The organism is Mucilaginibacter ginsenosidivorax (assembly GCF_007971525.1).
Lineage (GTDB): Bacteria > Bacteroidota > Bacteroidia > Sphingobacteriales > Sphingobacteriaceae > Mucilaginibacter > Mucilaginibacter ginsenosidivorax.
In genome coordinates this window covers 288,358-342,332 of record NZ_CP042437.1, presented here as the reverse complement: position 1 = coordinate 342,332, position 53,975 = coordinate 288,358, and the positions used below count along the sequence as shown (strand labels likewise).

The following is a 53,975-nucleotide window of genomic DNA, read 5'->3' as shown; positions in this document are numbered from 1 at the left end:
TTGCAGCCTCAACCACCTGGTCGTAGGTATGCTTATCAGGGTCAAGGTCGATTACGCAATAATCCGGGTTGTCAGGGGTCTGCGCACGGCTGAACCAGGGATTGATCTCGATACAGCCCAACGAATTCATCCAAAGTAAACTGGCCTCGTCCGTTCCAACGAGGTATTTGGTGACCTTCCCTTCATCTGTTACGTGATCAAACGTTTCGGCCCAATCGGGTGCTTTATCGGTCACATTCTTTTGGTAGAAACTCTGTCCGTGGATACCGCCCGGAAAACGGTTCAGCGACATCGGCCTGTCCTTCAGGTATGGCATCATGAGTTCGCCCACCTTGTAGTAATAATTGAGCATATCGCCTTTGGTCACCTTATCTTCGGGCCAGTATAATTTGGTTACGTGATTAAACTTCAGTTCGTGGCCGTATATCTTCTTGGTTTGCGTGTCCTCGGTCGGGTTAAGCAGCGTTTTTCGTTCCGTATTTTTTACGGGATCAAGCTTTAATTCCGGCTTTTTAGTTTTCGATGCGGACTTTTTGGTTTGCGCTTCATTTTCTTGATCCGTTTCCGCTACGGTTTCTTCCGTATGTGCAGGCTTTTCCAGTATGACATCTTTAGCATTCTTATCGATGCGCATGCCTTTGAATGAGGCTTGCCTAAAGACACCGTCGCTGGTCACTTCGGCGAATCCAACTTCGCAAACCAATTCCGGTTTCAGCCACGTTGGTTTAGCGCCCAAGCGTTTTGGCCGGAAGCGGGTAGGCTTATCGACGTCTACTTCAAAATCAAAGGGGCTTTTCTCCGTAATCAGCGGTATGAACTGGCCCATCATTTCTTTTTGAAGCTTGTCGGAAAAACCGGTCCCGACCTTGCCGACAAATTTCAACTCACTCTTTTTATCGTGTACACCCAATATTAACGCGCTGAATGATTTGCCGGTTCCTTCATTTTTGGTAAAGCCGGCAATCACCACCTCCTGGCGGCGCTGTACTTTTACTTTTAGCCATTCTTTACTGCGGAGATCAGAGGTGTAAACACTATCCGCCTTTTTCGCGATGATACCTTCCAGTCCCATGCGTTCTGCTGCGGCGAAGAAGTCGATTCCATTGGCATCAAATACTTTGCTTTGACGGATGTGGTCGTTTTCTGTCGGCAAAATGCTTTGGAGTATCGCTTGACGATCCTTTAAAGGTAAGCCCGTTAAATTCTTTCCCTCGTACCATAGAATGTCAAAGATGTAGTAAACCAGGTTGCCGTCCGCTTCACTGCGCCAGTTTTGCATGGCACCAAAATTTGAAATGCCTTTTTCATTCAATACCAATAACTCGCCGTCCAGCACGGCGTTCATATTCCACTTTTTTAACGCATCGTTGATTGGATAGTATTTTTCAAAGGGAAGATTGTTACGGGAGATCAGGCTTGCACCTTCTTTTTTATCCAGTACTGAGATCGCGCGGTAACCGTCCCATTTTACCTCGAACAGCCAGCCGGGTTGGTCGAAAGGCTCATCCAACAAGGTAGCTTTCATCGGTTTGATATTGGTGGGTACTTTTGATTTGGGCGCTGATTTTAAAATTTTGACGATGTCGGATTTTGTAGTTTCGGGTTCCGTTGTTTCGATCTTGTCCGCCAGTTCCTGTTCGGGCGCCACGCCTTCTTCATGCCCGTGCTGCCAAACCTTCTCACTGGTTTTGGCCATGGTTTCGATGGTTTTGCCGGATAGCACAGATTTATCCTGTTTGGTCACATCATCGCCGGTCGCGAATTCATCCTTGTGTTTGATCATCAGCCAGGCATTTTCCCCCATGCCGTGGGTTTTCACCAGCGCAAATTCACCGTTCAGCTTTTCGCCGTGCAGTTTGATTTTCAGTTGGCCGGAAGCAAGTTGTTTTAGCATTGCTTTTTCCTGCGCCTTTTTCCCCTTGATGGGTTCGATTGGCTCATAGGTGCCCTCGTCCCAAACGATCACCGTCCCGCCGCCGTATTCCCCTTCCGGAATAATGCCCTCGAAATTTAGATAATCAAAGGGATGATCCTCAACCATCATGGCCAGGTGTTTTACCTTTGGATCAAGCATCGGGCCTCTAGGTACCGCCCAGCTTTTCAATACGTGGTCCATTTCCAGCCGGAAATCATAATGCAACCGGGACGCGTCATGCTTTTGCACCACGAAGATCAGGTGATCGTTGTCCTTGCTGGCCCCGGCCTTTGGTTCGGAGGTTTTTTTAAAATCCCTTTTTTTGATGTATTCTTTCAGGCCCATAGGCTTATTTCTTTAATTCGCGTTTTACATCCCGTGCGTTTGTGCCTGCCGCAAATACAGCCGCCATTAATTTTTCTTTAGACACGCCAAATTCCTTGGCCCAAAAATCAAGGGTGTAAGCATCATCTATATCAACTGTTCGGGTATCTTCAGCTTTTGGTTTTAATTTTCGTTCCATTCTCTTTAACCAACAAGGCCCCTTGCGGGGCTGTGCTTTAATCACAATTATTACTACTTAATTTTCTTTTCTACCGCTGAGCGTTGATTACTGCCGGCTGATTTCTTTGCGGCTTCCACCTTTTTAGGCGTTGTGCCTGTCTTCTTTGCTTCGTATTTCAATTCATGTGGTTGTTCGGATACCGAATGCCTTTCCACTTTTGTTCCTCTAGTTGCCATAGTTTTAGTTTTTTATATGTAGGGATATAACAAATTCAATACCAACGGGTTTTAATTAGAACGATAAAGGTTATACCAATGGAACAATTCGAGTAAGTGTGGCAGGAATCGCAGAACCGTTTAGTTTTCAGGTCGTCAATAGCGGCGCGGATAAATGTGAATTGAATTTTTTGCCGGTATGGAGTAGGATGCTGTCTTTGAACCGTATGAAAAAGAACACATTCGCATCTGTTGCAACCCCGCCGTTGTAGATGAGGAAGTCATCGTGCAGATCGCCGGCCGCATCGAGGCACATTATTTGTAAATAGTTATAAAATCATCTATCCTATGAGCTCAGCATTTGTAAAAGAAGGGGAATATCAAAAATTAAGTGATGTCGGTCCATCGCTTAATGCACTGTTTTATTATTTACGCCAGGAAAACCGCGGACAGGTTATCCGCGAAATGAAAGGCTTTTACAGCGAGAAGTGCGGACGCCATGTCTATGAAATGAGTGACGGGCTAACTTATGCGCCCGACGACGAAAACAAATGGACGATCATTCTTGATGCCTGTTAATCAATGAGCTGGACCTGCCCGAAATGTGAGCGTGACCTGCCCTGGGCCGACTTCCGACATTATTGCAAGCGGGTTAGTCTCGATACACTCTTTGAAGGGCGGTCAGACGAATTGGTATTGGTTTTCGACAAGATTTTAGCGGAGGTTTCAGACTGGCCCAAAGTGCTCATTAGCACCACGCCTAACTGCATCGTTTTTTATCGTCGCACTGGTTTCCTGGTGATCCGTCCAATGAAAAAGTGGCTGGATATCAAATTCTACTCTTTAATAGCCCACAAAGAGAAACCAGTAATGAAAAGTGTACCCGCAGGTAAAAAGTTCGAGAACCACATCCGCCTTAGCTCGCTGGATCAGCTCAAACCCGGAATCTTTGTTTACCTGCGGGAATCTTATGATCTGATTTAACTCGTTTCTATAATATCAAAAAGCTGCAACACCTTGTCATCGTGTAGACTTAGGGCCTTTTGGTAGCACTGCCGGGTATCATGACTTTTAAAAGCCATCGCCCAGTCCGGAAAAAAACGTTTATCTATGAGCCCTTCACGTAATGTCGTTACACCATAGTGTCGCTTATCAGCCATAATATTCAGGTAAAGTTGCTCAATATTTGCTCTTGGGCCCTCAATCAGTTGGATAAAGCTTTCGGGCAGGCTGATCAGCAGGCCGGTGACGTCAAAGCGGCTATTGGCTTCTCTGGCGACCCTTAATAAATCTTGCAATTCTGGCTCATTCATCGGCCTTACTGGTACACTGGTGTAGATGAGGTAATAAAGATCCATGATTTAGTTGATTTCAATCGGTAAAGTAAAATAAAAAACCGAGCCTTCTCCGGGTTTACTTTCCGCCCAAATGCGGCCATGGTGACGCTCGATGATCTGCCGTGCAAGATATAGGCCGAGACCGAGCCCGGAAGTGTTTTTATTTTCGGCTATCCGGTAAAACCTGGAAAATATTTCTGTTAATTTATTTTCTGGAATGCCTATGCCGCGATCACGGACGCCGACTTTAACCAATCCACTTTCCTCCGAGAGGTATACATCGATATCTTTTGATGAAGGCGCATAACGGATAGCATTGGTCAATAAATTTAAGATTACCTGTTCAATTCGCTGACTGTCTCCAAGCACAAGTAGATCATTCAGATCAGTCTGAAAACGAACGGTGTGGGTAGGACTGGTGTAAGTGATCAGTTCTATAGCGTCGCGTACGACCGTGCAAATGTCAAAGGGCTCAGGATTGATTTGTAGTTTCCCTGCTTCTATCTTGGAAATATCCAGCAAATCTGAAACCAGTTGGTTCAGTTTTTTAACTTGCTGACCGGTCCGGCGTAGAAAATCCTTCCGACGTTCTTCGGGCATATCGTTATTTAATATCTGTAAATACGCTTGAATACTGGTTAACGGTGTTTTTAGTTCATGGCTGGCCATTCCGATAAACTCGTCTTTTTTATCATTGAGCGCTTTAATTTCATCGTAAAGCTGTGCCTTCTCTTCCTGGAGCCGCAAATGGTCACTGATATCACGCGCTATTTTTGAGGCACCGATGATTTTGCCGTTGTCATCCAGAATAGGTGATACAGAGAGAGAGATCTGCACCATACGTCCATCTTTCGCTTTGCGCACAGTCTGAAAATGGTCGACTTTGTTACCGCTGCTCACTTCGCTGATAATGTACGTTTCTTCTTCTATCCGTTCTGGCGGGATGATGAGGGAGATGTGTTGCCCTAAAGCCTCCTCCTCGCTGTAACCAAACATCTTTTCCGCTGCCTGATTCCAACTGGTGATGATACCCTCCAGGGTCTTACTGACTATGGTGTCGTCAGAGGTATTGGAGATCGCTGTCAGCAAACCTTTATTTTCCGCTGCATGCCTGGCAGATGAAATATCCCGCGCTACTTTGGATGCACCGATAATTTTTCCTTGTTCATCCACTACCGGCGACACTGTTACCGACAAATGTACATCTTGACCATTCTTTCCACGGCGAATTGTCTCGAAATGGTCGACCTTTCTACCGTTGGCAATTTGGCCGATGATAAAATCCTCCTCGCTCAGTCGGTCTGGCGGAATGATCAGTGAAATATGCTGACCAACGGCCTCCGCTTCGGTATAAGCAAAGATTTTTTCTGCTGCCTTATTCCAACTGGTAATTATACCTTGTAGTGTTTTACTAATGATGATATCGTCAGAAGAGGAAACTATCGCCGCAAGAATCGCCTGTTTTTCACGGGCGAGGTGGCGGTCGCTAATGTCCCGCGCGATTTTTGACGCACCGATAATAACTCCGTTTTTGTTCAAAATGGGCGATACCGTTACGGAAACGGGAATTTGACGGCCGTCTTTAGTGGTGCGTAGTGTTTCAAAATGTTCTATTTTTCTACCTTGCAGAATTTGCCCGATAATGTATACCTCTTCTGCCTGTCTATCTGGCGGGACAATCATCATAATTGAACGCCCAATTGCTTCCGCTTCTATATAGCCAAACATTCTTTCCGCCGCCGGATTCCAGGTGGTAATAATTCCCTTGGTGGTTTTACTGATAATGGCATCGTCAGAACTTGCTACAATAGCTGCGAGCATTGCCTGCTTTTCTTCGGAAAGCGAAATAGCGTCTGGGGGTAAAGCACCGGCGATCGTTTGATTCATCGTCTTATAACGGCTCAGCATGAGGAATGTTTGATATTAACAATTGGCTAAATATTACAAAAGTTTTTTCAATGTTTTGAAATTAGAAATCGGGCCGGGGTTCCGGCACCCTTGTTATACTTCAGTGAATATCAAGTTAGCCGCCTGATATCCAGCAGCTATGGTTCGTTAATTAGTTCAATTCGCGGTAAAGAAGATTTGAACGCCCTTTCGGTTAATACTATATCAACTATTTATGTCTGGTGAGAGAATCTAGCCCGTTGAGGTAATCAATCTTCCTTTAAGTTAATTGATGACTAGGCAAAATAAAGTCCCCTAAGCGCTCGCCGCCGGGGGGACTTAAACCTAAGTATTATGATTTGGAAAAACACCCGGGCTCATAAAAATCTAATTCATAGATAATTAACGGAGGATATTTATGAAACAAACAAGTAATTGAAGATGTCAACATTATCCCTCAATTGGATAGAGCCTGTGGTTTAGATATGCACAAAGACAAGATCGTCGGCTTTATTTCTGGTAAAGATCGTAGCAACCAAGAGTTTAGGGAATTTGGCACCTACACCTGCGAACTCAAACAGATTAGAGATTGGTTACATGAGAATGAATATTCAGCATTGCCTGATGGAAAGCACTGGCATTTATTGGATGAGTTTATACGCTATACTCACCGAAGCCGGTATTGAAGTCATTGTTGCAAATCCGGTTCATATCAAGCAAATGCCTAAGCGGAAAACTGATCGACGATGCTAAGTGGCTTTGTACATTATTACTACATGGATTAGTCCGGCCAAGTTTTATGCCTGACAACACGCAACGGATAATCAGAGATTATTGCCGAAATCGGTTATTCTATATCTGGCAGCTTAACAGGATAAGGAATCGTTTACTAAAGATATTGGAAAGTAATAACATCAAACTACGATCCGTCGTCAGTACGATTCATACATTAACCGCTATGGACATAATAAGATTGCTGGCTAAGGGGCTACCGATCAGGAACAGTTAGTCCATTGTGCCAGAGGTAAGGTAATAGCAAAAAAAAGAACAGTTGATCAAAGCATTGGATGGAACCCTGCAAGGTTATCATCATACTCAACTACAAATGCTACCGGAAGATTACGACCATGTGCAAAAGCAAGGCGACTTTTTAGATAAATCAATTACTGAATTATCAGTGAGCATTACGCCCAAGCTTTTGAATGTGTTGATAGCATCAGCGGCATAGGTGTCAAATCAGCGGAAATTATTATTAGCGAGGCTGGAAAAGATATGGGGCGTTTCACAACAGCAGATCATTTCACCGCGTGGTGCGGTATTGCACCGGGCAACAACGAAAGTGCAGGTAAGCGAAAAAACACAGCTATTAAAAAAGGCAACAGTTATCTAAGGGTTGCCATTGTTCGCGGCATGGGCTGCTGTTCGGATGAAAGATTCTTATTGGCATGCCTTATTTGATAAGTTACGTAAACGTATGAAAGCGCAAAAGGCTATCGTCGCTGTCGCAAGAAGATTGCTTAAAGTGGTTTTAAGACACTGGAAACATTAACAATTTATCAGGAAAAAGGCATTGCTCATTTTGTCGATTTGCAAGCTAAAGTGACTTTATACCATAAGGTACAGCTATCTTGGCCGCAAACGAATGATGTTTAAACGAACTAAAAGGATGGAAAAGGTAATAGAATAAAAAGTCTGAAACCTAAGCTGCCAAAACTGTAGATAGCACCCAGGTTTGTTCAATGAGAACGCAGAGGAAACTTATTTTTGAACTTCAGTGCTTGGCATTAATTATGGTTGTAATCATTCCAATTGTATTATACTTTTTCCAACTTTTCCAAAAAGAGCATAGGTTTTGTAATGATTAATTCATGTGCCATGAGGACCAGTTAATTCGCGAAAGAGTATTTGAACATTATTTTATTGCTTGAGTTGTTGCAGTATTTTCTTGCCGCTCTCACTTTTGGGATTAAGTTCAACAGATTTTTGATACATCTTCATGGCCTCTTGTTTTTCACCGTTTTTCAGCAATGCCTCGCCGTAGCTGTCAAAAGCATTCCAACTATCCGGGTTTAAAATCGTGTTTAATTTAAATACTTCTAACGCTTCTTTATTTTTTCCCTCTTTGATTAACGAATACCCCCACGAATTCAGGTCGTTTTCAGAATGTCGGCTTAGTGCTTCCGCCATCTTCGTTTCGTTAGCGGCGTCAATATTATAATTCAGTACTTTGACAGTTAAGGCACCTTTTGGTTTAGTGTCGAGTGTTGCAGCGTAGACTTGGGCGATACCGTTGATGACTAGTGCGGGGTTGTCAATAAAAATATAATGACCGCAGTTATAGGCAGTGATGCCTGTACGGTTGTTTGCTGCGGCCCTGACAAATTCCTCATGACAACGTTTCCAATCGGTCGCATCCACGGGATTATCAAACGGCGGGCGACCGGAAACAAAATCGATAGCCGTAATGTTGATCGGGAAAGGGCTTTCACGAACTAACTTAACATTTGTGCTGAGGTCGCCGTACTGATAGTAAAGTCCTGGCTTTGTTGTTTTCATTGACACCTTGTCTATATCATTTTGCCGCTGAAGAGCGCTGAGCCTGCTATCGAACCAGCAGCTGGTACTTCCGTCAATCAATACAGCTCCTTTTACTTTGTCGGGATGACGGTAAGCGTAGACCGTTGTGGAAAAGGCGCCCTGTGAATGGGCCACCAGAATAATGTCCTTATCATATCCCAGCCTGTGTAGTGCCGTTTCTAAGCCCAAAATGCCATTTAACAACCCATGTTTGTTTGTATCAAGTGTGCTTTTACCAAAGCCGGGCCGATCGTAGGTGATCAACGTAGTACCGGTTAGTTCGGATATCGGCTTGAGCAATCCGGTCCAAACCGATGCATTGTCGCCGCCGCCGGCTTCAAATAAAATTGGTGTACCATGTCCTTTAACTATGAAGAAATGAAGCTTGTAATTTCCAGCATCAACTAAGGTGTCGACCGTTTGATACCTGGCAATTGGCCCGGATTGTCCAAATGAGGTATAGCTGAATAATAAGAGGACAAATAATAATAGGTATCCCTTCATAATTGAAAGATATTTAAAAGCTTTTTAAGGTATCAAACAATTAAAATCATGCCAATTCGTAAATGGTTGATGAGCAATTGCTTACATGATATCGGCCAGAATGCTGTAACGGAAACGGACAATAGATGTTCGTTTTTAGTATGTCCGGAATTTTTGGAATAGGAAACGGATGATGCTTCAAGTCGACATTTAATCTATTTTTAGGGGAAACCTTATCACAATGCAGGCGAGTGCCTGCTTGAGCTCTAATAATATTAAATTATCGTGAATTATTGATGAATGATTTTATTTAGGCACTTAAAAGAGCCTAAAACGGTGAGTGCTAAAAGGCATAAAATATATTCATCCTATGACTGATAGACCCAAAGCGCATTTCGACCGTAATTTATTTTTAATAAAAAATGGTAAGCCTGGCGTGAACAGCATAAGAAAGTACAAAACCAGCTATGTTTTCAGTAGAATACTGGCATTTTGGTAAAAATAGCACGGTTAAAAATGATAAATCGCATGGAAGATTAGTAGCGGTAATCAAGAACGCAAAGCGGCGAAGATTATTAGCGTAGCAGAGTAATGCAATACCCTAAAAGAGCGAAACATTTGTTCTGCCCCTTTCAAAATCCTCATCCGTTTCCTTTTTTATTCTCCCGTAAACAGGTTCGGGCTCGCTAAAATAATGTGATCTCCTTTGTAAATCCATCAAATAGGTCTGCTTGTTAACAGTCGGTGTCCATGCGAAAGAAAATACGTTGATCTTTGCAGCTGGAAAAGTTTTTAGAATAGCGCTGATTATAGCGCAGGAAGTTACACCGGAAGTAACGACATCATCAAGGATGAGCACTTTACGACGGTTGAGATTAGTGACATTTTCTTTTACCTCATAAACATCGGCCAGCATCTTTTGGCGGTTAGTCAAGTTCAGTGATTTAATTGGCTTGGTAGCCTTTCTTTTATGCAGGATTTGCGGCAAATAATAACAACCAAAAGTTGCAGCGAGGCTGTTGCCCAAACGGTCCAGCGGCTTTTTAGCCGAATTATCAGCCGCCAATTCGTTACTGCCCAGCGCGCGGATAATTACTAAATCCCGGCTCATCTGGTGCGAAAGGAGATTATTGATGCTTTCTGAAATAAACGTCCGGATTGTGCGCTCCTTATTGTTTTTAAATTCCAAAACCCGTTTACGGTCATTGTCCCAAAACGATGGGAAAGAGAAATAATAACATAAGTGGTACAATTGAAAACTGAGTTTGTCCTGGTACCGTAATTTACGCTGCATCAGTTGCATAGCCAGCCTGTTTTATGCTCAAATGAAACAATAATCATAGAATGAATTATCGGGTTCATTTTTTTTCCTGAGTTAAATAATAGATTTCTGAACTTAATATTCGGCGTCATATTGAATAAGACTGACCCTTGTCTTCCGCGCTAACGGTACATATAAACCGTAAAATCTTCCTGGCTATAATCTGTTCTCAGTTGTACATTCGGACAAATTGTACCGCAGAAGTTTATGATCTGTTGGGGTTCATAGGATGCCAGGAGGCCGTTTGGAATAATTTGTCTGAGTAGGTTAAAACCGAGGCCACTTTTCGAGCTCCGGTACAATTTTTTGATCGCATGATAAATAAAACCCGGGTCGCTTTGGAAATAGTTTAACGATCCGCTGGCCAGCACAAAATCCGACAGCGGTAATTCATCTTGGATAAAGTCAGCCTGGATAAAATGAACATGGGGGAATTTACCATACCGGCATTGCGCCTCTTCCAGCAATTCCGGTATTTGTTCTACGCCGGTATAGGTAATCCCCTCGTAAAGTCGTAACAGGTAGGCAAGCAGGTCGCCATATCCGCAGCCAGCGTCTAAAATGGAGTATTTCCCGAAATCGGCCATTTCAGACAGTATTTTGAAACGCAATAACTGGCTGTCCAGGTCTGTCCAGCCCAGCGCCCCGTGACTTTTATTGCCGTGCCGGGCTATCATGCTACGGTGATAATTGAAGATGGCGGAATTATCATTATCGGACATAGATGCAAATTTATTTAAGCCAAATTGAGCAATAATTTTGATGATGCCGATGATAACTTCATGTTAAAAGTGCTCATCAACGGTAACGAAAATTCCGGTAGTAACCGGATTGTATTGAAAAACCTGCCAATTGTAAGTATAAAAAAAATAGAATTATTTGATTTGAATCAAATTATCAATGGAAAATTGCTTCGAAATTTGTGGTAAAGCCATTACCAATGAAAACAAAAATAACCATTCCCGTAATTTTTATCATGCTGGTTTCGGCATGTCAGAAAGACCGGCAGTTACCGGCCGTTAATTCCGGAAAAACAACGAGTACAGCTGCATTAACTTTAGAGGAGATCAAAACCTGGTATCATTCCGATACGACGAACACGTTGGAATGGAAAACGGCCAGGCAGGTAGTACGTAACAAAACGCTTTACTGGCTCGTTGACCTGGCCGGCCGTCCTGTTTACAACAAGTTAAAATTGGGATACAGGCGGGTAGCATTTTTCAGGGACACTACCGGGGCTATTAACCAGCATATCCTCGAAATAATCCCGGATGCTTTTTACCTGCAGCAAAAGCAAAACGTAACAGAGGCGGATTTTACCGGCAAAATTTTCACGTTTGATAGCAGTTATCGCTTACTTTCCGGACATATTTATTCGGGAGGAAACGCGATTGGTTTAATCAAGCCGCTACCTTCAAATAGTTCCGGTAATACTTTACATACCAATTACGTCCAGGTGATCACTACCTGCCAATGGGTAGATGATAACTATATCGACAGCGAGGGGAATGTCGTAGTCTATTCAGAAAAAATTTGTCAAAATGAAATTATCGATGACGGGTCATCCGGCATATTAACCGGTGGGGGGGGCGGTGGATCGGGCCCGGGAACAGCAGCAGCAGGTTCAGGAGGCGGCAGCTCTTCCGGTGCAGGCCCGGCACCCGCAGCGTCCAATCTGCCGGGTGAAAATAATCCCAAGGTAAATCCTAAAAACCTGATGATTTGTTTTGATAATATTCCGGATAACGACGCAAAATTGACCATAACTGTTTATGTACAGGAACCGTGGCCTGGTACAACCTTTAACATTGGACCTAATTCTGTCGGTCATACAGCTATCGGGCTTACAAAATCAAATGGAAACCAGTCAATCACGCAGGTTGTAGGATTTTATCCTGATGCAAGCGGAAAGGATAAATCTCACGCGCCATCAAAAATTGTCAATAACGGGGGCGATTTAAAATATAATGCAAGCATAAGTTATAGTGTATCTGCCGATCAGTTTAAAAAAATTACAGCCTATATTTCAAATCCACCGGCAACCTATGACATAATAGCTATGAATTGCACGACCTTTGTAAATAACGCAGTGCAACAGGGCGGGATTGTTTTGCCCAATGCATCTACGACAGCCGGATACGATTCGGATGGAAATGAATATAAGACCATGGCGCCCTCGACATTAGGTTATAACATAGAAAAATTAGATGGTAAACCGAATGTAAACGCGAAAGGAGGGACCACACCAAACAGTAAAGGCTCATGTGACCCGACAATTTAATTATTATGAAGAGAAAAGTTTTAATATTGATCCTAAGTATAGTCATTGTTAGTAACCTTCCTTTTTTTACTTTCTTTTTGCAGGAAGACTTTACGTATTCCAATGCCGACGGAACTTTTACTTATAGTGAGGAAGGTGGAAAAGGAAAGTCATTTGAAGGTTGCCAACGTCTTTATGGGTACTTTCTTTGCCAGCACCCGCTGAAAGACCAGGGTGACAATGAACTGTATCGGACTTTCACCATCAAGCCCTGGCGATTCTGGGAGTGGGGGGAGATGATCTTCCACAACGAAAGGTTTAAACTACCCTATAAAGATTCTGGAAAATAATGATTGATAGAATTTGCCACCGCTTTAAAAAATTAATCAAAAAAGGGGAACCAACCAGTTCCCCTTTTTGATTAGGCATAGTATTATCTGTTATGCCATATTCCTATAAAGAACGAGGGTTGTACAGATGAATAAAGGGCCGTTTGATTTGCTAAATTAGCACCTGATTTTTCCGGACTAACCTAACCTGCTTTATTTAGGTATGTGCTGGGTGGCAATAGTACGTCTATGGAGACATTGAGTGCTTTAGCAAGCTCAACCATGGTACTTAATCTCGGATCTCCTCTGCCTTTCTCAATTTCTCTAATTTGGGAAGTGGTAATCCCTGAAATAGCCCACAAATTCTCCTGTGATATTCCCTTGGATTTACGCTCGTCGCGTAACCTGATACCTATTATCTTATTTGCCTCAACATTTCGGTTGGCCATTTCAACCCCGAAAATGACATATTAAAGTTTGAATTATACGCCGATATATCGGCGATATTTAATATTTTAGCTTGAGAAAATAAAAAAATTACCCGCAAGGAACAATGGGACAGGATTTTATTTCGGGGCAAATGGATATTCCGATCCTTGAACTGGAATTGAGTGAAGAATTCAAATCGAAATGCATGGCCATGGGCTTCGTAACCTTAAAGGAGGTCACCAGTTTAAACCCGGAAGAGCTTCGTAACAGGAAGGGGTTTAATTACGCATGGTTGGGCGAACTTGCTGCTTTTCTCAGCGAAAGAAAACTGTTACACCTATTGCAGCCACTACCGGGAAATAATCCTGGTTGATCCTGGTGATCATTTTTTGAAGGATCGATTTCATTTCTGCTGCAGTAACCTGGTTTTTACTATAATACTCCTTGCTGAGCCCGTGTGCGGATATGAATTCCTGCCTTTTTGTGCTGAAGTTTTCCGCGAAAAAATCAAAAATTTCAGTCAGGGGAACCGCGTTAACTACGCGTTCTTTAAAGAACAGCCTGATCAGGCAGGCAAGATGGGAGACTGAAAACTCAAGTTTCAGGCGCTTTTTATTGGCTGCCTGGTGTGATTGCGATAGGTGGTTTGCAGGTTCTAAACTTTCTTTTACTTCCTGCAACCAGTCTGACAGGATGAGGGATAAAGGTGGCCACCGGTCATCATATCGTGAAATTTCCCCTTTTGATAGGTAGCTGAAAAGCTCGGTATGGTGTTTAAGAAGTGATAATTGATTTGGTTTGGGCTTGCCTGCAATTTCCCTGAGGATTTCTTCCTGTTGTGCAACGAGTACATCAAACTGGTTTAACTCCAGTGCTATTAGCTTTTGATAAACGAGTTGAGGGAAATTAGCGGAATTTGTATCAGGAATGATCATGCTTAGCTCCTCAATTACCTGCTTAAAATAAACCAATTGTGACAAACTACAGGAAATATTTTTATCATCCGTCATATCTTCAATATACCGTTTTAAAAATTCACTGATTTTGGGGTTAACAGGTGAATTATCCAGCGCTTTACAAATTTTTATACCGGTGTCTTTTAAGTTTTTGGTATAGTGTTGCCTGTAACTTATAGCAATGGGGATCGTTTTGTCGGGGTAATTACCATAATAGGTCAACAAATCGTCTGTCAAAAAACAAACTTTCCCAGTGATGTAGGAGTGACTTTCCCGGTTTTTAAACAGTCCTTCCCCGGGCGTCTTACAGCATTTTTCCAGCGCGCCCGAAATACGCAATAACTGGTGGGAAAAATATCGCTGTAAAGCGGGTTCCGTTAAAGCGGAAAAAGCAGTAAAAGCCCAGGAGGCCTGGACTTTTACAATGACTTCATCTAACTTTTTTAAAATGTCGTCCGTGTAATTGCCGGTCAATAAATTTTCCAGTTCACTTAATAAATGAAGGTGATGGAACGATTCTTTATCAGAAAAAACACTTTTTGCGCTCAGCATAATTGCTATTTAAGGTGTCTGGTTACACGTAATGCGTTGTGGTAAATAAAGTAGTACACGTGTTTGTAGGATCGGTTTTGGAGCTGGAAGTTTGAACTGTGTTGGTTTGCGAATGGTTAACAAAGTTAAAACGACGTGTTACGGTTTGTTTGGGTAATTTAATGTTGTTGGTTTTCATAATATTATTTTTTTTTACTATATTAATATTTTATAAGAAGAGGCATATTTTTATTACATCAATCCCCTGAAAAATTACACCAAAAATGAACTTCTTAATGAAAGTTGATTTTATTAAATTTTATAGGTACAGGGTGGTTTTCTACCACCTGATGTGGTGGATTTTTTACATTTTTTATGAACTATCTTCTGTTTATTTTGCCATTTCAGAGTTGTATCTGGAGAGGTATTTTTCCTATTTTTTGGTAAACGTATTACTTTTCTATACGCACATTATCATATTAAACCGGACAAAGCATTTGACCAGGGCTAGGTTTTTTAAGGTTTTGTTGCTTATTATCCTGGAAACGCTGGTATTCCTGGCGATTAAGTTGCTGCTGGATCATTTATATAGCAATGGACATGGGTTGATGTTTTCGGAAATCACGCAATTCATTGCGCTCGACTTCAACAGGAACCTGTTTTTTGCCGGCTTGGCCACGCTATTTTGGGCAGCTTCAAATATCTCCGTCTTCGAACGAAAGGCTAAGGATGCCGAAATCAAACAATTAATGGCCGCGCGCGATAACCTCACCCTCGAAGCCAGCCTGGCCCGTTCACAAAACGCCTTGTTGAAACAGCAAATCAATCCGCATCTGCTCTTCAACTCCCTGAATTTTATCCATAGCCTGGTTTACAATAATTCGCCGGAAGCTGCCCAAAATGTCATTCTGCTGGCTGATATTATGCGCTATGGGATAGAAGAAACCGATAAGGATGGCAAAATCTTATTGGCCGATGAAGTTGAACAGGTCCATAATTTAATCCGGATCAGCCAGGCCCGTTTTGAGCACAATAACAAGGTCGATTTTTCGGTTTCGGGGGAAGTAGCTAACCAGAGATTGATACCTATGGTATTGATTACGCTCGTTGAAAACGTTTTTAAACATGGGAATTTTCGGGATTATCCGGCAACGATTAAACTGATGTTAAATCAGCCCGGTAAACTGAAATTCTTGACCCGTAACAAATCAAAACCCAAAACCTCCTACGCAAGGTTACGAAGTACCGGGCTGGAAAACATCCGCATCCGCCTTGATTTTACATACGGACAGGATTATACGCTTTTAACCAGGGAGGTCAACGGGTTCTTCGAAGCTGACCTAAATATAACATTATGACGATCACCACTTTTATAATTGATGACGAGCCTCATGCGGTCAATATACTGAAACAATACGTACAAATGACCTCCGAATTGACGCTGGTCGGCGCGACGACCGATCCTGCAGGTGTTTTATCAAACCTGTCCGGCGGTAATGCCCCGATGCTGCTGCTGGTAGATGTAGATATGCCCGGCATTTCCGGGTTAGAACTTGCTGAGCTGGTTAACAGCGATACGAGTATCATATTCATCACGTCCTTCCGGGAATTTGGCGTCGAAGCATTTGAACTAAAGGCAATTGATTATTTATTAAAACCGGTATCATATGCCCGTTTTTACAAGGCTATCCAAAAAGTAATTACTGTACGGCAAGATAAACAAAATGCTGTCAAAGAACGGGCTTCCTTTTTTGTAAAAGGAGATGCCAAGGAAAAATACATCAAAGTCGTTACCGATGAAATTGTTTACATCGTGGCGGCACTCAACTATATCGAAATTCACCTGGTTGCCGGTAAGGTATTAACCTACCTTACACTGGCAGAGATCCTCTCAGAATTACCTCCGGTCGGTTTCTGCCAGGTCCACCGCTCGTACATCGTTAATTTAAAGCAGGTCAGCGCAATCGAAAAATCACAGGTCAGGCTGCATAATGACCGGACAATTCCAATAGGAAAAGCTTACGAGGCCGCGTTTATGAAACGCCTTGCACCTGAATTCCTCATTAGTAAGCGCCTTTCAGATAATTAACACCCCACACCCCTCAAAACCAGGGATGAGGAATATTTAGATAAGCAAAAACAGATCAGTAATTCATGCCTGCGTTGCTGACCAGGGTATAGCCTGTTTACCTGCATATGGATCAGGTCCGCCAATAAATTCAGCCTTTTCCCATCTGGCCATGCTGCTGAGCCTTTCGCGAGATTTTCGACCGATTCCAGGAAAACTGTTTCTGCTGCCATGTCCTTTGTTTTTTTGTCTGCCGCCAGGTGTTCAAGTGCTGCCTCCAGTTCCCTCGCAACCATCCTGTATTTTCGGTCCAGGTCCAGGCGGAAGTTCCTGGTGTCTCCGAATTCTGCAATAAAGCTTTCTGCCCTTTGCTTGAAAAATTCGGAAAGGGAAGCGCTTCCCTTGGTGAACCTGGCGGCCATTTGATAGACTAATCTGAAAACAGCCATGTCAAATCCATTGGGGGCTTCGGACTTTATCTTTTGGAATATCCAGTCCACGGCAAGTTCACTGCCGGTATGAAAACAGTGTTCAACATTTTCCATTAAAGATTCACTATACCTTTCGACTTCACGAACGTAGGTGTCCTGCTTCACATCCCGCACAAAACCTTTAATGGACTTATGGCCAATTATTCCCGAGATTATTTTGACCACTTCCCCATAATTTGAAATATCGGTGCGGATTCGCAGGCGGATGTGGCTTTCCGGATCATAATACCGGATAAAGAACCACAGCGCTATTTTAGCTTTCGCTGCCTGGTTGAGTTTGCCAATAAGTTTTAACAATATCGTATCAGCTGTTTCTTCGTTACAGTAGATTTTAAAGTATACCCACTGGCTTCCGGGAGGGAATGACCTGTCCAATGCATTCCCCTTTGGACTGTTCTCAATGGCAATTCCGTTATAAATGCGGTCAGCTCTGGTAAGCACTGCAACGAATTGTCCGGCCAGTCTGTTTTTTCCGGCAGTCACCGAACGGTCTGGCGCCAGGTATTCAGTGATTAAAATGTTTTGTTGTTCTTTAAGACAATCCATAAAAAACAAAGCTTCCGCATCACAGGATAGATCAAACACCAGTTTCTGGTCGCTCATCCCCATCGATACCAGGGCAGGTATTCCCCGTTGTTGGCGCATAATGTGCAGTTTACCGATGGATGGTGCGGTGATTAAGCCCGCAATATCTTGATTTTGAAGCCGCCATTTAGCCAGGCTGATGACCATACCCCGGTATTCTACCCTTGGGTAAAAATCAAGCCCGGGGAAAATTTGTTCCAGGTTAAATGTCAGGTTGGCCTGCAGTCCCTGGTATTGCAGGTCGCATAAAAAGCGGAAAATCGCCAGTTCATTGTGATTGAAATTATACGCGGTTGGTAACCGGGGTATCACTCTTTTTTGAAGGCTGACCGATTCGAGCAGGATGTCATCGCCCTGGATCGAAACCTGCAGGTCGTCAAGCCTGATCTGTTGCTGGCCGGTATTACCAGGAAAGGTATTGATGTGGATAATATGGTCGTAAACTGGTTTACGCCGGTTAATGTTATCTACATGGATGTCAGAAAGCTGGTGGATTTCCGCGAATAGGACGTCGGGGTTTGCCATCGCCTCGGCTTTCGCTATTTCCTGGCAAAGCTTATTTGCTTCTTCGCTGAATACGTTAAAGCGGGCGGTTAATGCCGTCGCTGTAGCCCCGCCGTTATTTTCAAGAACAAGCTTGTCAGCAGATTTTGTAAATAACATAGAGATCGACGGCGGTAATTTCGAATTTCCCGCAAGATCACCTAACCCGGAAACATCGTCGTCATGAATGGTCAGCGGAGCGAAAGGGGTAGAGGGCGGCCGCCGCTGCCAGGTTTTTAGAAATAATTGATGTACCGGCGTCCAGTCAATGCGCTTGGTCGGCTCACCTCGCCCGGGAAACGCTACCCCGGCTAAAAGCCCGCCGGCCTTGGTGCCCGCAGGAAGGTTGTCGTAGCCTATACCATAATCAGGGTCGAGCGCCTGGAGCAGGTTGACTTTCTGCCCCTCAAACCTGTTTTTAAAGGCTGCCGAAAAATTTTTCATCGCAGGGGTGGAAAAGGGTATGATGATTTTGCTCAATAACGCAATTGCGGCTGTTAATTCTGATTGTAAAGCGATATCTACGCCGCCGTCCTGCACCGCCCTTTCTAAGCCCGCATAAAATAACTGTCCCCGGAAATCACCCGTCCCTATAGCAGATTCCTGCAGCGCTGCACCGGTCTGCGCGATCGGTGGTGCCTCCGATAAACGTATGTTTTTCAGGGATGCCCATTGTTCGTCAGGCAATATGCCATGACCCCGCTGCGGCTCGATTAACTGTCCGTCAAGTGCGGTCAGGTAGAATTGCTCATTTTGCAAAAAGTTAAAATATTGCGTGGCTTCATCGGGGTTGCAGCTGGTAACCTGGCTGATCTGGTTAACGATATCGGACCGGTAAAGCGGCTTGCCGGCCGCAGGTTTTGCAAGGATCAGGTTGAGCCTTTCTGCTGCGATGCTGTTCAGCGTAAAACGATATTTGCCCTTTTCATCAGTTTTAGACTGAACAAAACTGAGTGATTCTCCGGTCCGTAAAAGTGTAGGGTTAAGGCTGACTTCGAAATCCCCCACATTTTTAAGTTCATTGGGTACATGCGCCAGTAATTCCCGGGAAGGGAGTAAGTGAAGTACCGACTTGCCCGCCTCCACCAGTCTCACCTGACGGCAATCAGCCCAGTTAGCGAGGGTAAACGCTGCGAAGGCCCCGAAAGGCGTGGCGCGAAAGCACATCCGGTTAAAATATTTGAACAGGGAAAAGCGCTCTTTTTTACTCAGCCGCTCCCAGTCAAATTCTTGTTTTTCAAGCGCCCTGTAAAATGCCGGGCTCGCCAGCCAGATCGCGTTCCTGAAATCCTGCCGGCTCAAAATAGCCGGCAGGTTATCCAATGAATATTGATCCGGGCTATAGAACGGTGTTCTTAAAAATACCTTCCCGGTAAACTTGTATTTGATTTTCTCGTCCATATGCGTTGTTGCCAGGGTATATACCCATATACCACTGTTTTACCATTTTCAGTCCCGCTTACTTTGTTTCAGCAAACTGATTCTTTATGAAGGCACTGATCAAATTCACCGTACCACTTTTACTGATCCTCTTATTCACCTATGCTGCCGCAAGTAAGCTGCTTGACATTGGTAGGTTTCGCCTGCAGCTTTACCTTCAGCCATTTCCACATTGGTTTGCGGATTTGCTGCTATACCTGTTGCCCGCCCTGGAGCTAGCACTGGCATTGCTGCTTTGTATTCCCCGCTGGCGTTTGATAGCCCTTATTTCATCTGCCTGCCTGCTTGCGGTGTTTACTGTATATATTTCTTTGGCCCTGTTGCATTTCTGGGACGAAGTCCCTTGTTCCTGCGGCGGCATACTCAATCGCATGTCCTGGAATGTTCACCTCGCATTTAACTGGGCTTTTATCCTTGCCGCTATTACCGCCATTGCCCTGCACCTTACCGACAACCAGGCTGCCAAACCACCGGCCTCACCTTGATAATGCCAAACGGGGGAACGCCGAAAACCCGCAGAACAGAGTAGGCACCATTACTCAATTAAAGTTTTTCGTCCGCTTTTTAGCAAAAACAGCGGTCAGTACCATGAAATCAATTAAAGGAAGCATGATCGCCCTTGCCTTCGTTTTAGGGATCGGCGGCGCATTCGCCACCAACGCACACCATGCTGCGCACAAACCGGCCAAAACCACCGATGTGTGGTGGCAGTTCAACGGCACCCAGGCCCAGATCAGCGATGGCACCAAGTACACCCAGGTGGCCGGCGAACCCGCAGGCTGCTCTGGTAGCAACAATCGTTGCGCTATCCTGGCACCGGCCAATCCCTTGCACACCAATCAGCCCGATTTATCGGCTATCGACCAGGAAGATTTAAAGAACTAATTTTAGATTATCTTCCTCTCGGCGGGAGGTCCATCGGGCCTCCCGTTTTTTAATTTTGTGGGATCCCGGTTTCCGCCACCACCGACGCAGGAATAGGCCAGGTATACCGGCTGTCACCCGGAGGCAGCTCATAGCGCGTCCCGTTAATGATTTTCACCAATGTCTTCTGGTATGCGGGTTCTTTGTTCAGTCGCCGCAGGTCCGACCAGCGCTGCCCCCTTAACACAAGCTCCTTTCTCCTTTCCTGTAAAACCCATCCTAAAACCTGCCGTGCATCGTTCGAAGTCAGCGGAACATAAGAGGATGCCGAATACCTGTTTTTTCGCAGTAAATTCAGGTCGGTCAGGGCTGCTGCCGGATTTCCGAGCCTTGCCGCCGTCTCCGCCCTGATCAGGTATATTTCGTCCGTTGCAGGCCCGTTGAATAAGGCGGTTGTCCCGTCATAGCTCCCGTTAAAATTGTAATACGGCCTGGTGGCTGCCTTTTTGAAAAATAACGGCTTCCTGAGGTCGCCGGTCTCGTAAGAACTATAAAGCGTCGTATCGATCAGGTATCTTGGCGAAAGCAAAACAGGGGCAGACGCCAGTACGGTATGAAAAATTACCTCGTCGTTAAATCGCTTAAATGAGGCGGAACTTCCCGCGGTCAGCAGGTTATAATTCATCAGCTTACCATTTAAACGTATGCTGGAATCTGCATAGGTGTTGGCCTTTTCATAATCACCGGTCACCAGGTAGGTCCTGGCCAGCATGGCATAAGCTGCCTGCTTCCCCGGCCGGGTTTTCGCCGCTACATCTATAGGCAGGTTTGCTGCCGCAAAGGTCAGGTCATGGAGTATCTGCTGGTAAGTCGCCGAAACGGTCGACCGTACTGATTTGATATTCAAATCGGCTGACGCCCGCAACACCAACCCCGCGTCAGTTGCTGCTGTCGCCGGGTCATAAGGCTTGCAAAATTCCTGGGCCAGCTGGTAATAGGAATAGCCCCGATAAAAAGCGGCCTGCCCGCGCACATTGCGCCAGGTGTCGCCGTTGTCGCCGTATTTCGCCGAACCGTCCAGTGCCAGGTTGGCATAAAATACCGCGGTGTAGGGCAGCGACCAGTCGTTCCGCGGTAAGTCGTTAAATACTTCTTTCTCCCAGGTATAAGCATTACGGTTGGTCACCGAAACCGAGGCCCAGGTAATATCCGTAATAAATCCGTCATCGGCCCCGTCAGTACCTGCGTATGGCCATACCTGTGTAAGTACGTTATTGTTATCCAGTATCGCCTGGAAATCTGCAGTGGTAACAGGTACTTGCAAACTTAACGACGGTTTGATATCCAACTGTTTTTTACAGGAAAATAGCAGCAGCAACAGCCCTGGTAGGGCGTATAGCAACGCTGCGCGGGAGCCGTTTCGCAGGCCGGTCCGAAGCCCGGCAACTGCTCCCTTTTTCATATCGGTAATCCTTCTTTTCATCTGTTCATATTAAAAATTTCCACTTAAACCAATCGCTATAGTTCGGGCAGGTTTGATACTGTAAGGGTAATCCGGGTCCAGCGATGTTTTGGTCGCCTTCCAGATAATGCCGAGGTTAGCCGCATACAGGTACACCTGCAGGTGTTTAATGGCAAAGCGCCGTAACTGTTTTTCTCCGGGTTCGTAAGCAAGGCGGACGTCCTGCAACCGGATATGGTCGCCTTTTTCAACGTTAACCGATGACTGGTTATAAAACTGGTCACGCGAGCTGTCTGTCGGGTAAGTAAATGAGGGCACGTTGGTATGCTGCTCATCCCCGGCCTTTTGCCAGCGGCTGGCGTAATCATTGCTTTGGTTGGACCGGGAGAATGCCAGCGCGTCATAGGCAATACCATAGCGCGTCCAGTAATAACCGAATCGGTAGGAGAGGTTGGCCGATACCGACCAGCCACGGTAGCTGAACGTATTACGCAGGTTGCCGTAAGCCGGCGGAACTGCCGGACCGCTGTATTGCAGCTCGTCGACGGTAGTCTTATCAATGATCGCGGCGGCGTCGCTGCTGATCACCCCGTGTATATAGCCCCTCGGGTTGCCAGTCTGGGGATCAAGGCCCGCCCATTTATAGGTCAGAATTGAATACAGGGGTTTACCTTCGAGCGGCGAAACCGTTATACCGGTTGCCACATAATTATAGCCCAGGTTACTGGTCTGGTCATAACTGGTTACCGTATTCCGCGCATAGTTAAACAACAGGTCGGTTTGCCACCCAAAAACACGACGCAGGATATGGGCATGCAGGTTCAATTCTATACCCTTACCTTTCATGGCCGCAACATTGCCCTTATACTGGAATAAATTTGTTGCCGGGTTTAACACCCCGGTCGTCTGGTCAGCCTGCCTGAACCCGATAAGGTCATGACCTTTTTTACTGTAGGCTTCAACCGAGCCCGATAAAATTCCTCCTGCCACCGTAAAATCCACAGCTGCGTTCAGTATCCCCGTCTTTTCCCATCCGAGGTCGGGATTGGGGGGATTGGCGACGGATGCATAGGTCAGGTGACCAATGTTACTTGTTCCGATATAACGTATGGCCGCTTCCGCCGACAGGGTATTGTCCACATTTCCGCTGTAGCCATAGGTAAGCCTTATTTTGAGGTAGGGCAGCCAGGTCAGGTGGTAAAACGCCTCGTTGCTCGCCGTCCAGGCCAAACCTGCCGAATATAGCGGTACGCCCTTTTGGTTGGCATTAACACCAAACAGGTTGGATTCATCCCTGCGTGCGCTGGCCGACACACTATACCGGTTGCCGTAGGCATAAGCAAGGTTACCATACCACGAAAGGTTATAATTGCGGAATGACCCGAAATTGTTCCCATAGGGAATGGTACTGACGCCCTGGTAGGATTGGTTCGCAAGGGCAAAACTTGTTGTGTAATCTACAGGCATGCCCTGCCCGATATCAGCATTATAGCCATAATCCCTGAAATTGCGGGTAGTTGTTTGGTCATTCCGGTATTCATAACCGGCTAAGGCAGTCAGTTGATGCTGCTCCCATGCTTTCCGGTAATTGAGCTGCACACGCAAATTATTCGATTGAAACCTGCTGTCCGAACTGTTCATGATGCCGCCCGCCGGCACAGGCCGCGTTAAACTGCCATCAGCCGCGGTCTGGGTATACCTGTTGACCACATTCCGGGCATAATAGCTGTCTTGGCCGTAAAGGAGGGTCCCATTATTTTGCGCCGCTTCCAGCTGGTAGCGGACCTCAGCCTCGAGCCCGCCCCCAATGGTATAATGTAGTGCCGTGTTTAATAACAGGTTGAGCTGGTCGGAATGGTTATCCGTATTTCGATAATCGCTTAACGGCGTATAGCTCCAGTCCAGGAAACCATTGGCTTTCGATGCATCGGTAAAGCTCTGCCGGTAATCTAATGCCACCGGGAGCGCGTTGCCACGATCATCGGCAAGCCGCGCGTAGGGATACAGTTGTTTCCCGTCGGCGCTGACCAGCGTCGACGGATCGTTACGGCCGGCCATTGTTTTGCTGTCGGTAAAATATACACCGGCATCAAGTTTCAGCTTGGTACCCAGGGTAAAATTATTGTCCGAGCGTAGGTTAAGCCGCCGGTAATTGCCCTGTAGCGCGTCCAGGTTATGGTCATAGCCGGCCGAGAAATAATAGGTGACCCTTTCCGTTCCCCCGCTGAGGTTCAGCGCGTATTGCTGGTTAACAGCCTGGTGGTACCAATATTTTTGCAGGTCATTCCGTAAATCATGTCCGGCAAATACCCCCAGCTGCTGGTCCGCCTGCCCGGCTGTTATTTGGCCGTCACGCTGCGCGATAAGCACCTCAACGGCCGGGGAGAGGTTGGTATGGGTGACCGATTGCTCGTCGTCGTTATAAAAGCCCTGAGCAAATAACTGCTTTTCCACACCGATAAAATCACTCGGTGACATTTGTGGCAGGTAAAAAGCATCCGGTTTGGCGGCCACCGTTACGCTGGCGTTAAATCCGATAGCTAAAGGTTTATTCTTTAAGCCTTTTTTTGTCGTAATCACGATAACGCCATTGCTCGCCCTGACGCCCCAGATCGCTGCCGCCGATGCGTCTTTCAAAATGGTAATGCCATCTACGTCATTGGGGTTAAGGTTATTCAAATCGCCTTCATAAGGGAAATTGTCCAGGATAACCAGCGGCGATGCATTCGCAAAAAGCGTGCTCCTGCCGCGAATGCCCGGCTCCCCCTCGTGGCCTGTACGCCTGTCAAAGAGGATGCTGCTCACCCCGTCCAGCCGCGCCAGTACATTGGTGCCGGGCGACCGGTTCAGCAATTCTTTGCCGACCTGTTCGTACGAGCCGGTAGCATTTTCAAGCGGTATCGACTTGTAGCCATTAGATACGATTTTGATTTCATCCATCTGCTGAAGTGCCAGCCGCATCGTGATCTTAAACTCGTGTTCGCCATGCATCAGCACGGTTTTGGGCAGGTACCCTGCTTTGGTAAATGTCAGGGTATCATGCGCCTGGGCAGCGATGGTAAAGCGCCCGTCTGCGCCGGTAGTTGCCTGCAACTGCTTCGATTTTACGCTTACCCACACATCGGCTATAGGCCGTCCCCCCGGGTCCTGTACCTGCCCCGAAATGCCCTGGGCATGGGCACAAACCTGCAATAAGCAACATAGCCATGCCCCGCACAATATTTTGTATAGATAGGTCATCTGTTTCTTGTTAAATAATAATTCATGGTTATTTATAATGTCAATGGCCCTTCCTCATTCCCATCGCTTGGGGGAAGAAGGCGGAAGGCCTTTCCGCTAAACTCCGACCGCACGCCGAAAAAACGGTCCAGGTCCTCACGGATACTCTTGCGTACAAGCCCCGGCGATGTGCCGGGCAGGTCAAGTTCATAGCAATACAGGCCTGTCCTGTTGCCAAGGTCCATCTGATCCTCCGCCAGGTTAGTCAACCCCTTATAGGCAAGCGCGTAAAGCCGTTTAATGGATACGTTTGTTGCCCGCACGACGGTGAGATGCTTGACGGAATCATAACTAAAGCCCATCGCCGATGGTAGGCCAGGCAGCATACCCGTGATCACCGAGCGGTAACGGTACAGCGTGTCGCTGCCGCCGTTCCCAGCAACCAGCAATGGTTTGTGCCTGTTGTAATCGAGCACATCCTTTTTACTTTTTGGACCGAGCCCTCCGCCTGCAAGCACCTGTTTAATGGTAATGGCATTAACATCCGTGGCCTCGGTAAATCCAAGCACCTTACCGCCGCCGTCAATCCAGACTTCATGCGGTAGTAGCCGGTGCGGGAACAGGGCATGCAGGGCGGTATCGTCGGTTACGGTCCGGAATTTCCAGCCCTTCAGATAGCCGTTCTTCGTTTGGAAGATTTTAATCCGCGCCGATTTTTCCGCGGTTACCGGTAGTATTTGCAGGCGTCCGTTAAATAGCCTGGCCAGCGAGTCCATCCGGCGCAAGGCCTCGATACATCCCCCGCAGGAAGTTGCCCAAAAATCAATGATCAGGAGCTGGCCCTTAAAATCATGGATGTGGACTACATGGTCATCATTATTGAGTATACTTGCCAGTAACAGGTCGGGAACCTGGTCTCCAACTTTGAGTGGCTTCAAAATGGTATTTCGCTTACCTGTATTTTCCTGCGCATGAGTCGCTAAAAAAAAGCAAAGCATGGCCAGGAAGCCTAAAAATCGCTTCATTGTAAACATTATTCAAATAATAAATTAGGGCCGGCTGAGAGGTTCTTTCCCTGTACGGCCGCAGATAAAACACACTCCCGCTTTTCCGTCAATCCTCAGGTCTTCAATGGCCTCCGCCAGGAAAATGAGCTGGTCGAATAATGCGATCAGCTCCCTTTCCTGCGCTTCGGGGTGCTTAATTGATGTATCCTTGTTCAGTGAATACCACCGGAATGCCTCAAAAAGTCCTTCTTTTACAGCTTCTGCATTATATAAGGAAAAAAATGTCTTTAGCTTTTGATCAGGTGTCTGAACTTTAAATTCTGTCAGGTTAATGATGGTGGCATCCATAAAAAAGGCAATAAAGATTCACCCCGCTGAATTCGCAGGTACTATTAAATTGGATTGATTGCAAGGGAACAAACGGCGGCCGGAAGTTTAACTATTAACTGGTTGGCCGCCGCTTATGGAATCATTCGGGGTTCTTGATAATGTTTTTAAGCCGCATTTTGTTGGAGTATATAGGTTCGCGTATTGTTAGCAGGTGGATTGATAATGCGGTTTTGTTAAAATTTGTAAGGAAGGTGAATTGAAGTAAACGAATCAAAACCATGATGCCTTCAAAAGAGTAGGCACTCAAATAGGTGCGCAAAGCACTGGTTTTAATAATTTGAGGTGTCGGTATTAATTTATTCACAGCTTCCATAATTACAATAGATATTATAGGTAAAAAAGCTGGATCCACGGAAAAAAATATGGCGTGGAACTCAACTTACTGTAACTGGGTACCTAGGAGAACCCTGACCACAATAAGTGAGCCCACGCCAATGGCGTGAGCATTGCACCTATCATCTCGTGGTCGTAGAAATTTCCTAGGTTTCAGTTACGAGATTCTAAGCGAATGCTCCAAATTTCTTGAAGTATCGCAAATTTATTATAAAAAGAACATTATCTCTTTTCGATTTTTGCTTATAAGTCAAATATAAAAATAATTTTTTAAAAATAGGCCATATATGTCCTAATTTTTAAAATAATCTTGGGCCATATTGCTCTCATTGGAAAAGCATTACAAAAATCAAGTTTTGATTGATAAACTTCGAGGGAGAATCTTTAAAATTCGTAAGGATAAAAAGATTACGCAGGAAGATTTAGTGAAACTTACTGGTTTTGATATTAGACAAATTGGTAGAATAGAAAGAGGGGAAACAAATCCTACTATTAGTTCAATTGAGGCAATTGCGACAGCCTTAGGCGTTGAAATGATAGATTTATTTAACTTTAAATTAGAGGAAGGCGAAAAATTTACCCTTAAAACCTAATATCGTCAATGGAAATAATGCCTATCAATAATAGGTCCTCGCAAATCTTCTATTTTCGGATAAAGAGTAATCTCTAATATATAACCAGGCAAATTATCTGGGCATGAGATTACTTCACGATCCTTTATGTTAATATCGGAGTTATGTTAAACTAAGTATCTCATATCTTTCTTCCTGACCTGATCCTGCTTAAAGTTTCAAGAGCTATACCTAAAAAGGAAGCAATTTGCCCAAGTGAAGCTTTTTGCAGTATTCCTGGAAAGGAACCCAGTAAAAGTTGATAACGCTCGGCGGGCTTTTTGGTCCGGAGTATAATTGCTCGTTCTTCTGATTGTATATAATATCTTTCCGTAAACAGCCGTCCGTGAAGGTTGTATTCCGGGAATTCCTGGTAGATGTCCTGTAGTTTTTCATATCGCATACACAAAAGCACGCTGTCTTCAAGCAATTCAATATTTTCCAGCGCCGGGGCCTGGCGATAAAAACTATATACCGAAATCATAAGGTCATTTTCTGTCATAAACCAGGTGGTGTGTTCCTTCCCATCTTTATCATGGTAGAAGGCCCGGGCAGAACCCTTGCAAATGAAAAAGATTTGCTTCGCTATCTCACCTTCCTTTAGCAATAAATGCTTCTTCGGGAAAGTCTTTAGGGTAATGTATTCACCCATACGCTTTTGCAAAGGTGCAGAAAGCGGCGATATTGACGACAGTATCCGGAACAGTTGTTCCCCTTCCTCAAAATAATTGATGTTTTCCATACGAATTTGATTCTAATCAAACCGCCCGGAGTTTATAAGAATTAGATTTGGGTTAACAGATAATAAGTGAAAGTTAAATATAAAATATGATTAAAAGTAAAAATAATGTGAAATAGATTATTGATATGTAACTATTTAATACGTCACTTCCCTATAATAACAGGATATATTTAAATAATCAGGCATGAAAGAAAATATTAATGACATCGTTGCAGAGTTGTCTGCCACTTTTATTAATCAGGTAGAGGAACTGACGGAAAATGTTACAAATCAACGGCAAATCCTGGAGGAATTAATGATTCTTTCCCGCAATTCAATTGTCCAGTTGAACGCTTTAAAAGATGATTACCACTTTGAATCTGATAGGGAAAGGATCGAATTCTATAAAAATACTTGCCCTTCATTATATGCTGTATTCATTTTTCACGAAGAGAAGCTAATGATAGAGATAAATAAACCGGTTGATTTACCCGAATCGGTAAACGCTTATTACCGGAGAGAGATGGATGCGATTGAGCATTATTTCTCCCGTTACCGTTTTGAATATGAATATTATAGGAACGGATTTACAACACTTGATAGCGGGTTCTTTCTGAACAGGAGTATCGGGCCATCAACTATTGAGGGTAACGGCTATTATGCAAAACACATTCCGATGGAATATCATTTTGCGAAGTTCATGGCATTCGAACGCCTTCAAAAACATTTGATCCGTCAAATGTTAGCCCCCGGTGAGGTAGCGGATATTAATAAGGACGGGCAGGAGGGAGGCGAACGTTTGAAATGGACAGGCGATGTGGTTAACCTGGTTGAATTAATCTATGGAATATATTATACCGGTCAGATAAATAATGGAACGGCCACGCTTGCAGGAATCGTACGATGGTTTGAGCTCAACCTGGAAGTAAAGATCGGCAGGCCCCACCGGCATTTTATCGATATCACCAGACGAAAACGATTGTCAATTACAAAGTTTATGGATCAAATGCGATCCGCAATCCTCCAAAAAATCGATGATTCCTACAAATAATAGTATCAACATTCCCAATAAGGACGCTGGAGTATTGTTGCTTTTGATAGCGTAAACAAAGTGAAGTATATCGGGGCCCGAGCAGGCCGGCAAGCGTTTTGGTCATACCAAAACATGGCTTGCTTTCATACTTAGTGCTGGATTGTCAAGTACAAAAATAAATCGACATATACCTTTTATATTATACGTTTTTAAGGGGATCTTCCTTGTCAGTTTTTTGATTAAAAAGCTTTTTTATGTAATATTTCAAAATTCGACCGAGGGATATACGGATGTAATTACAATACAGCCCGCACCCGGTAAATATTGCATATACCTATGTTTTTTTCTTAAAACCGTCTAATATTTCTTTGGCATTTGCCCAAACCTTAGATCGCATCGCTTTGTGCTCCCGTGTGATTGGGACTTCCGTTGGTTCAATGCCTTCGTAGCCCACCCATTCGCCAACGTAATCAATACTAACTTCAAATTGGCGATTTCTTCCTTTGAAGTCGGCCGTTATATGAATAATCATAGGCGTACCTTTTTGGTGAAACTGGTAAGTCATGGCAGTAAAACGGTAGCCTTTTTTTACGAAATCTTCCACGAACTCATTGTTTCTTAAATTCTTACCAGTTAATATCGCTTGTGAAATATCAAAAAGTTTATCTTGTTCTTCAATTTCCTTTTCATCATTGTCTTTGTCAGCATCATCCAGCGTGGTCTTTTGAAGATTATTTTCATGCTTTATAAAAACGTGGGAAACTGTTTGTAAAAGCCAATCCTCTGGAAGTGCTTTTCGACCAAGCTGGTCAATAAAAGACACATTTTGATCTTTCGTAAGGGCCTTATAATCAATAGTTTCAAAAACAGCGTCATCCTCTCGTATGTAATCTTCAAATAACCTCCGTACGTGAGTCAGATCACTAGAACGCGAACAATCGACTTCAACCTTCCACATTCCGTCTTTGATTTTTTCCATGGCAAAACCAAAATTTACCTGTTCGTTTTACAAAAATTGAATACGACCCACTTTTGACTTATTGTATTCAACTTCACCCACATAAACATCTTCATCTTTTTCCGGCTTTCTTAAGGCGGTCAATATCAAATTATTATCAAAGGATGCGCTTTGTACGATATTATCATAAATTACTTTAAGATCGAAGTCTTCATATGAAGAGTTGACGATAAAACTTGATAAGGTTGCATTATCATCCTTTTGGAATGCTTCATTTCTCAAATTCTCGAGGTCCTCTTCTTCATAGAAAAAATTGCTTAGTTCTGCCGCCATCTCTTCGCTTTTGGCATTTGTTATAAATATGCCTCTGCCTTGCGCAAAAGTGTTGATAAATGGTCGGTCGAGTACTGAACTAAATACTTCTCTTAGTTCGTAGGCACTTGGGTATTTGTAATCGTTAGTCATGGTCGGGTTCTAATTTGGCTGGCAAATTCCTTAACTGTGTCATTTTCTTTAACTGGAAATCTATTTTAGGAAATAATTTCTCAATTTCCGGTTTGATTTTTCTTAATTCATCATTATTCTCGTAGTGATAAATCACCAACTTTTTATCTTCATCCACAAATTTTAATGCGAATAAAGCGCTACTCAAACGCTTAAAAGACGGCAAATTTACTTGACCGAAATAGAATAATACATTGTAAGTCGCAGTCGATGCTACATAACTTTCCATTAAAATAAATTTCGATAGAAAATAGTCAATGGTTAATTGCTCATTCCTACTAACCGGCCGGTTCCCATCTGTTGAGCCTGGGTAAAAATACCGTAAGATAACGGCTTGTTTACGCTGAAAACCAACGCATCCGACCTTGCTGGCTGATATTGAGAGTGGGGTGTATACCCAATAAAAAAAAATTTAAGTAAATTTAGTGTTATGAGCAACCCGCAGCTTTTCAAGTTTAAAACGATCACGGAATACCACCGGGCTGCGGGTCTGCCCAAGCCGGCACACCCGCAGATCAGTGTCATTCATATGGAGGACATGAAGCGGCCGCTTATCGAAGGGCCTTACAGGATCATTTATTACTTTTATTCGATCGCGATGAAAAGAATGCCTGGCGTAAAGTTCAAATACGGCCAGCAGGCGAGCGACTTTGATGAAGGTGTTTTGTTCTTTATGGCCCCGGGCCAGGTTTTTGGTGTTGAGTTGGAAAAGGGCGCGGTTCACCGGCCCGAAGGCTGGATGATCCTCATCCACCCGGACTTTTTATGGAATACGCCACTGCCTAAAACCATCAGGCAATATTAGTTCTTTTCCTATTCGGTTCACGAAGCGCTTTTCTTAGCTAATAAGGAGGAAAGCATGCTGAACAGCATCGCGCAAAACATCGAGCAGGAATACCAGGCCAATATCGATCGGTTCAGCGGAAGCGTGATCATCGCGCAACTGGAACTCCTGCTGACCTATTCGGAACGCTTTTACCAGCGCCAGTTCATCACCCGCAGGATCGCCAGTCACGAACTTTTGACGCGCCTGGAGGATGTATTAACCGGCTATTTCAACAGCGGTGCTTTAGCTAAACAGGGTTTACCCAGTGTTACCTATATCGCTGAAACATTACATATCTCACCGGGGTATTTAAGCGGCTTACTCAGATCGCTGACGGTCAAAGCACCCAGCAGCATTTGCATGATAAACTGATCTAACTGGTCAAGGAAAAGCTCTCGACAACGAACCTGTCGGTTAGCGAGAGCGCCTATGAGCTGGGCTTTGAGCTGCAATCCTTCAGCAAATTATTTAAGACCAAGACCAGCTTTTCGCCGCTGGAGTTCCGGCATTCGTTCAATTAGCTTATTTCGTGCAAAACGATTATATGGAAGTTTAATCAAACGAAATCACTGAATCATCGATCGCCAATGTGATCTATGTAGCTACAGCTCATCAGGGGCTTTACTTTTATATAGAAGCTTTCCGACTGGCCACGATACGCTGCCGGTGCTGGATACCCCATTCCTTCAGTTCATGCAGCACCTTTTTCAGGCTTTGACTGTAAGGCATCAGTTCATACGTGACGGTGACCGGCGTGGTCGGCAGTACGTGGCGCACCACGAATTCGTTCAACTCCAGTTCCTTTAATTCCTTGGTCAGTACCTTGGCGGTAATGTCGCCTAAAGTGCGCTGAATTTCTTTAAAACGCTTGGGCCCCTCCGTGAGCGCAAAGATCAGCGGTAGCTTCCACTTGCCGTTCAATACATATAAAGCATCCCGGATGCCGGTGACCCCTTCGCTGCAGGCATTCTGCGCACAGGGATGCTCCGCTCCGAGGCCATTGGTCAGATCTGTTTTCATGCAGCAAAGGTAAGCAGTATCCCAAACGATACCGGTATCCTTCGGGAAACTCGTATCTTTTTGATACCCCGGGCGGGTAGGTTTGCAGTGTTAAAAAAAACAGCACACATGAAAAAGATATTGCATATCATTGCCAGCCCCAAGGGCGAGAACTCTTTCAGCATCAGGCTGGGGAACGCGATCATTGACAAATTAAGAGCAGCCGACCCGGGCAGCACCGTTCAGGTACACGACCTGACCAAACACCCTTTTCCGCATCTGGAAGAAGCGACCCTGGCCGCATTTTACACGCCCGCTGCCGAACAAACTGCGGCGACCAGGGCAGCGCTGCAGCATTCTGATGATGCTATTGCAGAGCTGATGGCAGCGGACGTGATCGTAATTGGTACACCCTTGTGGAATTTTGGTATCCCGTCGGTACTGAAAGCCTGGATCGATCACATTGCCCGGGCAGGGATCACCTTTAATTATAGTGAGACCGGCGCCGAAGGCTTGGTAAAAGGTAAGACCGTGTATGTGGCGATGGCTTCGGGCGGGGTCTATTCCAGTGGCCCCTATCAGGTTTACGACTACGTACCGACCTATCTGAAAGGCGTATTGGGTTTTATGGGCATGACCGATCTCCATGTTTTCCGGGCAGAGGGACTGGCTTATCCCGGACAGGCTGAGGCAGCGCTGCAGCGCGGTATCAACGCTATTGCACTGTAGATAAAGTGCGGCCAAATCGTGGCACTATTCGTGTGGCATGAATAGCGGCGGTAAATGGCCGCCAATAACCTCCTGCTTAAAATAATCAAATGGAAAAATTAGCATTACTGGCCCGCCTGGAGGCCAAACCCGGTAAAGAACAGCAAGTTGCCGACTTGCTTAAAAGCGCTTTGCCCTTAGCGGAAGCCGAGCCAGGCACCATCCGCTGGTATGCATTGCAACTCGGTCCCTCCACTTTTGGCATATTCGACACATTTGCCGATGAAGCCGGCCGGGACGCACATTTAGGCGGCGAGATACCTAAAGCCTTAGCAGCTGTCGCGAATGATTTACTGGCCGTGCCACCGGTGATCGAAAAAGTAGATTTGCTGGCCATTAAATGAACCACAATAAAAAGGTCCCCGGCGATCATCTGGCGGGGGACCTTTTTATTTATACTTTATTTTAGGGCTTTTTGGCGCACGCATTTTTCAACAAAAAATCCCTGCCTCCGGGAGAAACAGGGATGCTGAAAGCGACCTATTTAAAAACCATACATACCGCCCGAAACGGAGATCTGCTCGCCGGTTATCCAGGCGGCATCATCGGAAGCAAGGAACACCGCCGCTTTGGCAATATCTTCCGGCTGGCCCCGGCGGCCAAGCGGCGTTTTCTCAATAAACATTTTTTCATAATCGCTGCCGGCTGTTACCCCCGCGGCGGTGGCGCCTTCGGTTTCCGTTGCGCCCGGTAAAATGGAATTGATACAAACGTTTTGAGTACCCAGTTCTTTCGACAAGGCGATGGTGAAGGCATCTAATGCCGCTTTCGTTGCAGAGTATAAGGAGGCTCCCGGCAGCGGCATTTTGCTGGCGCCGGAACTGATATTGATGACGTTGCCGCCTTTGTTGTCAAATAATTTCAAGGCCGCCTGGATCGTCAAGATCGGCCCTAAGACATTGACGTTGAAGCTCTGATGAAAAGCAGCTACTGATATACCTTCGATAGGTGCGTATCCCTGGGCAACCGCGTTGTTAACCAATATATCCAATCCGCCGAATGCTTTCGCTGTTTCTTCAAAAAGCCTGGTTACATCGGCTTCATTCGATACATCGGCCTGTACGGCGATGGCAGTGCCGCCATTGTCTGTAATTTCCTTCACCACTTTATCGGCGCTTTCTTTACTGGAGGCATAATTTACCACCACTTTTGCGCCTGCAGCTGCGAAATGTTTCGAGATAGCTGCACCTATTCCTTTTGAAGCACCGGTAACGACCGCTACTTTGTTTTTTAATCTGCTCATTGTTCTATTATTTAAGATTTGAATTTGACCAGGTCCTGAAAGATGAGGTGACCCCAGTTCTTTCCATGTGCCTGTACCAGCAGCTCGCCTTCCGAAAGGCCGCCCAATTTAACCGGTGCGAAACCGAGGTCTTCGGCCAGCGCAGCGATCTCCGCTGCGGCGCCCTCGTCGTCACTCGAAAGGAACACGACCCTCCGGCCACCGAGTACGGCAGGATCCTGCTCCAGAATGGCTGCACCCAAATGGTTGAAGCCCTTTACCAGTTTTGCATTGGTGAACGCCTGTGCCACGAATTTGGCCGAAGGCAGTCCGTTCATTTGCTCAGGCGGCACGCCGTAGGCGTTGGTCACATCGACGATAATTTTACCCTCCCAGGTGGGCAGCGCTTTGGCGACATCCGGGTGCGATTCAAAACGCACAGCCAAAAAGATAATGTCCGCTTTGACTGCGTCCGTTAGTGTGATGGGAATGATCTCCGGCCCGATCGCGGCCGCATCGGGTGCAAAGCTTTCCGGGTCGCGCGTGGTGGCCACTACTACTTTGATGCCCTTGCGGGCAAACGCTTTGGCCAGGGCCTGGCCGATCTTACCGAAGCCGATAATGGCGAAGGTTTTTGCTTTATTTTCTGAATTGCTCATTTTGAAAGTTTTTAAGAATTTATTTTGATAAATAGGTCATACCGCCATCCACCAGGATTTCGGCGCCCAGCATGAACGAAGAATCATCAGACGCCAGGAAGACAGCTGTTTTACCAATGTCGGATGGTTGCCCGATCCTGCCTATGGGCATTTGATCTGCAAAGTGTTTCTTGACAGCTTCCATTTGTTCTGCGGGAACAAACTTGTCAAATGCTGGGGTGTCCGTTGTACCTGGTGTGATGACATTTGCCCTGATCTTCCGGTCTAACAGGTCGCTGGAGAATCCTTTAGCTAAATAGATGACGGCCGCTTTCGCAGCGCCATAAAGCGTGAAATTCGCATAGGCCCGGTGTGCAGCATTTGACCCGATCAGAATGATCGAACCACCATCATTCATATGGGGCAGTGCTTTTTGTACCGTGAAGTAAACACTTTTCAGGTTCAGGTCAATGGCCTGGTCAAACGCAGCCTCGTCAAAGGTTGCCACGGTTCCTACCGCCCCGGCACCCGCATTGGCAACAACGACATCGATCTTCCCGAATTTTTCAGCAGTAGCGGCAAACACCCTTTGCAAATCGGCAACTTGGGTTACATCAGCGTTGATAGCGATGAAATTTTCGCCAAGCTGCGCCATGGCGCGATCCAGTGTTTCCTGGTTCCGGCCGACGATAACTCCCTTTGCACCTTCGTTCCTGAATTCCAATGCAATGCCCAATCCGATACCGCTGTTACCGCCCGTGATCACGGATACTTTATTTGTTAATCTGCTCATTTTTAATTTAATATTGAATTTGTTTCGCAAAGTTACTATCAATAGTTTACTTTTGTAACTATTGTGGTTGAATCTGGTTACCGAGGGGTAACCACAAATTTTTAAATATGAGAGACGAGCGATTTTGCGCATCGAATTGCCCCTTTACGCGGGCCATCGGAACCATTGGTAATAAATGGAAACCGATCATCATCAATGTGATCGGCACCCGTACCGTTCGTTTTGGACAGATGGACTCCATTATACCGATTATCTCCAGAAAGGTGCTGGCCGAACAACTCAAAGAGTTGGAAGAAGACGGGCTGCTGGAAAGAATGGCCTATAAGGAACTCCCGCCAAGGGTAGAGTATAAATTGTCTGAAAAAGGGCTGGCATTTTTGCCTATTTTAGATAGTATAAAAGAATGGAACTGCAAATATGAGGTAACGCCGCTGACCGAAGCGCCTGGTCAAAAAAGTCGGATAACCTATGCGGCAGACTTGATCGATCGAAAAACTTTCGTGCCGAAAAAAATAGCAAAAGTGGCGACCGATGCCGTGATCAAAGACTAAAGACATTGATTGAAAGGAAAATACCACGAAACCATGCCGAACGAGCCGCACGAAGCGCCGGTTCAGCCGGCGATCTCACCTGATCAGACCGGATCTGAACAAAACCGGACGCAAGTTTAAGCGATGAGGCGCAGGAGGCCACTTTACTTTCTCCTGGTGTATTCGTACCGGTGCGCAAGCCAGCTTTTGCCGCTGCCGTCAGCCAAAATAAAATGCTGTTCTTTGATCACGTGGTCAGGGTCTTCAAAGTTGATGGTTTCGTCCATTCTCAGCATTTGACCAGTAACTGACGATCCCTTACCGGCGAGCGGAAATGGGTCAAATATGAGCCTGATCTTACCTGCTTGACCGCGGTCGAAACTTGCGGCAGGCATTAGCCCGACCGGAACCCTGATATCCATGGAAACGGATCTCCAGCGGCCCTCGATCCTGTTAAAACTCATATATTCTATCCTTTCTACAGGAGCGTTGGCTGTTCCCGGTGCTGCGTACATAAATTCCTGTAAAACAGAACCTATCATTTGCCGTCGGGCAACTAACCTGGTGTTGTAAACAGGTCTTGCTGCAGGAGAACTCCATATGGTTTCCTTTACATCAAAGTTTCCTTCCCATAACTTCAATGCAGCGTTTTCCGCTCCAAGGGAGTTTACCGATTGCTCAGCCACTGACAATTGTTGCGCATGAACATTCCCTACTAAAAATACCGGTAGTATGATAGTCAGCATGAGTGCCCGCAAATAAGCAACCATATGCTCTTTTTTAATTTTTTTCATGATTTTAAGGATTAATTGAATAAAACCGGGTAATCGGTATAACCTTTAGCTCCGGGCGTATATAAGGTGCTGAAATCAGGCGCGTTTAGTTCCGCTCCGTTAATGATGCGTTGTTCCAAATCCGGATTGGCTAAAAATGGCCTGCCGAAAGCAATAAGGTCCGCATCCCCTTTATCTAATTCAGCTTCCGCTTTTTCGGCAGTAAAGGTGTTACAATAAATGATCGTCCCTTCAAATTCGGTCCGGATTGCCGCCAAGGTTTGTGCGAGTACCTGCGGATTAATACTGATGTGAATATAAGCGAGCCCGATTCGGTTAAATTCCCTGCTTAAATGAATGTAGGTTTCTTCAGTAGCATCGGCATCATAAGCCTGCAGGTCACCAAGCGTTGAGTTAGGTGATAGCCGTACCCCAACTTTTTCTTTGCCGATGGCGTCCGCTACTTTTTGCGCCACTTCTATTGCAAACCTGCTTCTGTTTTCGATACTGCCGCCATACACATCCGTACGGTCGTTTACATTGGGATTCAGGAACTGCTCAATAAGATAGCAGTTTGCCGCGTGTAATTCCACACCATCAAACCCAGCAGCCATGGCGTTCTTCGCGGCTGTTACATAGCCGCTGATCACCTGCTGTACACCATCCGTAGATAAGGCTACCGGAACCGGGTAATCCTGCATACCCATCGTATCGGTATACATTTGCCCTGCCGCGGCTATCGCGGAAGCACCTACCACCTTTGCGCCTTCAGGCAGGTTTGCCTGGTGGCCGATGCGGCCGGTATGCATTAACTGCAAAAATATCTTGCTATCGTTTTGGTGTACGGCGGTTGTGGTTAATTTCCAGCCTTCCATTTGTTCCGGTGAAAAGATGCCCGGAATACGGGCGTAACCTAAAGCTTCCGGTGCAGGTGCAGTGCCTTCGGTAATCATCAAACCTGCGCCCTTACGCTGGCTGTAATATTCCGCCATCAGCGCGTTGGGTATATTGCCGATAGCGCGGCTGCGGGTCATAGGGGCCATCACCAAATGATTCTTCAAATTCAGGGATGGGCTATTGTAGGGCATGAGTAACTTTTTCATATCGTTTATTTTTTTTAAAAAAATGATATGTCAAAGGTCGCCAGGCAGCCAGATTTAAAATAGCGCCCTTCGCCTGAAAAATAGTCCTATCCGCCTGATGCGTATTTTTTGGGCTTTTGCTGATGGTGCCGCTCGAATAAACGGGTAAAATGACTTAAATTGCTAAAGCCCAAAGCGTAACCAGCCTCGCTTACGGAATAGCGCTTATACCGCAGCAGGTAGGCCGCTTCTTCCATCCGGGCCGTTTGATAATAATTATAAATGCTGTCGCCGAATACCTGCCGGAACAGATCTTTCATTTTGGTTTCGCTCAGACCCCCTAATTCAGCCAGGTCGGGGAGGCTGGGCGGTTGACTAAGATCGCCGAGTATGGCTTTGCGGATCATGGCCAGTTTTTCTGCATCCGCTTTGTTAACGGGGCTATGTCCCGTGGACTGACGGTTTTGTAGTTTAGTAAAGACAGCGTAGAGCAGCGTTTCCGCCTTAAGCCGGTAATAGAAGGCTGCAAGTCCATTCGCTGCCTGTGGCTCCGAAAGTTCTTTGAGGGGCATTTGTGTTTCCGTTCCCATGCTTTCGTAAAAAAGAAAGGATTCTTTGGGGTTTACAATGGCATTGATCAATTTGCCAGGCTGCCTAAGTTCCAGTAACGTTTTCAGGCGGGAAATACTGATCCCGAGTACGGTGTAATAGATCTCGGAATTAGCTTGAAAAGTAACTACTGAATCCAGGTTATTGGATGCAATTTGGATGGCCATATCGTTATAGCGACTGAAACTCCGTTGTTCCTCATCATCCGCTACCATGCTAACCGGCTCGTCATTGTTATAGAACATGACACTTATGAAGCTTGCCGGTTCTGTAGAACCTATCCGTTTTAAGACAAGTTCCTGTTTCAGTCTATACCGGTGTATCAACAAGCGGAAGTCATCATTCAGATCGATCCGGCGTACAAACCCCTCGCCGAGTGAGGAAGGGATCTGTAGTTCATTATTAACCACAGGTACATTCAAAACCGCTGCAAAGGCCGTCAAAAAATTAAACTGCGGATGGGTAATGAACTCGATTAACATGGGTCGATGTTTAAGTTACGACTTTAATGCGCTTTTAAATTGTTTAGGCTTTAGCTGGTGATGCCGTTCAAATAACCGGGAAAAATGGCTAAGATTGGTAAAACCCAGTTTATAGGCGGTTTCAGATACGGACAGGCTGCTCAGCAGGCTGGCGGCCTGGATCATTCTCATGGTCTGATAGTAGTTATGAACGCTTTGTCCAAAGATCTGCATGAAGAGCTTTTGTAATTTTGTTAAACCTAATCCGGACAGATCAGCAAGTTCCGATAGCAGCGGACAACTGCTCAAATTCTTCAGTATCGCTAAACGGACAAGGTAGATCTTCTCAGCGTCTTCCCGTTTAATGTTGACCGGTGCGATGACCGGGCGTTTTACCAGGTTTCTGAAAAGATGATAGATCAGCTCCTGCACTTTGGTCTGGTAAAGCAACATGGGCAGTTCCGTAGCGTCATTGATCCGGATGATTTGCCTGATGATATGATCCATTTCGGGAAGAATAACGTCATGAATAACAAAGGACGGCTGGGTTTTGACCAGGTCCGTAACGGAAGCGCGGCTTTCGGACCGGAGCAACCTGTTCAAATTGCTGCGCGAAGTGCCGATGACCAACAAGTTGATGGGCCGGCCTGCAGGTATCCTTAGTTCCGTATTGAAGTTACACGTTCCGACCTCTACTTCAAACGCGGTTAACTCCATAAAGAAGGGATTATGTTGTTGCTGACTGTATTTGGACAGGAATTTAGACCGGTCAAATTTTAACGTAATGCTTTCGGTGCTGACGATCGCCTTCCGCCGGAGCACAAGGTCCTGGTTCAATTGATAATTATGGATAAACAGGGCCATGCCATCCAGGCTGATGTGCTGAATATAACCGTCCCCCAACCACGCTGGCAGCTTTACTTTATCGCCCTCGACGGTCGTGCTGAAGTGTTCAGCGAACGCGGTCAGAAAATGAAAGTTTTTGATGACTTGAAATTCAAATTCAACAGCCTTCAAAGCTTCGGTTTTTACCATTTTTTTAAATCATGCGTCGTTAATAGGATGGAAAATAACATAAATATATTTAACCAATGTATCGATTTGCGGTTGATAGGACTATTTTTTAAAAACCCCGCCCGATAGCAACTTTTTCGACTATTGTTTTTTATCAGCCAAGCTTTTTGCATAAGCTAAATTTGAAATAAACACAGCTAACTATCAAAAACACTACAATTATGGAAAATTCAAAACCATCGCCGATAACCATTGATCCCAATGGCGGAGAGATCTTATCTATCGTAGGCGATAACTATCGCGTATTGGTCTCGGGCAAGCAAACCAATGGGGCTTTTGCTACAATCGACATGCTGGTACCTCCACAGAGTGGCCCAGGTCCTCATTCGCATGCTGGTTTTTATGAATCTTTTTATATCGTCGATGGCGAGGTGGAGGTTCATTCTGAAGCCGGCACTTACACCGCTATGAAAGGTTCCTTCGTGGTCATCCCCGAAGGCGGTGTAGTGCATTACTTTAAAAATGTAAGCGACAAATTAGCGCATTTACTTTGTACTGTGGTACCTGCCGGGTTGGAAGAGTTTTTTGAAGAGATTGGTGAACCTGTAGCTGCCGGTGAATTCCTTCCTCCGCCGCCAATGACGCCGGATGCAGTTAAAAAACTACAGGCCATTGCGGAAAAACATGGGCAGGTTGTTTATCCGCCCGACTTTCTGGATAAGTAAAGATTGGACGCTTTTATGCTTGGGCGGATCGGACTATTTTTCGGGCGTGGCGCGCTATTTTAAATTTGGCGCCCTGCGGAGATTTGACCTATCATTTAAAACATACAAAAATGGCACTTTCCGAAGAAGTATTACAAACGATAGCCGATGCAAAGGCGCACGGCTTTGATAAATTAAACCTGTTACCGCCGCAACAAACCAGGGACCTGATGAAACAGGCTCCGGCAAACCCTAACCGTACAGCGGTTGGCCAGGTGATCAATACGGTTATTGAAAAAGACCAGATCCCCGTAAGGATATATATTCCCAAAGGTGATGGCCCTTTCCCGGTGATCAGCTATTTTCATGGTGGGGGTTTCGTGCTCCTGAGTTTAGATACACATGACGAGATCTGCCGGCAGTTGTGCGTTAATACCAATGCAGTGGTAATGTCAGTAGACTATAAACTGGCACCGGAGCATCCATACCCCCAAGGGCCTGAAAGCGCGGTCGCCGCTACACTTTGGATGATCGAAAACGCAAAAAATTATAACGGTATTGCCGAACGAATGGCTGTTGCAGGCGACAGCGCCGGAGGATATATGGCTATTTGGGTGGCACAAAAACTGGCTGCCCAAGGAATTGCGCTCAAGGCCCAGTTTGCCACTTACCCCGTAACCGATCACTATTCCGCACACCATGCTTCTTGGGAAGAAAACAAGGAAGGCTATGTGCTGACCGCTGAAATGATGAGATGGTTTTGGGACAATTACCTGACCGATCCCGCTAAATTCGATGAAGCATCACCATTAAGGGCAGCACACCTTTCAGGTTTGCCACCGGCACTGATCATGACGGCTAACTATGACCCCCTGAGAGACGAAGGAAAAGCCTATGCGGATAGACTGCAAATAGCTGGCGTTCCTACGATCTATCAAAATTACGAGAACGTTCACGGATTTTTCGGGATGGGTTCGATGGGCCAACAGGCCATGCAGGAAGCCAGCAACTTTTTAAAGGAGAAATTAAACAGTTAACCATGTTACAAGTCATTTCAAACCAGCAAAAGATCAGCAAGAAAAACGGCGGCTTTGGTATCGAGATACTTTTTCCCGGTAAAGCAATTGGACCCGAAGATTCAGGTATCGGTACCATTGGCAGGATCGACCAGGCCACTGTTACCCCCGGCACGCTGGTACCTATGCACCCGCACCAGGATGATGAGATACTTACCTATCTGAGAAGCGGGGTTGTTGAACATAAGGACACGGAGGGGAACAAAGAGATCATTACCAATAAAAGATTGATGATGATGAACGCCGGCGCTAAATTCCAGCATGAAGAGCTGGTTTTGCCGGAGGGTGGCGTACTCAATGCCTTACAGATATTTATCCGGCCGGCAACCGGTGGCCTGAGGCCGCAGGTACAGTTTCATGAGTTTCCGGATGCGATAAGCCCGAATGATTGGCGGGCAGTCGCCGGTAAGGGCGATGGTTTTCCTTTGCAGATCAGGAGCAATACCTGGATCTATGACATGAGATTAGAACAGGGAAATCAGCGATCGCAGCCGGTGTTGCCCATCAGCAGCGCCACCTGCCTGGTGTATGTATTCGACGGATCGCTTACGGTCAACAAAAACATCATTATCCAAAAAGGAGAAAGCCTGGTGGTTGAAAATGAGGAGATCCTGCTTCACGCTGCCGGGGATTGCAATATCGTACTATTTATAACTGATCTTAGTGCACCGGCATTTAAACAGGGCATGTACAGTGGTAACATCAACAGAACAAAATGAAAAAGCTCATATATTCAAAATTCGGGGGACCGGAAGTATTGCAAATTGCAGAGGTCCCAATCCCGGCCATTCAGGAAACAAGCGTGCTGATCAAAGTAAAAGCAGTGTCCATTAATCCGCTGGACTGGAAAATACGCAATGGCGAAATGAAACTAATGTCCGGAAGTAAATTTCCAAAAGGCATAGGTATTGATTTTTCCGGCATCGTGGAAGAAACCGGCACGGCAGTAACGCAATACAAAAAAGGTGACGAGGTATTCGGTATACTGGATGTATTTAAAGGGGAAGCCTTGTCTGAATATGTTATTGCCAAAGAAAAAGATATAGTCATTAAGCCTCAAAATGTTTCATTTGAGCAGGCTGCGGCCATGGCCGTTGTAGGTTCTGCTGCCTTGCAGATATTCAACACGTTGGTAGACCTGAAAAAAGGCACCGAAGTTTTGATCAATGGTGCTTCGGGTGGTATTGGCATGTTCGCTACCCAGATCGCAAAAAGGAAGGGCGCCATAGTTACCGCGGTAGTTGGCGATAGTGGCATACAGGCGGTTAAAGATTGGGGTGCCGACTTTGTGATCAACTACAATAAGGAAGATGTTTTAAAAGGGAACAAACCATATGATGTGGTTATTGACCTGTCAGGCAAAATTCCTTTTAGCAAAGCCAAACAGATCATGAAGCATTCGTCCGCTTATGTACACACCGCCCCCGGGCCAAAAGAGATCATCAGCTCATTCTTCATCAATTTGTTTTCACATAAGAAATATAAGCTGCTCATGCTTAAACCCTCGCCGGGATACCTGGCCGAACTTAGAGGCTATGCAGAGCAAGGGATCGGGATCGTGGTCAGTAAGATCTATCCATTCCATTCATTTAAAAAAGCCTATACCGAAGTACCCCATGGAAAGTTTATCGGTAAAGCAGTAATTACCATGGATGATTTAAAAAATAAATAATGCCGCAGAAGACAAGGTGAACCGGGTAAAACTGGTCATCGGGATCATCCTGAGCGCTGTACTTTCATTGATCTGTCGGTTATTACCATACCGTACAAGTTCATCATCCGTATATTTTCGGTGTTTGGTCTGATGGTTTTCTGGACTTAGCGGATAAAAAGATCCATGGCTCTTTCGCGAAAAAATGGGCGGCCCTTTTTTTGATCGATTTATCGTATCATTACTTTAAAATTTAGTTTATGGGAATTGATTTTGCCGAATTATACCGCCGCGATATTTTGAAGTTGAAAGAGGAGATCGGGCAATTTAAAACGGAAGCCTATCTCTGGCGCAAAGTGGACGGGATCAACAATCCGGCAGGGAATCTGGCGCTGCACATCATCGGCGGCCTGAACTACCTGGTGGGCACCTTGATCGGCCATACCGGCTATGTCCGGGATCGCGAAAAAGAGTTTTCGGCCAGGGATGTATCCCAGGAACAGCTGATCACGGGCTTGGATGAACTGGCGGTCATAGTTCACCGGGTACTCTCCGGATTGTCGGCGGATGAATTTGGCGCCGATTATCCGCTGGATTTTTTAGGCAAAAATTCCGTTCATTTCTATATGCTCAATTTTTACGGGCACCTCAATTATCACCTGGGGCAGGTCAATTATCTGCGCAGGATATTGGGATGAATCAAAGGTTTAGCTTGCAGCTAAAGTCACCCTCCCATAGCGTTCGCGCGCGGCCTTGATCGCCGGCATATGTGCGTTCGCCCAATCGTATAAGGTCATGAGCGGCGGGACCAGGCTTTCACCGAGCGTAGTCAGGGTATATTCTACTTTAGGCGGGATCTGCGGGTACATTTTCCGCTCCAGCAGTCCGTCAGCTTCCAGCGTTTTAAGCGTGACCGTCAGCATTCTTTGGGAAATGCCGTCGATAAGCCCGTGCAGTTCATTAAATCGAAGGGTGCCGTGATCGGAGAGCATAATGACGGTCAACATGGACCATTTGTCGCCCACCCGGTTCAGAACATCCTTTACCGGGCAGTCGTCGCGGTCATTTTCACATTTTCTCAAAATTTCTTTTTTCATAATATTTTGATATCCAGCAATAGTTACTTCTGTGTAAGTGACTGACAGATAAGTGCCTTCTTGTTTGATCGCCAGCCTGCGCGTACCTTTGACTTACTAAAAGTAACTTAATACACAAAAGTAATAAAAAGAATCATATGGATTTACAACTGAAAGGTAAAAGAGTGTTGGTGACCGGCTCCAGTGCCGGCCTGGGCGAAGCCACGGCCCGCTTGTTGGCGGCTGAAGGTGCCGAGGTGATCGTGCATGGCCGTAATCAGGAACGTGGTGCTGCGGTGGCAGAAAGCATCAACCAAAGCGGCGGAAAGGCCAGCTATGTATTGGGCGACTTGTCGACCGACGCAGGTGCGGATGCGGTAGCTGCCGGCGCCTTGGCTGGCGGTCCGGTAGCGATACTGGTCAATAATGCCGGCGCTTACCAGCCGAGACCCTGGCTGCAGGTAAGCGTGAATGACTGGCAGGATAGCTACAATGTTAATGTGCTGGCCTACGTAAGGATGATCCACCGCTTGTTGCCGGCCATGAAAACGCTGGGCTGGGGACGGGTGATCCAGATCGGCTCTTCAGGCGGGATCGAGCCGTTCGCTCTCCAACCGGATTACCTCGCGGCTACTGCTGCGCGACATAACCTGACGGTCTCGCTGGCCAGGGAGTTGAAGGGTACCGGAATCACATCTAATACCGTGGCGCCCGGGCCTATGCTGGTGGAGAATACGCGCCAGATGCTGCTGGGCATGGCCGGGCAGTTCGGCTGGGGTAACGATTGGGCCGACATCGAACGCAATGCGGTGGAGCAATTTGTGCAGAATGACGTTGGACGTTTCGGCAAACCGGAAGAAGTCGCTGCGGCGGTTGCCTTTCTCACCAGCCCCCTGGCAGATTATATCACCGGTGCGCTCCTGCGTGTCGATGGTGGACATACTAAATCTGTTTAAGTCATGAACAAAACAAGAAAAATAATTGGCTGGCTATTGAGCAGCATCGTCCTGCTGTTGATGGCCGCTTCTGCCATCGACAAGATTAGTGGAAGCGCACACGCTTTACAAATGACCAGCTCATTCGGCATATCACCCGGTGTTTATCGCATACTGGGTATCATAGAGCTCGGTTCGGTGATCCTATTTACGGTTCCGAGAACGGGTGTATTGGGCTTGCTGTTGTTATCATCCTACCTGGGTGGCGAGATCGCCACCCATTTACAGCATGAGCAAAGCATTTGGTTTCCGGCGGGCATCGCCACATTGGTCTGGATCAACGCAGTGATCAGGTTCCCCGAATTGTCGACGCGGCTTATTTCAGCTCATGGATAATATTTTGAGCTATAGCGTGATCGTTTAGCGATTTTATTTTTAATTAACATTTTACTCCTTTTTTGCGTAAAAAGCAGCTATATTGCTAAGTGATGCTAAGGAAGAGAATGTTGGGAATGATCGTGCTGCTGGCGCTGGGCTGGGCTTTCGTAGTAGATCCACTAATCACTGTATTGGCCGCTTACCTGGCTCCCCATCATATTAACCTTTTCCGTAGCGTGAATGATACGCTGCTGATTATGGTGGCTGCAGTTGCGTTTTACCGGCACCTACAGCGGGCCATAAGCCAGTACCGCCGCCTTTACCGGGATATCCCCACACCTATGTATGTTTACGATCGTCATACGCTCGACTTTCTGGCCGTGAATGATGCCGCTATCAAACGTTACGGCTATAGCTATAGTCAATTTTTAAATATGAAGGCGACCGATATCCGGCCACCGGATGATACGGATCGGCTGCTGGAAGTGATCGCCGGTCTGACTCCCGGCTATTCAGATGCGGGCCGCTGGCGGCATACGACCGCAGCCGGCGAGGTGTTTCATGTACGCATCTTTGCCCAGCCTACTTCGTTTAGGAACAGGCAGGCGGTTCAGATCGTCGCAATTGACATTGACAAAAAAATCAAAAACGGAACGGGCTTTAGCGGAAAAAACGGCGGAACTGGAGAACGTGCTGGAGAGTATTACCGACGCTTTTTATACCGTAGATAAAGACTGGCGGTTCACCTATGTGAACAGCGAATACGAACGGATACAGAAAAGGAACCGGCAAGATCTGCTGGGCAAGAACATTTGGGCCGAGTTTCCCTATGCTGCTGAACTGGCCTTCTACCCGCAATACCATCGCGCCATGGCCGAGCAGGTCAGCGTGCATTTTGAGGAATACAACCCGGCGCGGGATATGTGGGTGACCGCCAATGCCTATCCGACCGCCAGTGGCCTGGCCATCTATTTCCGGGATATTACCGCCGAAAAGAAGATCCGTGAACAGGTCTACCTGGATGGCCAGGACCTGCGCGCCATCATCAATAATACCAGCGACCTGATCTGGTCGGTTGATAAACAGTTCCATATCATTACCGGTAACGAAGCCTTCTGGAAACGGGTAGCCGAACTGACCGGAAAATCCGCCGGAACGGTGACCAACGATGACTTTGAGCCCAAATTACTGGAACGTTATATCGCCCACTACCAGGAAGCTTTTACAGGCAAAGCTTTCCAGGTCATCAGGGAACGGCAGGAAGAGACGGGTTTGACCATTTACGAACAATTAAGTTTCAACCCCATCCATGACCAGCAATCGGTCATTGGCGTCAACTGTTTTCTGCGGGATATCACCGAACAGCAGCAGCATATCCGCAAGATCGAAAAACAGAACCAGTGCCTGACCGACATCGCCTGGGCACAGTCGCACCGCGTAAGGGTGCCGTTAGCCAATATCCTGGGTTTATTACAGCTTTTTGAAGCCATGGGCCCGGAAGATCAGGATGTTCTCCAAAAGCTCAGCGCTGCCGCTATGGACCTGGATAAAGTGATCCGGGAGATCACCGGCTATGCTGATGGGAACGAAGGAGGCAACCTTTAGCATTTGTGCAATATCGTGGCACTATTCGTGTGGCCATTTAATCTAAATTGAATCAAATGGAAACTTTAGCATTACTGGCCCGCCTGGAGGCCAAACCCGGAAAAGAACAACAAGTTGCAGACTTTTTGAAAAGCGCTTTGCCATTTGCTGAAGTCGAAGCCGGTACCATGCGCTGGTACGCCTGGCAGATCGGCCCTTCGACTTTTGGCATATTCGACACTTTTGCTGATGAAACCGGCCGCGATGCCCACCTGAACGGCGAGATCGCTAAGGCCCTCATGGCGCACGCCGACGAACTTCTGGCTGTTCCACCCGTGATCGAAAAAGTAGAGCTGCTGGCGGTTAAATAAAACACCAATTGCAAAGTACCCGGCGATGATCACCGGGTACCTGCGGTAAGCGTATTTTAATAACGCGCGTCGGGCTGCGGTATCAATGGCAAAGTAAAATAAAAGGTGGATCCTACACCTTTTTCGCTGTCCGCCCAGATCCGCCCGTTATGCCGGCGGATGATCTCTGCACTCAGATATAACCCAATACCGAAGCCGGATATGTGCTGCGTGTGATCCGATTCCACGCGATAATACCGGTCAAATATCTTAGGGAGATCGCTGGCTTTGATTCCCATGCCTTCGTCCTGAATGCTGACCTTTACTTCATTCGCATCGATGCTGCAATGAACCGTGATGAGTTTGCCTTTGGGTGAATATTTGATGGCGTTATGGATCAGATTGGTGATGACAGAATTGATCTTTTCACGGTCAGCTGAAACGGTTACCGCATCGCAGGTATTTATTTCGATATGATGCGAATTTACGGTCAACCTGGTCTCCGCAATAATATCTTCGATCAGTTGTTTCAGATCAAAATCAGACTTTTGCAGCACCAGTTCCGCTGATTCCAAACGGGAAATGTTCAGGAAACCGTTGATCATGCTGCTCATTCGTTTGACCTGCACGTTCGCCTTTTGCATGGCGCCGGCCATAAAAGTGTCTGCGCTATCTTTGAGCTTACGGTCAGCCACCTGCAGGATCGCATTCAGCGAGGTGAGCGGTGTCTTGAGTTCATGGCTAACCATCCCGATAAAATCGCTTTTTCGGATCTCGTTCATCTTTTGTTCCGTAATATCAAGCACCGAGCCGATGAACCGGACCGGTTGATGGTCACTGCCGAAATAGACCCGTCCTTTCGCTCTTACCCAGCGTAGTTGACCGTCGCCCGCCCCAATGGTGCGGTACTCCACATCATAATTACCACCCGAAGCGAATTCATCCATGACATTTGCGATGACGGTCAACACGCGCTGCCGGTCATCCGGGTGCAGGCCGTTCACAAAATCGTGATCATAGGTCACTTTCTCCTGGTGGCTGATGCCGAACAGGGTGCGGCAACGCTCATCCCATTCCAAAGTTCCTCTGAGCAGGTCCATATCAAAAGTGCCGAGTTCGGCGGCTTCCTTGGACAGGCGTGCCTGCTCATAAACCTTTTCCAGTTCGTGCCGGGCGTCGACCTCTTTGGTGACCTCGTGTGCCACAACGACGATCCCGGTGATCTCCCCCTCGCTGTTGCGGAAGGCCTGGTTGATGAAGTCAAAGTAACCTTCTTCCAGTTGTCCGTGGCGCTGTAATACGACCTGCGCCTCGTTGCCGTAATAGGTCTCGCCGGAACGAAATACTTGCTGCATAATTTGAGGGTATGGCTGTCCTTCCAGTTCGGGCAATGCTTCGAGCACCCTTTTGCCGACCACGCTGCGGTCACGGTTCCAGAGCTCGAGAAAAGCATCATTGATCTCTTCGATCACCATCTCTTCTTCCCGAAACAAGGCCATGGCCACCGGGGCCTGAAGGATAATATTGCGGACGTTATCATGGGCGATCGCCAGTTCTTTACGGGCTTTTACATGTTCCGTCACATCATAAACAAAGGCGAGAATACCATCTATGGCTCCCAGCTCGTTTTTCCTGGGCTGGTAGGTAAAGGTAAAATAACGGTCTTTCAGCTTCCCGCCTTCGGTCTCGGCTAAGGGTACGTACAGCTCGCTTAGTCTGACCTCCTGGCCTTTGTGATAAACATCTGAGAGTAGTTGTTCTATAGGCGTGCCCACCAGTTCCGGCAAGGCTTCGAGTATAGGGCGGCCCAACAGGCCCCTGCCCGGAAGCAACTGACTGTAACCTGGATTGACCAATTCATAAACCAGATCAGGGCCACTCAATACGCAGATACCGGCGGGTGCCTGTATGATAAAGGAATATAAGCGGTCGCGAGCCTGCAGCAAGCCCTTGTTCAGCGACTCGATGGCTTCCTGCGCTTTCACCTGTTCCGTGATATCCATGATCACGCCGGTGAAGGCGGAAAACTCGCCGGAAGCGTCAGCCTGGAGGTTGCCCACGGCACGTACCCAACGTAATTGCCCGTCGTGAAAACCCCTTACCGTATGGGTCAGGTCGTAATCCCCGCCGCGCGTGATCGCTTTTTCCACGGCAAGCTTGACCTGATCGCGATAGTCCCCGGTGATCTGCGCAAGGCACAGCTCAAGACTAACTTCATCCCCGGGATAAAAGCCAAACAGTTCTTTCAGCCGCTCATTCACGATGAGTTCCCTCGTTTCAGCGTTGATATGCCAGGTACCGAAATTGGCGGCTTCCAACGCCAGGGCGAGCGTATCACGGGATTCTTTCTCCTTTAGCTCGGCATGGACACGGGCCGATACATCGGTCGCCGTATTCAGAATGGCGTAGGTTTCGCCGGTCTCATCCTTAATGGCACGGTATTCAAAATCGTAATAAAAGGTTTGCAGTTTCCCGTCAACTACGAGCTGGGCAGGTGTTGCCGTGCCCTGATAAGTCACGCCGGTTCGCCATACTTCCTGGAGCAAGGCTTTGAAGGGCTGGCCTCTCAATTCCGGAATTGCTTCTTCCAAGGGCCTGCCGATCACCGTGCGGTCTTTACCCCAGAACGCTATCATGGCATCATTGGCAAACCTGATGATGATTTCTTCCGTCTCATAGATTGCGGTAGCATTACCCGATAGGGCTAATATTTTCAGCAGATCATCACTATTTTTTAAAGGCATGCCAGGCTTTCATTGAGGTTATCCAAACAAAAATAGCATAATAAATTTTTATTTAGAGGCGGCAGGATACGGCCCCTTCGCAAGGTGTTAACAAAGACCTGTTGGTTTAAATAACGTTCTCCTTATAAATTTCTTCGAAGGACTTATTGCGCTGTTTTTGAAATAAGCCCGAAAAGCGGCGATCTACCGGCTGCAGCAACTGGATGCAAAGCCGCTTATCCTCGTCGGTCAGATCGTGCACCATCATTTCGGCCACCTGGAGTACTACGTCTTTGGCTTTCATTAAAGCCGCCTCACCTTTAACGGTCAGCTTCAGTCTTTTCACTCTTTTGTCCTGCTCGTCGTCATATTCGCTCACCAGGCCGCGTTTCTTTAGTCGGATCAGCATATTACTGCCGCTCGACAACTCCATGATATTATTGAAGATCGCCTCGGACTTGATCGGGTTCTTTTGGTTATAGACCGTCACCAGGATACCGAACTCCTCCATCTGATCGATCCCCGTACCTTCCAGCGCCTTATTCGAATAAGCGATATGGAATTTGCCGATCCGGCGCAGCAGGATGACCAGCTGGCCGTTCAGGTCGGGGCGCAATTCGCCTTTGGGCGTGCCGTAAACTTCTTTCTTTACTGATCCGGCCAGGTGGTGCCGGCAAAAGTCCTCAATCGTCGCACCAGGATGCTGTTCCTCATAAGCGCCCCATAATTTCACTAACTCAACGGTTTGATTTACTCCCATATGGTAGCAAAATTAGAAAAAAATGACAAATAACATTTTCATATTACTCCCATTTGGTATAATATTGTAAAATAAAACAACCAAAACGTATTATTATAGCGCTTACTTATCTTTTTCCCGCATTCCTGACCCTGCATTTAACGGCATTGGTCACCATGGCAGGCATTACGCTTGCCGATTATTTTGCTCATGCCACGCTTTGGCGAACACTGGGCCAGGCCGAGCAGCCGGCGGCTTTACTAAACTTCATGGCCCGGTTCCCTCGCATTGCGGGTATCGGTGCGGCGGTGCTGATCTGCACCGGTTTCGGCATGATGTTCCTGACCCATGGGGTTTTCGGCGAACAGCTCTGGTTCCGCATCAAATTCGGCCTGGTGATCCTGCTGATCCTGAACGCGCTCGTCGAGGGCCGCCGGCAGAGCGGAAAGCTGCACAAGCTCCTGGCCGCATCGGGTACTTTTTTTACCGCAGAAATGGAAATGATCAAAAGCCGGCTGAACCGCTTTCATTTGGTACAACTGCTGCTGTTCCTACTCATTATTTTTTAAGCATTTTTAAATTCAACTGATATGACGATGAACCTATTTATTGCCGCGCTAACGGCGGCATCGGCCGCCAGGCGGTTGAACAGGCGCTTGCTGCCGGGCATAAGGTAACCGCTTTGGTACGCGACCCAGCTAAACTCAGCCTGGTACACCCAAACCTCAAGATCGTGCAAGGCGATATTTAAAAGCCCGAAACGTTTGCGTATTATCTTCAAAATCAGGATGCGGTCATGTCGGCGCTCGGCGTCAGCGGCGGCCTGTTCGGAGACAAACCCACCACGCTTTATTCGAGTGTAATGCAAATTTGTTGGCCGCGATGGAACAACATGGGGTAAAGCGGGCCTGTTTTATTTCAGCTTCCGCCGTTGAGATCAGCCCTGTGCTACCCTGGTATGTCCGGCCCATCGCCCGGTATGTCCTGCAAAATTTATTGAAGCACATGTATGCCGACCTGCTTAAAATGGAAGCCCTGGTCAAAGCCAGTAAGGCCGACTGGACCATCATCCGGCCGCCCCAACTGACGGACGGCCCGCTGACTGGAAATTACCGCACGGCGGTCAATCACTTTCTGAAGAATGCCCTGAAGATATCCCGTGCGGATGTGGCGCATTTTATCCTGGCGAAACTAACTGATACAACGACTTATCGCGGAACGGTAGAGATCGCTTATTAAAATGCAGGTGGAAATATTCAATACCAATGTAGAACGGGAAAAAGATGCTGCGGCGATCATCGAGCACTTGTTGCAGCATTTTCCGCATTACCAGATCAACTTTGACTTGGAGGACTGTGACCGTATCCTGCGCATTGCAGCAAAACAACACCCGATCAACAAACAACAGGTTATCCAACTCCTGGGTGTCAAAGGCTACGCCTGCGCCCATTTAATTTAACAAAACATGGAACAATTATTTATCGACCGTTTTATTGTGCCGCCAGCGGCCAAAGCAGAATTTATGGAACGTATGGCCATCAACCGTACGATGATCAACAAGCTGCCCGGCTTTATCCGGGACGAGGCTTTTGTACGCGAGGATGAACAAGGACAATTACATTGCATCACCATTGCGGTGTGGGAAAGCGAATCCGCGCTGAAAGCCGCCAAAGGAACTGTGCAGGCCGAATACCAGCGGCAGGGGTTTAATTTACCGGCGATGCTTGAACGGCTGGACATCCGGATGGAGCGCGGGCAGTTCCAGAAGCTGGAAGATCTGAAAAGTTAAGTGGAACCACTCAATTTACATCCAGGTGCATAGCCGTAAAGTCAAAAGTCAACTTTTGGAAATTCCCAAAGATATCCAGCCCCATATTCATTTAATGCTTCCGCCAGTAAGCGGTAGGATCTTGATCTTGCCCGCTGTTCATAGAGATGCGAAGTGGCCATCAGTTCATCGATGCCCGTGCGACGGATAAAATCATTTAATTGCGTTCGAATGGTTTCCTTACTGCCAAAGAAGAATAGGCAAGCATTTGGATGGCCGCTTCGCGTTCAGCAGCGCTCCAA

General features: G+C 46.4%; 65 protein-coding genes and 1 pseudogene (1 of these 66 running past the window's edge). 34 read left to right on the top strand and 32 right to left on the bottom strand.

Annotated features, from left to right (window positions below; translation table 11 throughout):
- The 3 genes in view from ligD to FSB76_RS01535 are tightly spaced (at most 53 nt apart) and all read right to left on the bottom strand, a layout consistent with a single transcriptional unit that may run on beyond the window.
- Positions 1-2,260, bottom strand: partial view of a DNA ligase D gene (gene ligD, locus FSB76_RS01545; RefSeq protein ID WP_147051852.1) — the 5' portion only. The gene continues 464 nt to the left of window position 1, outside the view; 2,260 of the gene's 2,724 nt are visible here — the first part of the coding sequence; its start codon is at positions 2,258-2,260; its stop codon lies beyond the left edge, outside the window.
- Between the two features lie 4 nt (positions 2,261-2,264).
- On the bottom strand, positions 2,265-2,438 hold the full coding sequence (locus FSB76_RS01540; RefSeq protein ID WP_158642809.1) for a DUF3606 domain-containing protein: 174 nt from the start codon (positions 2,436-2,438) through the stop codon (positions 2,265-2,267).
- 53 nt (positions 2,439-2,491) lie between these two features.
- The gene (locus tag FSB76_RS01535; RefSeq protein WP_147051850.1) at positions 2,492-2,656 is read right to left on the bottom strand and encodes a DUF3606 domain-containing protein; all 165 of its coding nucleotides are present in this window, start codon (positions 2,654-2,656) and stop codon (positions 2,492-2,494) included.
- A gap of 327 nt (positions 2,657-2,983) precedes the next feature.
- Between FSB76_RS01535 and FSB76_RS01530 the strand changes: the two genes are divergently transcribed.
- Entirely contained in the window at positions 2,984-3,214 is a 231-nt protein-coding gene (locus FSB76_RS01530) for a hypothetical protein (RefSeq protein ID WP_147051849.1), read from the top strand.
- A gap of 3 nt (positions 3,215-3,217) precedes the next feature.
- On the top strand, positions 3,218-3,619 hold the full coding sequence (locus FSB76_RS01525) for a DUF5655 domain-containing protein (protein WP_147051848.1): 402 nt from the start codon (positions 3,218-3,220) through the stop codon (positions 3,617-3,619).
- On the opposite strand, the gene FSB76_RS01520 is transcribed toward FSB76_RS01525, so the two are convergent.
- Complete coding sequence (locus tag FSB76_RS01520; RefSeq protein ID WP_147051847.1) at positions 3,616-3,993, bottom strand: BLUF domain-containing protein; 378 nt, start codon at positions 3,991-3,993, stop codon at positions 3,616-3,618. The genes FSB76_RS01525 and FSB76_RS01520 overlap by 4 nt on opposite strands.
- Before the next feature lie 3 nt (positions 3,994-3,996).
- Positions 3,997-5,859: a PAS domain S-box protein gene (locus FSB76_RS01515; RefSeq protein ID WP_158642808.1), complete on the bottom strand. Its 1,863-nt coding sequence runs from the start codon at positions 5,857-5,859 to the stop codon at positions 3,997-3,999.
- A 597-nt stretch (positions 5,860-6,456) separates the two neighbouring features.
- Between FSB76_RS01515 and FSB76_RS32885 the strand changes: the two genes are divergently transcribed.
- The 3 genes from FSB76_RS32885 to FSB76_RS32880 all read left to right on the top strand — a co-directional run bounded on the left by FSB76_RS32885 (position 6,457) and on the right by FSB76_RS32880 (position 7,317).
- The gene (locus FSB76_RS32885; RefSeq protein WP_147051845.1) at positions 6,457-6,612 is read left to right on the top strand and encodes an IS110 family transposase; all 156 of its coding nucleotides are present in this window, start codon (positions 6,457-6,459) and stop codon (positions 6,610-6,612) included.
- Positions 6,613-6,910: 298 nt separating this feature from the next.
- Positions 6,911-7,087, top strand: coding sequence for a hypothetical protein (locus FSB76_RS31990; RefSeq protein ID WP_158642806.1), 177 nt, complete (start codon positions 6,911-6,913; stop codon positions 7,085-7,087).
- The gene (locus FSB76_RS32880) at positions 7,030-7,317 is read left to right on the top strand and encodes a transposase (protein WP_147060816.1); all 288 of its coding nucleotides are present in this window, start codon (positions 7,030-7,032) and stop codon (positions 7,315-7,317) included. The genes FSB76_RS31990 and FSB76_RS32880 overlap by 58 nt, the downstream gene beginning before the upstream one ends.
- 459 nt (positions 7,318-7,776) lie before the next feature.
- Here FSB76_RS32880 and FSB76_RS01500 read toward each other — a convergent pair whose 3' ends face one another.
- From FSB76_RS01500 to FSB76_RS01490, 3 genes are all read right to left on the bottom strand, one after another.
- Positions 7,777-8,940, bottom strand: a complete 1,164-nt coding sequence (locus FSB76_RS01500; protein WP_147051844.1) for an alpha/beta fold hydrolase — start codon at positions 8,938-8,940, stop codon at positions 7,777-7,779.
- A gap of 580 nt (positions 8,941-9,520) precedes the next feature.
- Entirely contained in the window at positions 9,521-10,108 is a 588-nt protein-coding gene (locus FSB76_RS01495; protein WP_147051843.1) for a ComF family protein, read from the bottom strand.
- 254 nt (positions 10,109-10,362) lie between these two features.
- The gene (locus tag FSB76_RS01490) at positions 10,363-10,962 is read right to left on the bottom strand and encodes a class I SAM-dependent methyltransferase (protein WP_147051842.1); all 600 of its coding nucleotides are present in this window, start codon (positions 10,960-10,962) and stop codon (positions 10,363-10,365) included.
- A gap of 24 nt (positions 10,963-10,986) precedes the next feature.
- Here FSB76_RS01490 and FSB76_RS32435 point away from each other — a divergent pair, with 24 nt between their 5' ends.
- Genes FSB76_RS32435 through FSB76_RS01475 form a run of 3 tightly spaced genes read left to right on the top strand, consistent with a single transcriptional unit; the run spans position 10,987 to position 12,850 of the window.
- Positions 10,987-11,169, top strand: a complete 183-nt coding sequence (locus FSB76_RS32435; RefSeq protein ID WP_147051841.1) for a hypothetical protein — start codon at positions 10,987-10,989, stop codon at positions 11,167-11,169.
- A gap of 11 nt (positions 11,170-11,180) precedes the next feature.
- The gene (locus FSB76_RS01480) at positions 11,181-12,521 is read left to right on the top strand and encodes a hypothetical protein (protein WP_147051840.1); all 1,341 of its coding nucleotides are present in this window, start codon (positions 11,181-11,183) and stop codon (positions 12,519-12,521) included.
- Positions 12,522-12,526: 5 nt separating this feature from the next.
- Positions 12,527-12,850: a hypothetical protein gene (locus FSB76_RS01475; protein ID WP_147051839.1), complete on the top strand. Its 324-nt coding sequence runs from the start codon at positions 12,527-12,529 to the stop codon at positions 12,848-12,850.
- A gap of 182 nt (positions 12,851-13,032) precedes the next feature.
- Here FSB76_RS01475 and FSB76_RS32875 read toward each other — a convergent pair whose 3' ends face one another.
- The 3 genes from FSB76_RS32875 to FSB76_RS31985 form a co-directional block, all read right to left on the bottom strand.
- Entirely contained in the window at positions 13,033-13,278 is a 246-nt protein-coding gene (locus tag FSB76_RS32875) for a helix-turn-helix domain-containing protein (RefSeq protein ID WP_147051838.1), read from the bottom strand.
- 294 nt (positions 13,279-13,572) lie between these two features.
- Entirely contained in the window at positions 13,573-14,766 is a 1,194-nt protein-coding gene (locus FSB76_RS01465) for a hypothetical protein (protein ID WP_147051837.1), read from the bottom strand.
- A gap of 22 nt (positions 14,767-14,788) precedes the next feature.
- Entirely contained in the window at positions 14,789-14,944 is a 156-nt protein-coding gene (locus FSB76_RS31985; RefSeq protein WP_158642805.1) for a hypothetical protein, read from the bottom strand.
- Positions 14,945-15,242: 298 nt separating this feature from the next.
- Here FSB76_RS31985 and FSB76_RS01460 point away from each other — a divergent pair, with 298 nt between their 5' ends.
- Positions 15,243-16,103 carry a sensor histidine kinase gene (locus tag FSB76_RS01460; protein WP_158642804.1) on the top strand — a complete coding sequence of 287 codons (861 nt, stop codon included), beginning with the start codon at positions 15,243-15,245 and terminating at the stop codon, positions 16,101-16,103.
- The gene (locus FSB76_RS01455; RefSeq protein WP_147051835.1) at positions 16,100-16,834 is read left to right on the top strand and encodes a LytR/AlgR family response regulator transcription factor; all 735 of its coding nucleotides are present in this window, start codon (positions 16,100-16,102) and stop codon (positions 16,832-16,834) included. Before FSB76_RS01460 ends, FSB76_RS01455 begins: the two co-directional genes overlap by 4 nt.
- On the opposite strand, the gene FSB76_RS01450 is transcribed toward FSB76_RS01455, so the two are convergent.
- Positions 16,831-19,833, bottom strand: a complete 3,003-nt coding sequence (locus FSB76_RS01450) for a lantibiotic dehydratase (protein ID WP_147051834.1) — start codon at positions 19,831-19,833, stop codon at positions 16,831-16,833. The genes FSB76_RS01455 and FSB76_RS01450 overlap by 4 nt on opposite strands.
- Positions 19,834-19,919: 86 nt before the next feature.
- Between FSB76_RS01450 and FSB76_RS01445 the strand changes: the two genes are divergently transcribed.
- Together FSB76_RS01445 and FSB76_RS01440 are read left to right on the top strand one after the other, a co-directional pair.
- Positions 19,920-20,357: a MauE/DoxX family redox-associated membrane protein gene (locus FSB76_RS01445; RefSeq protein WP_147051833.1), complete on the top strand. Its 438-nt coding sequence runs from the start codon at positions 19,920-19,922 to the stop codon at positions 20,355-20,357.
- Positions 20,305-20,757 carry a DUF6520 family protein gene (locus tag FSB76_RS01440; protein ID WP_147051832.1) on the top strand — a complete coding sequence of 151 codons (453 nt, stop codon included), beginning with the start codon at positions 20,305-20,307 and terminating at the stop codon, positions 20,755-20,757. Before FSB76_RS01445 ends, FSB76_RS01440 begins: the two co-directional genes overlap by 53 nt.
- Before the next feature lie 49 nt (positions 20,758-20,806).
- On the opposite strand, the gene FSB76_RS01435 is transcribed toward FSB76_RS01440, so the two are convergent.
- From FSB76_RS01435 to FSB76_RS01420, 4 genes are read right to left on the bottom strand one after another with little or no spacing between them, the layout of a single operon-like run.
- Entirely contained in the window at positions 20,807-22,219 is a 1,413-nt protein-coding gene (locus tag FSB76_RS01435; protein WP_147051831.1) for a RagB/SusD family nutrient uptake outer membrane protein, read from the bottom strand.
- 9 nt (positions 22,220-22,228) lie between these two features.
- The gene (locus FSB76_RS01430) at positions 22,229-25,438 is read right to left on the bottom strand and encodes a SusC/RagA family TonB-linked outer membrane protein (protein ID WP_147051830.1); all 3,210 of its coding nucleotides are present in this window, start codon (positions 25,436-25,438) and stop codon (positions 22,229-22,231) included.
- 32 nt (positions 25,439-25,470) lie between these two features.
- Complete coding sequence (locus FSB76_RS01425) at positions 25,471-26,442, bottom strand: TlpA family protein disulfide reductase (protein WP_158642803.1); 972 nt, start codon at positions 26,440-26,442, stop codon at positions 25,471-25,473.
- 24 nt (positions 26,443-26,466) lie between these two features.
- Entirely contained in the window at positions 26,467-26,772 is a 306-nt protein-coding gene (locus tag FSB76_RS01420; RefSeq protein ID WP_147051828.1) for a hypothetical protein, read from the bottom strand.
- 704 nt (positions 26,773-27,476) lie between these two features.
- On the opposite strand from FSB76_RS01420, the gene FSB76_RS01415 reads away from it, so the two are divergent.
- Positions 27,477-27,740 carry a helix-turn-helix domain-containing protein gene (locus FSB76_RS01415; protein WP_147051827.1) on the top strand — a complete coding sequence of 88 codons (264 nt, stop codon included), beginning with the start codon at positions 27,477-27,479 and terminating at the stop codon, positions 27,738-27,740.
- 160 nt (positions 27,741-27,900) lie between these two features.
- Here the strand turns inward: FSB76_RS01415 and FSB76_RS01410 are convergent, their stop codons facing one another.
- Positions 27,901-28,500, bottom strand: a complete 600-nt coding sequence (locus FSB76_RS01410; RefSeq protein WP_147051826.1) for a Crp/Fnr family transcriptional regulator — start codon at positions 28,498-28,500, stop codon at positions 27,901-27,903.
- A 184-nt stretch (positions 28,501-28,684) separates the two neighbouring features.
- On the opposite strand from FSB76_RS01410, the gene FSB76_RS01405 reads away from it, so the two are divergent.
- Positions 28,685-29,530, top strand: coding sequence for an RteC domain-containing protein (locus tag FSB76_RS01405; protein WP_147051825.1), 846 nt, complete (start codon positions 28,685-28,687; stop codon positions 29,528-29,530).
- Positions 29,531-29,846: 316 nt separating this feature from the next.
- On the opposite strand, the gene FSB76_RS01400 is transcribed toward FSB76_RS01405, so the two are convergent.
- From FSB76_RS01400 to FSB76_RS01390, 3 genes are read right to left on the bottom strand one after another with little or no spacing between them, the layout of a single operon-like run.
- On the bottom strand, positions 29,847-30,491 hold the full coding sequence (locus FSB76_RS01400) for a hypothetical protein (RefSeq protein WP_147051824.1): 645 nt from the start codon (positions 30,489-30,491) through the stop codon (positions 29,847-29,849).
- 27 nt (positions 30,492-30,518) lie between these two features.
- Complete coding sequence (locus tag FSB76_RS01395; RefSeq protein ID WP_147051823.1) at positions 30,519-30,935, bottom strand: hypothetical protein; 417 nt, start codon at positions 30,933-30,935, stop codon at positions 30,519-30,521.
- Positions 30,928-31,203 (bottom strand): hypothetical protein, encoded by a 276-nt coding sequence (locus FSB76_RS01390; protein ID WP_147051822.1) that lies wholly within the window; start codon positions 31,201-31,203, stop codon positions 30,928-30,930. The genes FSB76_RS01395 and FSB76_RS01390 overlap by 8 nt, the downstream gene beginning before the upstream one ends.
- A gap of 201 nt (positions 31,204-31,404) precedes the next feature.
- Here FSB76_RS01390 and FSB76_RS32810 point away from each other — a divergent pair, with 201 nt between their 5' ends.
- The 3 genes from FSB76_RS32810 to FSB76_RS32800 are packed head-to-tail and all read left to right on the top strand — an operon-like array spanning position 31,405 to position 32,321.
- A complete protein-coding gene (locus FSB76_RS32810) occupies positions 31,405-31,779 on the top strand; it encodes a hypothetical protein (RefSeq protein WP_317131365.1) in 375 nt (124 codons plus the stop codon).
- A gap of 54 nt (positions 31,780-31,833) precedes the next feature.
- Positions 31,834-32,172, top strand: coding sequence for a hypothetical protein (locus tag FSB76_RS32805; protein WP_317131364.1), 339 nt, complete (start codon positions 31,834-31,836; stop codon positions 32,170-32,172).
- A gap of 5 nt (positions 32,173-32,177) precedes the next feature.
- On the top strand, positions 32,178-32,321 hold the full coding sequence (locus tag FSB76_RS32800) for a helix-turn-helix domain-containing protein (protein ID WP_317131378.1): 144 nt from the start codon (positions 32,178-32,180) through the stop codon (positions 32,319-32,321).
- 106 nt (positions 32,322-32,427) lie between these two features.
- Here the strand turns inward: FSB76_RS32800 and FSB76_RS01380 are convergent, their stop codons facing one another.
- Positions 32,428-32,820 carry a winged helix-turn-helix transcriptional regulator gene (locus FSB76_RS01380; protein ID WP_147051821.1) on the bottom strand — a complete coding sequence of 131 codons (393 nt, stop codon included), beginning with the start codon at positions 32,818-32,820 and terminating at the stop codon, positions 32,428-32,430.
- A gap of 108 nt (positions 32,821-32,928) precedes the next feature.
- On the opposite strand from FSB76_RS01380, the gene FSB76_RS01375 reads away from it, so the two are divergent.
- Together FSB76_RS01375 and FSB76_RS01370 are read left to right on the top strand one after the other, a co-directional pair.
- On the top strand, positions 32,929-33,528 hold the full coding sequence (locus FSB76_RS01375) for an FMN-dependent NADH-azoreductase (RefSeq protein WP_147051820.1): 600 nt from the start codon (positions 32,929-32,931) through the stop codon (positions 33,526-33,528).
- 89 nt (positions 33,529-33,617) lie between these two features.
- Entirely contained in the window at positions 33,618-33,911 is a 294-nt protein-coding gene (locus tag FSB76_RS01370) for a putative quinol monooxygenase (RefSeq protein WP_147051819.1), read from the top strand.
- A gap of 140 nt (positions 33,912-34,051) precedes the next feature.
- On the opposite strand, the gene FSB76_RS01365 is transcribed toward FSB76_RS01370, so the two are convergent.
- Genes FSB76_RS01365 through FSB76_RS01355 form a run of 3 tightly spaced genes read right to left on the bottom strand, consistent with a single transcriptional unit; the run spans position 34,052 to position 36,220 of the window.
- A complete protein-coding gene (locus tag FSB76_RS01365; protein WP_147051818.1) occupies positions 34,052-34,810 on the bottom strand; it encodes an SDR family NAD(P)-dependent oxidoreductase in 759 nt (252 codons plus the stop codon).
- 11 nt (positions 34,811-34,821) lie between these two features.
- Positions 34,822-35,448, bottom strand: a complete 627-nt coding sequence (locus FSB76_RS01360) for an NADPH-dependent F420 reductase (RefSeq protein ID WP_147051817.1) — start codon at positions 35,446-35,448, stop codon at positions 34,822-34,824.
- A 19-nt stretch (positions 35,449-35,467) separates the two neighbouring features.
- Positions 35,468-36,220, bottom strand: coding sequence for a glucose 1-dehydrogenase (locus FSB76_RS01355; RefSeq protein ID WP_147051816.1), 753 nt, complete (start codon positions 36,218-36,220; stop codon positions 35,468-35,470).
- 107 nt (positions 36,221-36,327) lie between these two features.
- Between FSB76_RS01355 and FSB76_RS01350 the strand changes: the two genes are divergently transcribed.
- Entirely contained in the window at positions 36,328-36,771 is a 444-nt protein-coding gene (locus FSB76_RS01350) for a winged helix-turn-helix transcriptional regulator (RefSeq protein WP_147051815.1), read from the top strand.
- Between the two features lie 143 nt (positions 36,772-36,914).
- On the opposite strand, the gene FSB76_RS01345 is transcribed toward FSB76_RS01350, so the two are convergent.
- The 4 genes from FSB76_RS01345 to FSB76_RS01330 all read right to left on the bottom strand — a co-directional run bounded on the left by FSB76_RS01345 (position 36,915) and on the right by FSB76_RS01330 (position 40,710).
- On the bottom strand, positions 36,915-37,544 hold the full coding sequence (locus FSB76_RS01345) for a hypothetical protein (RefSeq protein WP_147051814.1): 630 nt from the start codon (positions 37,542-37,544) through the stop codon (positions 36,915-36,917).
- Positions 37,545-37,555: 11 nt separating this feature from the next.
- Positions 37,556-38,626, bottom strand: coding sequence for an alkene reductase (locus tag FSB76_RS01340; RefSeq protein WP_147051813.1), 1,071 nt, complete (start codon positions 38,624-38,626; stop codon positions 37,556-37,558).
- An 86-nt stretch (positions 38,627-38,712) separates the two neighbouring features.
- On the bottom strand, positions 38,713-39,696 hold the full coding sequence (locus FSB76_RS01335) for a helix-turn-helix domain-containing protein (protein WP_147051812.1): 984 nt from the start codon (positions 39,694-39,696) through the stop codon (positions 38,713-38,715).
- Positions 39,697-39,711: 15 nt separating this feature from the next.
- Positions 39,712-40,710 carry a helix-turn-helix domain-containing protein gene (locus FSB76_RS01330; RefSeq protein ID WP_147051811.1) on the bottom strand — a complete coding sequence of 333 codons (999 nt, stop codon included), beginning with the start codon at positions 40,708-40,710 and terminating at the stop codon, positions 39,712-39,714.
- Positions 40,711-40,910: 200 nt separating this feature from the next.
- Between FSB76_RS01330 and FSB76_RS01325 the strand changes: the two genes are divergently transcribed.
- The 5 genes from FSB76_RS01325 (at position 40,911) to FSB76_RS01305 (ending at position 44,818) form a co-directional block, all read left to right on the top strand.
- Positions 40,911-41,414: a cupin domain-containing protein gene (locus FSB76_RS01325; RefSeq protein WP_147051810.1), complete on the top strand. Its 504-nt coding sequence runs from the start codon at positions 40,911-40,913 to the stop codon at positions 41,412-41,414.
- A 110-nt stretch (positions 41,415-41,524) separates the two neighbouring features.
- Positions 41,525-42,430, top strand: coding sequence for an alpha/beta hydrolase (locus FSB76_RS01320; RefSeq protein ID WP_147051809.1), 906 nt, complete (start codon positions 41,525-41,527; stop codon positions 42,428-42,430).
- A 2-nt stretch (positions 42,431-42,432) separates the two neighbouring features.
- The gene (locus FSB76_RS01315; protein WP_147051808.1) at positions 42,433-43,188 is read left to right on the top strand and encodes a pirin family protein; all 756 of its coding nucleotides are present in this window, start codon (positions 42,433-42,435) and stop codon (positions 43,186-43,188) included.
- Complete coding sequence (locus tag FSB76_RS01310) at positions 43,185-44,141, top strand: NAD(P)-dependent alcohol dehydrogenase (RefSeq protein ID WP_147051807.1); 957 nt, start codon at positions 43,185-43,187, stop codon at positions 44,139-44,141. The genes FSB76_RS01315 and FSB76_RS01310 overlap by 4 nt, the downstream gene beginning before the upstream one ends.
- A 239-nt stretch (positions 44,142-44,380) precedes the next feature.
- On the top strand, positions 44,381-44,818 hold the full coding sequence (locus tag FSB76_RS01305) for a DinB family protein (protein ID WP_147051806.1): 438 nt from the start codon (positions 44,381-44,383) through the stop codon (positions 44,816-44,818).
- Positions 44,819-44,827: 9 nt separating this feature from the next.
- Here the strand turns inward: FSB76_RS01305 and FSB76_RS01300 are convergent, their stop codons facing one another.
- Positions 44,828-45,217 (bottom strand): winged helix-turn-helix transcriptional regulator, encoded by a 390-nt coding sequence (locus FSB76_RS01300; RefSeq protein ID WP_147051805.1) that lies wholly within the window; start codon positions 45,215-45,217, stop codon positions 44,828-44,830.
- A gap of 137 nt (positions 45,218-45,354) precedes the next feature.
- On the opposite strand from FSB76_RS01300, the gene FSB76_RS01295 reads away from it, so the two are divergent.
- The 5 genes from FSB76_RS01295 (at position 45,355) to FSB76_RS01275 (ending at position 48,464) form a co-directional block, all read left to right on the top strand.
- Positions 45,355-46,152: an SDR family NAD(P)-dependent oxidoreductase gene (locus tag FSB76_RS01295; RefSeq protein WP_147051804.1), complete on the top strand. Its 798-nt coding sequence runs from the start codon at positions 45,355-45,357 to the stop codon at positions 46,150-46,152.
- Positions 46,153-46,155: 3 nt separating this feature from the next.
- Positions 46,156-46,527, top strand: coding sequence for a DoxX family protein (locus FSB76_RS01290; protein WP_147051803.1), 372 nt, complete (start codon positions 46,156-46,158; stop codon positions 46,525-46,527).
- A 92-nt stretch (positions 46,528-46,619) separates the two neighbouring features.
- The gene (locus FSB76_RS01285; protein ID WP_147051802.1) at positions 46,620-47,240 is read left to right on the top strand and encodes a PAS domain S-box protein; all 621 of its coding nucleotides are present in this window, start codon (positions 46,620-46,622) and stop codon (positions 47,238-47,240) included.
- Positions 47,140-48,114, top strand: a complete 975-nt coding sequence (locus FSB76_RS01280; RefSeq protein ID WP_158642802.1) for a PAS domain-containing protein — start codon at positions 47,140-47,142, stop codon at positions 48,112-48,114. Before FSB76_RS01285 ends, FSB76_RS01280 begins: the two co-directional genes overlap by 101 nt.
- Positions 48,115-48,170: 56 nt before the next feature.
- Positions 48,171-48,464 carry a putative quinol monooxygenase gene (locus tag FSB76_RS01275; RefSeq protein WP_147051800.1) on the top strand — a complete coding sequence of 98 codons (294 nt, stop codon included), beginning with the start codon at positions 48,171-48,173 and terminating at the stop codon, positions 48,462-48,464.
- Between the two features lie 56 nt (positions 48,465-48,520).
- Here the strand turns inward: FSB76_RS01275 and FSB76_RS01270 are convergent, their stop codons facing one another.
- Positions 48,521-51,187, bottom strand: coding sequence for a PAS domain-containing protein (locus tag FSB76_RS01270; RefSeq protein WP_147051799.1), 2,667 nt, complete (start codon positions 51,185-51,187; stop codon positions 48,521-48,523).
- A 106-nt stretch (positions 51,188-51,293) separates the two neighbouring features.
- Positions 51,294-51,926, bottom strand: a complete 633-nt coding sequence (locus tag FSB76_RS01265) for a MarR family winged helix-turn-helix transcriptional regulator (protein WP_147051798.1) — start codon at positions 51,924-51,926, stop codon at positions 51,294-51,296.
- 155 nt (positions 51,927-52,081) lie between these two features.
- On the opposite strand from FSB76_RS01265, the gene FSB76_RS01260 reads away from it, so the two are divergent.
- Positions 52,082-52,474, top strand: coding sequence for a hypothetical protein (locus FSB76_RS01260; protein WP_147051797.1), 393 nt, complete (start codon positions 52,082-52,084; stop codon positions 52,472-52,474).
- Here FSB76_RS01260 and FSB76_RS33020 read toward each other — a convergent pair.
- Positions 52,471-52,686: a hypothetical protein gene (locus tag FSB76_RS33020; RefSeq protein WP_262713499.1), complete on the bottom strand. Its 216-nt coding sequence runs from the start codon at positions 52,684-52,686 to the stop codon at positions 52,471-52,473. The two genes, FSB76_RS01260 and FSB76_RS33020, sit on opposite strands and share 4 nt — an antisense overlap.
- Positions 52,687-52,754: 68 nt before the next feature.
- Between FSB76_RS33020 and FSB76_RS32640 the strand changes: the two are divergent.
- The 3 genes and pseudogenes from FSB76_RS32640 to FSB76_RS01240 form a co-directional block, all read left to right on the top strand.
- Positions 52,755-53,144 (top strand): annotated as a pseudogene (locus tag FSB76_RS32640) (NAD(P)-dependent oxidoreductase); the annotation flags it as partial.
- Position 53,145: 1 nt separating this feature from the next.
- Positions 53,146-53,364 carry a hypothetical protein gene (locus tag FSB76_RS01245; protein ID WP_147051795.1) on the top strand — a complete coding sequence of 73 codons (219 nt, stop codon included), beginning with the start codon at positions 53,146-53,148 and terminating at the stop codon, positions 53,362-53,364.
- 6 nt (positions 53,365-53,370) lie between these two features.
- The gene (locus FSB76_RS01240) at positions 53,371-53,694 is read left to right on the top strand and encodes an antibiotic biosynthesis monooxygenase family protein (protein WP_147051794.1); all 324 of its coding nucleotides are present in this window, start codon (positions 53,371-53,373) and stop codon (positions 53,692-53,694) included.
- Positions 53,695-53,975 lie beyond the last annotated feature (281 nt).

Excerpts from the sequence above, each read along its gene's own strand:
- FSB76_RS01295 (WP_147051804.1), top strand. The coding sequence starts at position 45,355 with ATGGATTTACAACTGAAAGGTAAAAGAGTGTTGGTGACCGGCTCCAGT.
- FSB76_RS01400 (WP_147051824.1), bottom strand. The coding sequence starts at position 30,491 with ATGGAAAAAATCAAAGACGGAATGTGGAAGGTTGAAGTCGATTGTTCG.
- FSB76_RS01265 (WP_147051798.1), bottom strand. The coding sequence starts at position 51,926 with ATGGGAGTAAATCAAACCGTTGAGTTAGTGAAATTATGGGGCGCTTAT.
- FSB76_RS32875 (WP_147051838.1), bottom strand. The coding sequence starts at position 13,278 with ATGGCCAACCGAAATGTTGAGGCAAATAAGATAATAGGTATCAGGTTA.
- FSB76_RS01490 (WP_147051842.1), bottom strand. The coding sequence starts at position 10,962 with ATGTCCGATAATGATAATTCCGCCATCTTCAATTATCACCGTAGCATG.
- FSB76_RS01375 (WP_147051820.1), top strand. The coding sequence starts at position 32,929 with ATGAAAAAGATATTGCATATCATTGCCAGCCCCAAGGGCGAGAACTCT.
- FSB76_RS32805 (WP_317131364.1), top strand. The coding sequence starts at position 31,834 with ATGCTGAACAGCATCGCGCAAAACATCGAGCAGGAATACCAGGCCAAT.
- FSB76_RS01450 (WP_147051834.1), bottom strand. The coding sequence starts at position 19,833 with ATGGACGAGAAAATCAAATACAAGTTTACCGGGAAGGTATTTTTAAGA.
- FSB76_RS32885 (WP_147051845.1), top strand. The coding sequence starts at position 6,457 with ATGAGAATGAATATTCAGCATTGCCTGATGGAAAGCACTGGCATTTAT.
- FSB76_RS01310 (WP_147051807.1), top strand. The coding sequence starts at position 43,185 with ATGAAAAAGCTCATATATTCAAAATTCGGGGGACCGGAAGTATTGCAA.
- FSB76_RS01260 (WP_147051797.1), top strand. The coding sequence starts at position 52,082 with ATGGCAGGCATTACGCTTGCCGATTATTTTGCTCATGCCACGCTTTGG.
- FSB76_RS01520 (WP_147051847.1), bottom strand. The coding sequence starts at position 3,993 with ATGGATCTTTATTACCTCATCTACACCAGTGTACCAGTAAGGCCGATG.
- FSB76_RS01305 (WP_147051806.1), top strand. The coding sequence starts at position 44,381 with ATGGGAATTGATTTTGCCGAATTATACCGCCGCGATATTTTGAAGTTG.
- FSB76_RS01330 (WP_147051811.1), bottom strand. The coding sequence starts at position 40,710 with ATGGTAAAAACCGAAGCTTTGAAGGCTGTTGAATTTGAATTTCAAGTC.
- FSB76_RS01340 (WP_147051813.1), bottom strand. The coding sequence starts at position 38,626 with ATGAAAAAGTTACTCATGCCCTACAATAGCCCATCCCTGAATTTGAAG.
- FSB76_RS01275 (WP_147051800.1), top strand. The coding sequence starts at position 48,171 with ATGGAAACTTTAGCATTACTGGCCCGCCTGGAGGCCAAACCCGGAAAA.
- FSB76_RS01345 (WP_147051814.1), bottom strand. The coding sequence starts at position 37,544 with ATGAAAAAAATTAAAAAAGAGCATATGGTTGCTTATTTGCGGGCACTC.
- FSB76_RS01290 (WP_147051803.1), top strand. The coding sequence starts at position 46,156 with ATGAACAAAACAAGAAAAATAATTGGCTGGCTATTGAGCAGCATCGTC.
- FSB76_RS01435 (WP_147051831.1), bottom strand. The coding sequence starts at position 22,219 with ATGAAAAGAAGGATTACCGATATGAAAAAGGGAGCAGTTGCCGGGCTT.
- FSB76_RS01465 (WP_147051837.1), bottom strand. The coding sequence starts at position 14,766 with ATGCTGAGCGCAAAAAGTGTTTTTTCTGATAAAGAATCGTTCCATCAC.
- FSB76_RS01535 (WP_147051850.1), bottom strand. The coding sequence starts at position 2,656 with ATGGCAACTAGAGGAACAAAAGTGGAAAGGCATTCGGTATCCGAACAA.
- FSB76_RS01370 (WP_147051819.1), top strand. The coding sequence starts at position 33,618 with ATGGAAAAATTAGCATTACTGGCCCGCCTGGAGGCCAAACCCGGTAAA.
- FSB76_RS01410 (WP_147051826.1), bottom strand. The coding sequence starts at position 28,500 with ATGGAAAACATCAATTATTTTGAGGAAGGGGAACAACTGTTCCGGATA.
- FSB76_RS01515 (WP_158642808.1), bottom strand. The coding sequence starts at position 5,859 with ATGAATCAAACGATCGCCGGTGCTTTACCCCCAGACGCTATTTCGCTT.
- FSB76_RS01270 (WP_147051799.1), bottom strand. The coding sequence starts at position 51,187 with ATGCCTTTAAAAAATAGTGATGATCTGCTGAAAATATTAGCCCTATCG.
- FSB76_RS01350 (WP_147051815.1), top strand. The coding sequence starts at position 36,328 with ATGAGAGACGAGCGATTTTGCGCATCGAATTGCCCCTTTACGCGGGCC.
- FSB76_RS01335 (WP_147051812.1), bottom strand. The coding sequence starts at position 39,696 with ATGTTAATCGAGTTCATTACCCATCCGCAGTTTAATTTTTTGACGGCC.
- FSB76_RS32810 (WP_317131365.1), top strand. The coding sequence starts at position 31,405 with ATGAGCAACCCGCAGCTTTTCAAGTTTAAAACGATCACGGAATACCAC.
- FSB76_RS01285 (WP_147051802.1), top strand. The coding sequence starts at position 46,620 with ATGCTAAGGAAGAGAATGTTGGGAATGATCGTGCTGCTGGCGCTGGGC.
- FSB76_RS01395 (WP_147051823.1), bottom strand. The coding sequence starts at position 30,935 with ATGACTAACGATTACAAATACCCAAGTGCCTACGAACTAAGAGAAGTA.
- FSB76_RS01315 (WP_147051808.1), top strand. The coding sequence starts at position 42,433 with ATGTTACAAGTCATTTCAAACCAGCAAAAGATCAGCAAGAAAAACGGC.
- FSB76_RS01525 (WP_147051848.1), top strand. The coding sequence starts at position 3,218 with ATGAGCTGGACCTGCCCGAAATGTGAGCGTGACCTGCCCTGGGCCGAC.
- FSB76_RS01360 (WP_147051817.1), bottom strand. The coding sequence starts at position 35,448 with ATGAGCAATTCAGAAAATAAAGCAAAAACCTTCGCCATTATCGGCTTC.
- FSB76_RS31985 (WP_158642805.1), bottom strand. The coding sequence starts at position 14,944 with ATGAAAACCAACAACATTAAATTACCCAAACAAACCGTAACACGTCGT.
- FSB76_RS01405 (WP_147051825.1), top strand. The coding sequence starts at position 28,685 with ATGAAAGAAAATATTAATGACATCGTTGCAGAGTTGTCTGCCACTTTT.
- FSB76_RS01240 (WP_147051794.1), top strand. The coding sequence starts at position 53,371 with ATGGAACAATTATTTATCGACCGTTTTATTGTGCCGCCAGCGGCCAAA.
- FSB76_RS01430 (WP_147051830.1), bottom strand. The coding sequence starts at position 25,438 with ATGACCTATCTATACAAAATATTGTGCGGGGCATGGCTATGTTGCTTA.
- FSB76_RS01530 (WP_147051849.1), top strand. The coding sequence starts at position 2,984 with ATGAGCTCAGCATTTGTAAAAGAAGGGGAATATCAAAAATTAAGTGAT.
- FSB76_RS01355 (WP_147051816.1), bottom strand. The coding sequence starts at position 36,220 with ATGAGCAGATTAACAAATAAAGTATCCGTGATCACGGGCGGTAACAGC.
- FSB76_RS01320 (WP_147051809.1), top strand. The coding sequence starts at position 41,525 with ATGGCACTTTCCGAAGAAGTATTACAAACGATAGCCGATGCAAAGGCG.
- FSB76_RS01500 (WP_147051844.1), bottom strand. The coding sequence starts at position 8,940 with ATGAAGGGATACCTATTATTATTTGTCCTCTTATTATTCAGCTATACC.
- FSB76_RS01390 (WP_147051822.1), bottom strand. The coding sequence starts at position 31,203 with ATGGAAAGTTATGTAGCATCGACTGCGACTTACAATGTATTATTCTAT.
- FSB76_RS01540 (WP_158642809.1), bottom strand. The coding sequence starts at position 2,438 with ATGGAACGAAAATTAAAACCAAAAGCTGAAGATACCCGAACAGTTGAT.
- FSB76_RS01425 (WP_158642803.1), bottom strand. The coding sequence starts at position 26,442 with ATGAAGCGATTTTTAGGCTTCCTGGCCATGCTTTGCTTTTTTTTAGCG.
- FSB76_RS01380 (WP_147051821.1), bottom strand. The coding sequence starts at position 32,820 with ATGAAAACAGATCTGACCAATGGCCTCGGAGCGGAGCATCCCTGTGCG.
- FSB76_RS01480 (WP_147051840.1), top strand. The coding sequence starts at position 11,181 with ATGAAAACAAAAATAACCATTCCCGTAATTTTTATCATGCTGGTTTCG.
- FSB76_RS01455 (WP_147051835.1), top strand. The coding sequence starts at position 16,100 with ATGACGATCACCACTTTTATAATTGATGACGAGCCTCATGCGGTCAAT.
- FSB76_RS01445 (WP_147051833.1), top strand. The coding sequence starts at position 19,920 with ATGAAGGCACTGATCAAATTCACCGTACCACTTTTACTGATCCTCTTA.
- FSB76_RS01365 (WP_147051818.1), bottom strand. The coding sequence starts at position 34,810 with ATGAGCAGATTAAAAAACAAAGTAGCGGTCGTTACCGGTGCTTCAAAA.
- FSB76_RS01325 (WP_147051810.1), top strand. The coding sequence starts at position 40,911 with ATGGAAAATTCAAAACCATCGCCGATAACCATTGATCCCAATGGCGGA.
- FSB76_RS01300 (WP_147051805.1), bottom strand. The coding sequence starts at position 45,217 with ATGAAAAAAGAAATTTTGAGAAAATGTGAAAATGACCGCGACGACTGC.
- FSB76_RS01420 (WP_147051828.1), bottom strand. The coding sequence starts at position 26,772 with ATGGATGCCACCATCATTAACCTGACAGAATTTAAAGTTCAGACACCT.
- FSB76_RS01475 (WP_147051839.1), top strand. The coding sequence starts at position 12,527 with ATGAAGAGAAAAGTTTTAATATTGATCCTAAGTATAGTCATTGTTAGT.
- FSB76_RS01245 (WP_147051795.1), top strand. The coding sequence starts at position 53,146 with ATGCAGGTGGAAATATTCAATACCAATGTAGAACGGGAAAAAGATGCT.